General features: G+C 63.7%; 61 protein-coding genes and 3 pseudogenes (1 of these 64 cut by a window edge). 43 read left to right on the forward strand and 21 right to left on the reverse strand.

The genetic code is table 11. From position 1 onward, the window contains the following. Positions 1–32 precede the first annotated feature (32 nt). From JFU57_RS29555 to JFU57_RS29570, 3 genes are all read left to right on the forward strand, one after another. The gene (locus JFU57_RS29555) at positions 33–1,361 is read left to right on the forward strand and encodes an MFS transporter (RefSeq protein ID WP_020296141.1); all 1,329 of its coding nucleotides are present in this window, start codon (positions 33–35) and stop codon (positions 1,359–1,361) included. Between the two features lie 162 nt (positions 1,362–1,523). Then, complete coding sequence (locus JFU57_RS29560) at positions 1,524–2,306, forward strand: nucleotidyltransferase domain-containing protein (protein WP_201131707.1); 783 nt, start codon at positions 1,524–1,526, stop codon at positions 2,304–2,306. A gap of 443 nt (positions 2,307–2,749) precedes the next feature. Further along, the gene (locus JFU57_RS29570) at positions 2,750–3,445 is read left to right on the forward strand and encodes a tRNA (adenine(22)-N(1))-methyltransferase (protein ID WP_342032584.1); all 696 of its coding nucleotides are present in this window, start codon (positions 2,750–2,752) and stop codon (positions 3,443–3,445) included. A gap of 52 nt (positions 3,446–3,497) precedes the next feature. Here JFU57_RS29570 and JFU57_RS29575 read toward each other — a convergent pair whose 3' ends face one another. Both JFU57_RS29575 and JFU57_RS29580 read right to left on the reverse strand, forming a co-directional pair. Then, positions 3,498–3,668 (reverse strand): DUF2986 domain-containing protein, encoded by a 171-nt coding sequence (locus tag JFU57_RS29575; protein ID WP_078473313.1) that lies wholly within the window; start codon positions 3,666–3,668, stop codon positions 3,498–3,500. 56 nt (positions 3,669–3,724) lie between these two features. Continuing rightward, on the reverse strand, positions 3,725–4,435 hold the full coding sequence (locus tag JFU57_RS29580; protein ID WP_078473314.1) for a phytanoyl-CoA dioxygenase family protein: 711 nt from the start codon (positions 4,433–4,435) through the stop codon (positions 3,725–3,727). Between the two features lie 256 nt (positions 4,436–4,691). On the opposite strand from JFU57_RS29580, the gene JFU57_RS29585 reads away from it, so the two are divergent. Continuing rightward, entirely contained in the window at positions 4,692–5,147 is a 456-nt protein-coding gene (locus JFU57_RS29585) for an SMI1/KNR4 family protein (protein ID WP_201131708.1), read from the forward strand. 98 nt (positions 5,148–5,245) lie between these two features. After that, entirely contained in the window at positions 5,246–5,611 is a 366-nt protein-coding gene (locus tag JFU57_RS29590) for a hypothetical protein (RefSeq protein ID WP_201131709.1), read from the forward strand. Between the two features lie 63 nt (positions 5,612–5,674). Here the strand turns inward: JFU57_RS29590 and JFU57_RS29595 are convergent, their stop codons facing one another. The 3 genes from JFU57_RS29595 to JFU57_RS29605 all read right to left on the reverse strand — a co-directional run bounded on the left by JFU57_RS29595 (position 5,675) and on the right by JFU57_RS29605 (position 7,427). Then, entirely contained in the window at positions 5,675–6,301 is a 627-nt protein-coding gene (locus JFU57_RS29595; RefSeq protein WP_201131710.1) for a LysE family translocator, read from the reverse strand. 199 nt (positions 6,302–6,500) lie between these two features. Then, entirely contained in the window at positions 6,501–6,914 is a 414-nt protein-coding gene (locus tag JFU57_RS29600) for a hypothetical protein (protein ID WP_201131711.1), read from the reverse strand. A 117-nt stretch (positions 6,915–7,031) separates the two neighbouring features. After that, entirely contained in the window at positions 7,032–7,427 is a 396-nt protein-coding gene (locus tag JFU57_RS29605; protein ID WP_201131712.1) for a MarR family winged helix-turn-helix transcriptional regulator, read from the reverse strand. A gap of 134 nt (positions 7,428–7,561) precedes the next feature. Between JFU57_RS29605 and JFU57_RS29610 the strand changes: the two genes are divergently transcribed. From JFU57_RS29610 to JFU57_RS29635, 6 genes and pseudogenes are all read left to right on the forward strand, one after another. Then, positions 7,562–9,097 carry an FAD-dependent oxidoreductase gene (locus tag JFU57_RS29610; protein WP_201131713.1) on the forward strand — a complete coding sequence of 512 codons (1,536 nt, stop codon included), beginning with the start codon at positions 7,562–7,564 and terminating at the stop codon, positions 9,095–9,097. 135 nt (positions 9,098–9,232) lie between these two features. Next, a complete protein-coding gene (locus JFU57_RS29615; RefSeq protein ID WP_078473320.1) occupies positions 9,233–9,583 on the forward strand; it encodes a metalloregulator ArsR/SmtB family transcription factor in 351 nt (116 codons plus the stop codon). A 7-nt stretch (positions 9,584–9,590) separates the two neighbouring features. Then, positions 9,591–10,040: pseudogene (locus JFU57_RS29620) on the forward strand (ArsB/NhaD family transporter); the annotation flags it as partial. Positions 10,041–10,049: 9 nt separating this feature from the next. After that, positions 10,050–10,520, forward strand: a complete 471-nt coding sequence (locus JFU57_RS29625; protein ID WP_201131714.1) for an arsenate reductase ArsC — start codon at positions 10,050–10,052, stop codon at positions 10,518–10,520. Beyond that, positions 10,520–11,254, forward strand: a complete 735-nt coding sequence (arsH, locus tag JFU57_RS29630; RefSeq protein WP_078473322.1) for an arsenical resistance protein ArsH — start codon at positions 10,520–10,522, stop codon at positions 11,252–11,254. The genes JFU57_RS29625 and arsH overlap by 1 nt, the downstream gene beginning before the upstream one ends. A 260-nt stretch (positions 11,255–11,514) precedes the next feature. Further along, the gene (locus JFU57_RS29635; RefSeq protein ID WP_078473323.1) at positions 11,515–11,730 is read left to right on the forward strand and encodes a hypothetical protein; all 216 of its coding nucleotides are present in this window, start codon (positions 11,515–11,517) and stop codon (positions 11,728–11,730) included. 36 nt (positions 11,731–11,766) lie between these two features. On the opposite strand, the gene JFU57_RS29640 is transcribed toward JFU57_RS29635, so the two are convergent. The 6 genes from JFU57_RS29640 to JFU57_RS29665 form a co-directional block, all read right to left on the reverse strand. Beyond that, positions 11,767–12,936: an alpha/beta hydrolase gene (locus tag JFU57_RS29640; protein WP_078473324.1), complete on the reverse strand. Its 1,170-nt coding sequence runs from the start codon at positions 12,934–12,936 to the stop codon at positions 11,767–11,769. A 177-nt stretch (positions 12,937–13,113) separates the two neighbouring features. After that, a complete protein-coding gene (locus JFU57_RS29645) occupies positions 13,114–13,701 on the reverse strand; it encodes a hypothetical protein (RefSeq protein WP_201131715.1) in 588 nt (195 codons plus the stop codon). Positions 13,702–13,717: 16 nt separating this feature from the next. Then, complete coding sequence (locus JFU57_RS29650; RefSeq protein WP_201131716.1) at positions 13,718–14,329, reverse strand: hypothetical protein; 612 nt, start codon at positions 14,327–14,329, stop codon at positions 13,718–13,720. A 108-nt stretch (positions 14,330–14,437) separates the two neighbouring features. Next, the gene (locus JFU57_RS29655; RefSeq protein ID WP_201131717.1) at positions 14,438–14,926 is read right to left on the reverse strand and encodes a surface-adhesin E family protein; all 489 of its coding nucleotides are present in this window, start codon (positions 14,924–14,926) and stop codon (positions 14,438–14,440) included. After that, positions 14,923–15,570, reverse strand: a complete 648-nt coding sequence (locus JFU57_RS29660; RefSeq protein WP_201131718.1) for a hypothetical protein — start codon at positions 15,568–15,570, stop codon at positions 14,923–14,925. The genes JFU57_RS29655 and JFU57_RS29660 overlap by 4 nt, the downstream gene beginning before the upstream one ends. A 174-nt stretch (positions 15,571–15,744) precedes the next feature. Continuing rightward, the gene (locus tag JFU57_RS29665; protein WP_201131719.1) at positions 15,745–16,092 is read right to left on the reverse strand and encodes a hypothetical protein; all 348 of its coding nucleotides are present in this window, start codon (positions 16,090–16,092) and stop codon (positions 15,745–15,747) included. Between the two features lie 161 nt (positions 16,093–16,253). On the opposite strand from JFU57_RS29665, the gene JFU57_RS29670 reads away from it, so the two are divergent. Next, entirely contained in the window at positions 16,254–16,964 is a 711-nt protein-coding gene (locus JFU57_RS29670) for a hypothetical protein (protein WP_201132231.1), read from the forward strand. Between the two features lie 209 nt (positions 16,965–17,173). Here the strand turns inward: JFU57_RS29670 and JFU57_RS29675 are convergent, their stop codons facing one another. The 4 genes from JFU57_RS29675 to JFU57_RS29690 form a co-directional block, all read right to left on the reverse strand. Next, complete coding sequence (locus JFU57_RS29675) at positions 17,174–17,569, reverse strand: hypothetical protein (protein ID WP_078473374.1); 396 nt, start codon at positions 17,567–17,569, stop codon at positions 17,174–17,176. A 520-nt stretch (positions 17,570–18,089) separates the two neighbouring features. After that, a complete protein-coding gene (locus tag JFU57_RS29680) occupies positions 18,090–19,064 on the reverse strand; it encodes a hypothetical protein (RefSeq protein ID WP_201131721.1) in 975 nt (324 codons plus the stop codon). 243 nt (positions 19,065–19,307) lie between these two features. Continuing rightward, positions 19,308–19,694 (reverse strand): hypothetical protein, encoded by a 387-nt coding sequence (locus tag JFU57_RS29685; protein WP_201131722.1) that lies wholly within the window; start codon positions 19,692–19,694, stop codon positions 19,308–19,310. Positions 19,695–19,949: 255 nt separating this feature from the next. Next, entirely contained in the window at positions 19,950–20,645 is a 696-nt protein-coding gene (locus tag JFU57_RS29690) for a DAPG hydrolase family protein (RefSeq protein WP_020296166.1), read from the reverse strand. Between the two features lie 97 nt (positions 20,646–20,742). On the opposite strand from JFU57_RS29690, the gene JFU57_RS29695 reads away from it, so the two are divergent. Further along, complete coding sequence (locus JFU57_RS29695; protein WP_201131723.1) at positions 20,743–21,399, forward strand: TetR/AcrR family transcriptional regulator; 657 nt, start codon at positions 20,743–20,745, stop codon at positions 21,397–21,399. 15 nt (positions 21,400–21,414) lie between these two features. On the opposite strand, the pseudogene JFU57_RS33380 reads toward JFU57_RS29695, so the two are convergent. The 3 genes and pseudogenes from JFU57_RS33380 to JFU57_RS29705 all read right to left on the reverse strand — a co-directional run. Beyond that, positions 21,415–21,626, reverse strand: a pseudogene (locus JFU57_RS33380) (nucleotidyltransferase family protein); the annotation flags it as partial. 55 nt (positions 21,627–21,681) lie between these two features. Further along, a complete protein-coding gene (locus JFU57_RS29700; RefSeq protein ID WP_201131724.1) occupies positions 21,682–22,320 on the reverse strand; it encodes a helix-turn-helix domain-containing protein in 639 nt (212 codons plus the stop codon). Further along, positions 22,317–22,649, reverse strand: a complete 333-nt coding sequence (locus JFU57_RS29705; RefSeq protein ID WP_201131725.1) for a type II toxin-antitoxin system HigB family toxin — start codon at positions 22,647–22,649, stop codon at positions 22,317–22,319. The genes JFU57_RS29700 and JFU57_RS29705 overlap by 4 nt, the downstream gene beginning before the upstream one ends. Positions 22,650–22,965: 316 nt before the next feature. Between JFU57_RS29705 and JFU57_RS29710 the strand changes: the two genes are divergently transcribed. From JFU57_RS29710 to JFU57_RS29745, 8 genes are all read left to right on the forward strand, one after another. Next, on the forward strand, positions 22,966–23,667 hold the full coding sequence (locus tag JFU57_RS29710) for a response regulator transcription factor (protein ID WP_201131726.1): 702 nt from the start codon (positions 22,966–22,968) through the stop codon (positions 23,665–23,667). Continuing rightward, on the forward strand, positions 23,667–25,028 hold the full coding sequence (locus JFU57_RS29715) for a HAMP domain-containing sensor histidine kinase (protein WP_201131727.1): 1,362 nt from the start codon (positions 23,667–23,669) through the stop codon (positions 25,026–25,028). The genes JFU57_RS29710 and JFU57_RS29715 overlap by 1 nt, the downstream gene beginning before the upstream one ends. Positions 25,029–25,102: 74 nt before the next feature. Continuing rightward, a complete protein-coding gene (locus tag JFU57_RS29720; protein WP_201131728.1) occupies positions 25,103–27,349 on the forward strand; it encodes a TonB-dependent siderophore receptor in 2,247 nt (748 codons plus the stop codon). Positions 27,350–27,369: 20 nt separating this feature from the next. After that, positions 27,370–28,260 (forward strand): alpha/beta hydrolase, encoded by an 891-nt coding sequence (locus JFU57_RS29725; RefSeq protein ID WP_201131729.1) that lies wholly within the window; start codon positions 27,370–27,372, stop codon positions 28,258–28,260. 160 nt (positions 28,261–28,420) lie between these two features. Then, positions 28,421–28,570 (forward strand): hypothetical protein, encoded by a 150-nt coding sequence (locus JFU57_RS29730; protein WP_201131730.1) that lies wholly within the window; start codon positions 28,421–28,423, stop codon positions 28,568–28,570. A 39-nt stretch (positions 28,571–28,609) separates the two neighbouring features. After that, positions 28,610–30,190, forward strand: a complete 1,581-nt coding sequence (locus JFU57_RS29735) for a hypothetical protein (protein ID WP_201131731.1) — start codon at positions 28,610–28,612, stop codon at positions 30,188–30,190. A 35-nt stretch (positions 30,191–30,225) separates the two neighbouring features. Further along, positions 30,226–30,378 carry a hypothetical protein gene (locus tag JFU57_RS29740; protein ID WP_178102997.1) on the forward strand — a complete coding sequence of 51 codons (153 nt, stop codon included), beginning with the start codon at positions 30,226–30,228 and terminating at the stop codon, positions 30,376–30,378. 58 nt (positions 30,379–30,436) lie between these two features. Further along, positions 30,437–31,378 carry a class I SAM-dependent methyltransferase gene (locus JFU57_RS29745; RefSeq protein ID WP_201131732.1) on the forward strand — a complete coding sequence of 314 codons (942 nt, stop codon included), beginning with the start codon at positions 30,437–30,439 and terminating at the stop codon, positions 31,376–31,378. A gap of 12 nt (positions 31,379–31,390) precedes the next feature. Here the strand turns inward: JFU57_RS29745 and JFU57_RS29750 are convergent, their stop codons facing one another. The 3 genes from JFU57_RS29750 to JFU57_RS29760 form a co-directional block, all read right to left on the reverse strand. Next, positions 31,391–32,011 (reverse strand): cell wall hydrolase, encoded by a 621-nt coding sequence (locus JFU57_RS29750; RefSeq protein WP_201131733.1) that lies wholly within the window; start codon positions 32,009–32,011, stop codon positions 31,391–31,393. A gap of 192 nt (positions 32,012–32,203) precedes the next feature. Then, positions 32,204–33,055, reverse strand: coding sequence for a CAP domain-containing protein (locus JFU57_RS29755; protein ID WP_078473343.1), 852 nt, complete (start codon positions 33,053–33,055; stop codon positions 32,204–32,206). A 91-nt stretch (positions 33,056–33,146) separates the two neighbouring features. Further along, entirely contained in the window at positions 33,147–33,758 is a 612-nt protein-coding gene (locus tag JFU57_RS29760) for an NAD(P)H-dependent oxidoreductase (protein WP_201131734.1), read from the reverse strand. A gap of 115 nt (positions 33,759–33,873) precedes the next feature. On the opposite strand from JFU57_RS29760, the gene JFU57_RS29765 reads away from it, so the two are divergent. The 22 genes and pseudogenes from JFU57_RS29765 to JFU57_RS29870 form a co-directional block, all read left to right on the forward strand. After that, positions 33,874–34,503, forward strand: coding sequence for a TetR/AcrR family transcriptional regulator (locus tag JFU57_RS29765; protein WP_078473345.1), 630 nt, complete (start codon positions 33,874–33,876; stop codon positions 34,501–34,503). A gap of 32 nt (positions 34,504–34,535) precedes the next feature. After that, a complete protein-coding gene (locus JFU57_RS29770) occupies positions 34,536–35,318 on the forward strand; it encodes an ATP-grasp domain-containing protein (protein WP_201131735.1) in 783 nt (260 codons plus the stop codon). A gap of 135 nt (positions 35,319–35,453) precedes the next feature. Beyond that, the gene (locus JFU57_RS29775) at positions 35,454–36,125 is read left to right on the forward strand and encodes a GntR family transcriptional regulator (RefSeq protein WP_043228938.1); all 672 of its coding nucleotides are present in this window, start codon (positions 35,454–35,456) and stop codon (positions 36,123–36,125) included. 591 nt (positions 36,126–36,716) lie between these two features. Further along, the gene (locus JFU57_RS29780) at positions 36,717–37,535 is read left to right on the forward strand and encodes an ABC transporter substrate-binding protein (protein WP_078473348.1); all 819 of its coding nucleotides are present in this window, start codon (positions 36,717–36,719) and stop codon (positions 37,533–37,535) included. A 10-nt stretch (positions 37,536–37,545) separates the two neighbouring features. Beyond that, positions 37,546–39,324, forward strand: coding sequence for a cis-3-hydroxy-L-proline dehydratase (gene lhpI / locus JFU57_RS29785; RefSeq protein WP_201131736.1), 1,779 nt, complete (start codon positions 37,546–37,548; stop codon positions 39,322–39,324). Next, a complete protein-coding gene (locus JFU57_RS29790; RefSeq protein ID WP_020296187.1) occupies positions 39,317–39,982 on the forward strand; it encodes an amino acid ABC transporter permease in 666 nt (221 codons plus the stop codon). The genes lhpI and JFU57_RS29790 overlap by 8 nt, the downstream gene beginning before the upstream one ends. A gap of 10 nt (positions 39,983–39,992) precedes the next feature. Continuing rightward, the gene (locus tag JFU57_RS29795; protein WP_020296188.1) at positions 39,993–40,643 is read left to right on the forward strand and encodes an amino acid ABC transporter permease; all 651 of its coding nucleotides are present in this window, start codon (positions 39,993–39,995) and stop codon (positions 40,641–40,643) included. Beyond that, positions 40,636–41,358 carry an amino acid ABC transporter ATP-binding protein gene (locus JFU57_RS29800; protein ID WP_078473350.1) on the forward strand — a complete coding sequence of 241 codons (723 nt, stop codon included), beginning with the start codon at positions 40,636–40,638 and terminating at the stop codon, positions 41,356–41,358. The genes JFU57_RS29795 and JFU57_RS29800 overlap by 8 nt, the downstream gene beginning before the upstream one ends. A gap of 9 nt (positions 41,359–41,367) precedes the next feature. After that, positions 41,368–42,396, forward strand: a complete 1,029-nt coding sequence (locus JFU57_RS29805) for a trans-3-hydroxy-L-proline dehydratase (protein ID WP_201131737.1) — start codon at positions 41,368–41,370, stop codon at positions 42,394–42,396. A 123-nt stretch (positions 42,397–42,519) separates the two neighbouring features. Further along, positions 42,520–43,437: a dihydrodipicolinate synthase family protein gene (locus JFU57_RS29810; protein ID WP_020296191.1), complete on the forward strand. Its 918-nt coding sequence runs from the start codon at positions 42,520–42,522 to the stop codon at positions 43,435–43,437. Positions 43,438–43,509: 72 nt separating this feature from the next. After that, positions 43,510–44,913 (forward strand): fosfomycin efflux MFS transporter AbaF, encoded by a 1,404-nt coding sequence (gene abaF, locus JFU57_RS29815; protein WP_201131738.1) that lies wholly within the window; start codon positions 43,510–43,512, stop codon positions 44,911–44,913. A gap of 30 nt (positions 44,914–44,943) precedes the next feature. Next, complete coding sequence (locus tag JFU57_RS29820) at positions 44,944–46,524, forward strand: aldehyde dehydrogenase (NADP(+)) (protein WP_078473353.1); 1,581 nt, start codon at positions 44,944–44,946, stop codon at positions 46,522–46,524. A 470-nt stretch (positions 46,525–46,994) separates the two neighbouring features. Further along, on the forward strand, positions 46,995–47,312 hold the full coding sequence (locus tag JFU57_RS29825; RefSeq protein WP_201131739.1) for a YXWGXW repeat-containing protein: 318 nt from the start codon (positions 46,995–46,997) through the stop codon (positions 47,310–47,312). Positions 47,313–47,387: 75 nt separating this feature from the next. Next, positions 47,388–47,969, forward strand: a complete 582-nt coding sequence (locus JFU57_RS29830; protein WP_201131740.1) for an RNA polymerase sigma factor — start codon at positions 47,388–47,390, stop codon at positions 47,967–47,969. Further along, positions 47,966–48,400: a hypothetical protein gene (locus tag JFU57_RS29835; RefSeq protein ID WP_201131741.1), complete on the forward strand. Its 435-nt coding sequence runs from the start codon at positions 47,966–47,968 to the stop codon at positions 48,398–48,400. The genes JFU57_RS29830 and JFU57_RS29835 overlap by 4 nt, the downstream gene beginning before the upstream one ends. Beyond that, positions 48,397–48,879: a periplasmic heavy metal sensor gene (locus JFU57_RS29840; RefSeq protein WP_201131742.1), complete on the forward strand. Its 483-nt coding sequence runs from the start codon at positions 48,397–48,399 to the stop codon at positions 48,877–48,879. Before JFU57_RS29835 ends, JFU57_RS29840 begins: the two co-directional genes overlap by 4 nt. A gap of 296 nt (positions 48,880–49,175) precedes the next feature. Continuing rightward, entirely contained in the window at positions 49,176–50,174 is a 999-nt protein-coding gene (locus JFU57_RS29845; RefSeq protein WP_201131743.1) for an EamA family transporter, read from the forward strand. 130 nt (positions 50,175–50,304) lie between these two features. After that, positions 50,305–51,462 (forward strand): annotated as a pseudogene (gene ampC, locus JFU57_RS29850) (class C beta-lactamase); the annotation flags it as partial. A 356-nt stretch (positions 51,463–51,818) separates the two neighbouring features. Further along, on the forward strand, positions 51,819–52,538 hold the full coding sequence (gene pcsA, locus JFU57_RS29855; RefSeq protein WP_078473360.1) for a phosphatidylcholine synthase: 720 nt from the start codon (positions 51,819–51,821) through the stop codon (positions 52,536–52,538). Between the two features lie 123 nt (positions 52,539–52,661). Further along, positions 52,662–53,171 (forward strand): sigma-70 family RNA polymerase sigma factor, encoded by a 510-nt coding sequence (locus JFU57_RS29860; protein ID WP_020296863.1) that lies wholly within the window; start codon positions 52,662–52,664, stop codon positions 53,169–53,171. A gap of 3 nt (positions 53,172–53,174) precedes the next feature. Next, positions 53,175–54,128 (forward strand): FecR domain-containing protein, encoded by a 954-nt coding sequence (locus JFU57_RS29865; RefSeq protein ID WP_201131744.1) that lies wholly within the window; start codon positions 53,175–53,177, stop codon positions 54,126–54,128. Between the two features lie 276 nt (positions 54,129–54,404). Then, a protein-coding gene (locus tag JFU57_RS29870) for a TonB-dependent siderophore receptor (RefSeq protein WP_242487445.1) crosses the window boundary here: on the forward strand, positions 54,405–54,764 show its 5' end (the start). 2,019 nt of this gene lie beyond the right edge of the window; the window shows 360 of its 2,379 coding nt (coding positions 1–360); it begins with the start codon at positions 54,405–54,407; the stop codon falls past the right edge of the window.

Consider the following 54,764-nt stretch of genomic DNA (forward strand, 5'->3'; position numbering starts at 1 on the left):
AATAAATATAATGATTCATGAGGAAGTCCGGAATGACCGCAGTTACCCCCCCAAGCCCTGCAGCGGAAACCCCGCAACAAACCAAAAAGCGCCTGCGCAAAGTCGCCGCTGCCACCATCTTCGGTTCGATGCTGGAGTGGTACGACTTTTACCTGTACGCGACCATGGCCGCGATCGTGTTTTCGAAAATCTTCTTCGATAACAGCGACCCGAAAACCGCGACCCTGATGGCTTTCTCGACCTTTGCCATCGGTTTTATCGCGCGCCCGTTCGGCGGCATCCTGTTCGGTTACCTGGGCGACAAGTTCGGCCGCAAGCAAGTGCTGGTGGTGACCTTCTGCATGATGGGCGTGTGCACCACGCTGATCGGCCTGATCCCCAGTTACGCCTCGATCGGCATCTGGGCCCCCATCGTGCTGGTAGCGGTGCGGATCATCCAGGGCCTGGGTGCCGGTGCCGAATTGTCCGGCGCGGCCGTGACTTCCTACGAACACGCCAGCGAAGGCAAGCGCGGCAGCCAGGGAGCCTGGCCGGCGCTGGGCCTGAACCTGGGCCTGCTGCTGTCGTCGCTGACCGTGTACTTGCTGACCATCAACGGCAACGAGTTCCTGCTGCAAGGCGGCTGGCGCATCCCGTTTATCTGCAGCATCGCCCTGGTCGGCGTCGGCCTGTGGGTGCGCAACAGCATCCCGGAAACCCCGGAATTCAACCAACTGAGCCAGGAGCCGGCAAAAGCCAAGGCGTCGCCGCTCAAGGCCCTGTTCAAAAACGACCTCAAAGGCCTGGCGGTGGTGTTCTTCGTCGCGGTTGGCTACAACGCCCTGAGCTACATCTTCAAGACCTTTTCCTTGGCCTACCTCACCCAGTTCAAGGGCGTAGACGTACACGTCACCTCGTTGTCGGTGACCATCGCCAGCCTGGTGGCCATCGTCGCCGTGCCGTTCTTCGGCTGGCTGTGCGACCGCTGGAGCAGCAAAACCGTGCTGATGCTCGGCGGGGTGTTCTCGCTGCTGTTCGCCTACCCGTTCCTGGCCCTGCTCAACACCGGTGAAAGCCTGATGATCTACATCGCCATCGGCGTCGGCACCGGGATCCTCGCGCCGATGATGTTCGCCCCCCAGGGTTCGTTCCTCAGCCGCCAGTTCCCGACCCAGACCCGCTCCTCGGGCTTCGGCACCGGCCGTGAAATCGGCACCGCCATCGCCGGCGGCCTGGCCCCGCTGGGCGCCCTGTCCCTGGTCTCGGCCTCGGCCACCCACTCCACCGACGGCGTGGTGATCATCCTCGGCATCGCCTCGCTGCTAGTGGTGGTGTTCGCCCTGCTCGACCAGGGGCGCAAGCACTCGACGTTCAAGAACTGAGGCCATCACGGGTTCAGCCCCCCTCACCTGCAACGAGGGGGGACCTGTAGCCGCAGCCTCGTGCCTCGGCAGTGGCTAGGGGTTTTGGCACCGTTGGGGGTAACACCTCAAACCCGGGCTGTTAAGATCCCCCGCTTACTCAAGAGCCACAGGCCCACCCCCATGCCCTCTCGCCAACCGGACGGCGTCGATGCGGACGGTTTTATTCCGGCCGCTCCCAGCCAGCCTTTGCCTGCGCCTTTCCAGCCGTTGCTGGATGATCTGTGCCGCACCCTGACGGCCGAGGCCGGCGCCTTGCTCGATGGCATTTACCTGTATGGCAGCGTGGCCCGGGGCAGCGCCAAACCTGGCGTTTCGGACCTGGACGTGACCCTGGTCCTGCACCAGCCGCCGGATGCAGCAGCCCTCGCCACCCTTGAAGCCCTGCGCCTGGCTCTGGCCGCGCGGCACCCGGAGGTGGTGAAGATCGACTTCGATATCGGCAGCCGCCAGCAAGTGCTGGATCCGCAGCACCTGTACAGCTGGGGCTACTGGCTCAAGCACCACTGCCGCTGCCTATGGGGCACTGACCTGGCAGCACACTTCGCCCCGTTCAGGCCATCGCGCGCCATCGCCCTGGCACTCAATGGGGATTTCTACCCGGTGCTCAGCCGCTATGCCGATCAGATCGATCAGCCTGCGCAGCCGAGCGAGGTCAAACGCCTGCAACGCGAGGCCTCGCGAAAGCTGATCCGTGCGACCAACATCCTGCGCTCGGATCAGGCCCCTGGCTGGCCCCATACCCTGGAGGAGCACGTGGCGCAGTTCGTCCAGCGCTATCCGGCGCAACAGGCGCAGATCGAATTCTTCCTGCGCCATAGCCAGCAGCCCACGGCCTCGGCCGAGGAATTCACGGCGCGGCTACGGGATTTTTTCGGGTGGTGTCGGCAGGCATCCGGGCAGTAATCCAGGGACGTTGAGGCGGATCTTGCACCAGCGAAGGAGGTCGCCATCACGACGCGTGCCGGCCACATATTCATCCATTCGAATAGGTGAATGTGTCGCCTTTGCTCATCTCCCCCGAGGCACCCTGACTGCTTCAAGCCTGTTCCAACCCCTGCCCCTTGGCGGCCTGGCGCTTAAAAACCGGAGCGCCCTGCCGTCCCTGACTCGCTCGCGCAGCTCGCGATCGGGCAATATCCCCAACGAGCTGATGGCCACCTATTACGGCAGCGGGCCGGTGCCGGGTTGCTGGCGGACCTGGATTGTGGAGTGCTGAGGGCCTGCATGCCCCTGGAACAACGCCATGACCCCGGTCGCCTGAATTTGAAATACCCGGCATTGCCCGCCACAATCGCGCCCCGATCTGGCCAACGCTGCCGGACGCTCGTGCTGAAAAGGGGTTGCCGTTGAACCAACAGACATTGTCCAAGCGCCTTGAGCGCGTGGCGGCGCATGTGCCCGCCGGAGCGCGCCTGGCCGATATCGGCTCGGATCACGGCTACCTGCCGGTGGCCTTGATGCGCCGTGGCGCGATCTCGGCGGCGGTGGCCGGCGAGGTGGCATTGACCCCCTTCCATGCTGCCGAACGTACGGTACGCGAGAACGATCTGACATCGCTCATCACTGTGCGCCTGGCCAACGGCCTGGCGGCGATCGAGGCGCGGGACGGGATCACTGCCATCAGCATCTGTGGCATGGGCGGCGAGACCATCCGCGACATCCTCGACTGCGGCAAGGCCCACCTCAACGGCCAGGAACGGCTGATCCTGCAACCCAACGGCGGCGAGCCGCCACTGCGCCAATGGCTGATGGACAATGGCTACCGCATCCTCGCTGAGGAGGTGCTGCAGGAAAACCGCTTCGACTACGAAATCATCGTCGCCGAGCGCGACAAGCCGGTGCGCTACAGCGCCCGGGAACTGTACTTCGGCCCGCTGCACATGCAGGCCCGCAGCCCGGCGTTCCTGCTCAAGTGGCAGCGCAGGTTGCGCCAGAAGCACAAGACCCTGGCCGACTTTGCCCGGGCGCAGCAGGCGGTGCCCGAGGAAAAGGTCCAGGACGTCGCCCGCCAGGCGCAGTGGATCACCGAACTGCTGGCGTGACATCTCTGGGGGTTGCGCGCAACCGCGTCAGCAAGGTGAAGCCCTGCTCCATCTACACAGACTCGCTGTCGGCAGCCAGGTTTGCATCCTGATCGGCTTCAGCCGCCAGCTTCAGGCGGTCAGCCTTGCTGATGTATTTCGACTTGCTGGCAGGCGCCAATTTGGCACTGGCCTTTTTCGCGTGAGCTTTTAACAGCTGCTGGATTTTTTTACGACGATTCATAGGCTTCTACTCGGTCTTACAATTTTTGAATGAAATGGCCGCCCCGGCCTGGTCGCTCAAGCCGTGGGCACTGGCACCCAGTCAGCCGCTGGCGCCTGCCAGGGAAAATCCCCAGGCTCAAAGCGCTCACTCGTGTCCATCTGGATACTGCGCAGGCTCGCGGTCTGCTGATGTGAAGCGTAAAGCGACTGCGAAAAATAGCTGATCAACAGCGTACGGCGACGGGCGCCGCTGATGTTCAGGCTGCCCGCATGCACCAGGTCGACGTCGAACAGCAGGACATCACCCGCGGAACCTGCAAGCTGCACCGAGCGGGACTCGTCATTGAAGTCAAAAGGCGGCGCTCCCGGCTCAGGCCGATGGCTGCCGGGGACAATCCGCGTTGCACCGTTGGCGGGCCCATAATCGTCGAAATACACCAGGGCATTGGCAATGTCCCCTGGTCGTTGCGCCGACAGGTCGCGGTGCAACAGCTGATGCCCGCCCCCTTTCAACGGCTCTCGCCCCTCCACCTGGGACAGGAAAAACCGCTCTCCAATCAACTCCCCCGCCACCGCCAGCATCGACGGCAGACGACACAGCGCCTGCACGCAGGCATCGGTGTCCAGCTGCGAATGGCGCCAGTCCCTGCCCCTGGGCACCGGCCATTGTTCCGAGGGCTTTACGCCCGCGTCGAACACGGCACGCAGCTGATCCAGCCACTGCGCCGGGATCGCTCGGCGAAGCAGCACATAACCTTCTCGGTGCAATTGCTCGCGGTCAGTCATCGCGTGCTCGACTCCCTTGCCGTAACCCGTCCTGCACAACGGCCCGGAGCACGGCAGGCGCCGCGGGCAATAGGCGCAGGATGATAAAGCAAAGGTTTTACCCGTGCACATAAGCACCGCGATTGAAGGGGGTAATAACAACCGCCGGGGCGACACTCAGAAAAGAGCCGCCCCGCTCACGGCCCTGGCTACTGGCAGTCGTTGATAAATGTTTGAATAGCGCCCCGACATTCAATGATCGACCAGAGGCCCTGCTATGGAGTGGCATGTATTTTCAGAGGCCCATGAATCCTTGACCGATGAGTTGGTTGACGGCATCGAGAAAGTCCTGCGCTTCACCCTGCCCCGCGACTACGTTGAATGCGTCAAGCGCTTTCACGGCGGGCAACCCAAGGACCGAACCCTGTCGATCAACGTCAACGGCGAGCCCTGGGGCATCGGCTTCGGCATGCTGCTGACCCTGGATCCGCTACAGAGCTCGGAAAACATCATCAACGCGCTGGTGGCATTGCGAACCCACCATCAGCTTCCCGAGCACTACCTGCCGATCGTGGTGGGCGGTGGTGGTGACTACCTGTGCCTTGATTATTCCGAGAGCCCGCTGCTCCCCAAGGTGGTGTTCTATTTTCATGAACTGGGCCTGCCGGACGGCCTGTTTGAGGTGGCAGATTCATTCAGCAGCTTGCTGGGCATGCTGCAAGAGGAGCGCTGAAACCGCGGGTCACGCTGACGAAGAACTTGCCGCTTGAGGGAAGCTTGCTAGAGTCAAAAGCACTGCCCCCAAGCCTTTGGCGTTTTCAAGGATCGATCATGCCCACCACTCTTCAGTTATTTGCGCCTGATGTATTCCCCTCATCTCCTGGAGAGCAGAGGGCATACATAATTGCCGCCTTTCGAATTGCCCAGCGAAGTGATCAGCTCTCACTGATTGCCATGTCAAAAACCCTCTTGGAGTTTTTGCTGAAAAAGCGTGCGCTGGGCTACTGGGTCCAGAAAGGCTGGCTGATCGAGGTGGATCAAGGCTATCGCCTCACTGACCAGGGGCTTGTCATTTGCCAATCGGCTTTGGCAGACCAACTCGCCACCCACAACACGACTGCGGACCGGGTGGCCTACTGGGAGAACGAGTTCCGCCGCAACAGCCAACTCCCGCGCGCGGAAACCTTTCGGATCTGAGGTGGTTGTTCCCCCGAGCGGACGGACCGCCCCGGTGCGCTTCCGCTCATGGCCAAACCCGCCTTACTGCTGCTGAAAAGCCACTTTCACCCCGAGCCCGACAAACAGCGTACCGATGATTTTGCCTTCCCAGCGACGCAGCCTTGAAAGGCCCTTGAGGCACTGGCTCAAGGGGCGAATGGCGATTGAAAGCAGGCTGGTATAAACCGCACTGAGCCCCGAAAAGATCAAGCCCAGCACCGCGAATTGACTCAGGGACGAACCCGATTCCGGGTGAATGAACTGCGGCAGGAATGCGAGGAAGAAAATCGCGGTTTTCGGGTTCAGGACCTCCGCGCCCACCGCCTGGAAAAAGGCCTGGCGCGAGGCCACATCCGCCAATGGCATGCTCCCAGTAGTGCTCGATCGAGCAAAAAAAGCACGCGCCCCCAGGTAGATCAGGTAACAGGCACCCGCCGTTTTCACCACATTGAACGCGAGCGCAGACGTCATCAGAATCGCCGACAGCCCCAGCGCAGCGCTCAGCGTATGGATCAGATCCCCCGTCGCGACGCCCAGCCCGGTGGCAATACCAACCTTGCGTCCGCCCTGCAAGGTGCGTGTGATCACCAACAGCACGGCGGGGCCGGGGATCAGGAAAAGACCGATAACGACGGCTACGTACGTCACGATAGAGGCCAGGTCAAACATCACGAGTCACCTAAAGGCAGGGCGGGACCACAGTTATCCTGAAGTGCAGTTCGAAAGCAAACGCTGTGTCCAGGTCAGAGGTGGGTCGGATGCGGTCATTGGTCAAAGGCCGTTAGCGGACAAAAGCGGTCATGCAGGTTTAAGGCTGTTGCGCGCCATCGTTCCAAAACAGAAGTTGCGGGGCGTGATTTTCCACCCGTCAAAAGGCAACCTCGCACCGTGCTTCAGCGGCTTGTACTCGTAGGGTCAGACCAGACTCGAAGCGCAGGACAAGATGATGATCTGGATGAATGGTATCGGTGAGGTAGCAGGTTTTTGTCTCGGCATCGGACTCCACCACGCCAATCGACTGTATAACTCGACTGTCGTCGCCCACCTGGTTTTCATCTGTTCCACTCGCTGAAAAGTAGTCAACCTCATGGAAGCTGATGGTGATTTTCCGCGCTTCTTCCGTCGGCACCCAGGCTTCAGTTCGTCGAGTAAAGCCAAGTACAGCCAAACGATTCACGATGTCGTAATGGATGGCAGTGGCTTGGTAGAAGTTATGTAAATCGTACGCACGGCCGTGAATCTCGACCTCGATATGCCCGAACACGAAACCATGGAATTGCATGGATTAACCCTGATGATCTGCCGGTAGGCATGCATCGTACGGTATCGCCGCAATGGTCGCCTCTGGCGGACAACAGCCGCTGCCGCCCGCCCCTGCTACCCCTCTGCGCTAAAACCCCTACTCCACCCCATCTCCTTTAATCCCCTGCGCGAACTTGCTCATCAGCCGCACCAGATTCTCCACGTCCTGCTCCTCCCAGGTGGAGAAGATCGCCAGGCCGATCCGCTCCCGTGCCTCATCGACGCGATCGGTCATGGCTTTGCCTTTGGCGGTGATAACGGACTCGCGCACGCGGCGGTCGGCGGCGCTGGCCTGGCGGTCGATCAGGCCCAGGCTCTCGAGCTTGGCGACCTGGCGGCTGACGGTGGTGTAGTCGCGGCCCACGCGGTCGGCCAGTTCGACCACGCCAATCGGCCCGAGACGCTCCACCAGCACCAGCAGCGGGAACAGCGCTCGGTCCAGGGAGATCCCGGCTTCGCGGACCATGGCCTCGTCGCGCTGGGGGCGGTTCATGACGCCGACGATTTCCACCAGCGCGCCGTGAAGCTCGCGAAGCTGAGCACTAATATGTGTATTTTGCACTTTATTTGTTGACACGCTTTTGCCCTCGCTCAAATATGTGCATCTTGCACGCTTTGGAGCGGATTATGAAACAACCACTCGCTGTTCAGGTGTTGATTTGCGGCGCGGGCGCTGCCGGTTTGACGTTGGCGATTGATCTGGCGCGAAGGGGCATTTCCCTGCGCCTGATCGAAAAAGCCCCGCAGCCGTTCCATGGGTCACGCGGCAAGGGGTTGCAGCCCAGGACCCTGGAGGTCTTCGAGGATATCGGCATCCTCGAGCGGATTTGCGCCATCGCGGGCGCTTATCCGCCTGAGCGCCGCTATCACGACGATGGCTGCCATACCGATGCCGAGGTCATCCAGCACCAGGTCCCTACCCCTGCCGAACCCTATCAACAGCCGCTGATGTTGCCGCAATTCCTGACCGAACAGCTGCTGCGCGAGCGCCTGCTTGAACTGGGGCAGCAGCCGCAGTGGGGCTGCGAGTTGCTGGGTTTCGAGCAGGATGCCGACGGGGTCAGCGTGCGCCTGGCCGGCAAAAACGGTGAGGAGACCCTGCGCGTGGGTTGGCTGGTGGGCGCCGATGGCGGGCGCAGCCTGGTGCGCCATGAGCTGGGGATCGGCTTTCCGGGCAAGACCCTTGGCGTGCGCGCCGTGGTGGCCGATGTGCAGGTGTCGGGGCTGTCTCGCGACTACTGGCACCGTTTCGGCGATGGCGATATGACGCGGCAGATCTCGCTCTGCCCGCTGGCCGGGACCGATCAGTTGCAAATCCAGGGCCCGATCCCCCTGGAAGGCGAGATCGACCTCAGCGCCGACGGCCTGACGGCACTGGTGGCGCAGCGCACCGGGCGCGACGATATTCACGTGCACGCGGTGTCCTGGGCCTCGGCCTACACCATGCATGCGCGGCTGGCCGATCAGTACCGTGTGGGCCGGGTGTTTCTGGTGGGAGATGCGGCGCATATTCATCCGCCCACCGGTGGCCAGGGCCTGAATACCAGCGTGCAGGACGCCTACAACCTGGGCTGGAAACTGGCCGCGGTGATCCATGGCGCGCCGCAGTCGCTGCTGGATACTTATGAGGAAGAACGGCGCCCCATCGCCGCCTCGATGCTCGGCCTGGCGACCCACCTGCTGGAGGCCCAGAAACGTGGCGATATACGGCGCGGCCGCGACGTGCAGCAGCTGGATATCGGTTACCCGCAGTCCACCCTCGCGCTGGAGCAGCCCAGTCGCACCCTGGGCGTGGCAGCCGGCGACCGCGCCCCCGATGCACCGATACGCAGCGCCTCCGGGCACCGCTCGCGGCTGTTCAACCTGTTCCAGGGCCCGCACTGGACCTTGCTTGGCCATGGCCTGGAGCGCAGCGCCGTGCGACCTCGGCCCGGGTTGCGTATCCACAGCGTCGGTCCGCGCGGCGACGTGCTGGACGATCAGGGGCACTGGCAACAGGCCTACGCCCCGGCCCTCGGCGACTGGCTACTGATACGTCCGGACGGCTACATCGGTGCAATCATCAACCACAACGCGGTCGAGGCCCTGGAAAACTACCTGCAGCAGGTCGGCCTCGGAGCGGCCACGGCCGGCAATGGCGAGGAGACCCCGGCCACAGACTGAGGACCGCGCAAGGCGATCCTGTGCTGCTCAAGGTCGAGCAGGCAGGAACGCAGGCCGCTGAATCGCTCCTAGCGCCTGATTTATTACATATGTATATTCGCATATACGAAAAAACGTATATTAGGTGACACACCCATGAACCTGCTGCCTCCCGCTGTCTTCAAGTGCCTCGGCGATGAAACCCGCTGCCGGATCATGCTGATGCTCTGCGCCCAGGGTGAGCTTTGTGTCTGTGAACTCATCTGGGCACTGGATGACAGCCAGCCGAAAGTCTCACGCCATCTCGCGCAACTGCGTACATGCGGGCTGCTGGAAGACCGCCGTCAGGGCCAGTGGATTTACTACCGCCTGCACCCGCAGTTGCCGCAGTGGGTCAACGACGTACTCAGCCTCACCCTCGAGGCCCATCGAGCCTGGGCCGACGGCGACAGCGAGCGCCTGGCGTCCATGCCCGGCCGCCCTGTGCGCGCAGCCACCTGCTGCTGACCCTTAGATCCGGGACTGTACGATGTTGATCGCGGCTTCAATTTTCGCTCTCACGCTGCTACTCGGGCTGTTTGCCCTTGAGCCCCTGGGCATCCTCATCAGCGCGGTCGCGGCGGCTTGTGCACTGATCCTGTTGGTGATCGCGGGCCTGACCCATACGTTCGCGGCGCTTCTGGACAGCTTCGCCGCCCACGGCCTGTGGGCCGCCACCCTAGGCGCCGGGGTCACCGCGGCGCTGCTCTCCTCCATCATGAACAATATGCCCAGCGTGCTGATCGGCGCGCTGTACATCCAGGGCAGCGAGGCCGGCGGCCTGATCCGGCAGGCCATGATCTACGCCAACATTATCGGCGCTGACCTGGGGCCTAAGATCACGCCCATCGGCAGCATCCTCACCCTTCCCATCCTGCTCGTGACCCTGGCCGCACGGGCCTTGCGCCTGAGCCTCCACGCCTAGGAAACGCTGATGAAAGTCCTGTTCATGTGTACCGCCAATAGCTGCCGCAGCGTGCTGTGCGAAGGCCTGTTCAACCTTATGGCCCCCCAAGGCCTGAGCGCCGCAAGCGCCGGCAGCATGCCGAGCGGGCGCCTCAACCCGCGCGCAGTGAGCACCTTGCAGGCCCTGGGCGCAGATACCTCGGCCCTCTTCAGCAAGGGTTCCGACAGCTTCGCCGAACACCCGCCCGAGGTGGTGATCACCGTGTGCGACCAGGCTGCCGGCGAACCCTGCCCGGTGTACTTCGGGCCCGCCCTGAAAAGCCATTGGGGCTTGGCCGACCCGTCCGAGGTTACGGGTAGCCCCGAGCAAATCCAGGCCGCTTTTGACGCCACCGTCATCCACATTCGCCAGCGCCTGACGGCGTTTTTTGCCCTCGATCTCAACGCCCTCGGCCCAGCGGAGCTGAAACTGGTGTTGAACCGCATCGGAGACCTGTAATGAAAGCGTTCACCCACGACACCCCAGACGACTGCCCCAGCCTGGACCTCGCGCTGCTCGACGTGCCCGGCCCTGAAAAGTTGGTGCCGCCCGAGCAGCCCCAGCACAAGCCGCGCATTCTTCTGCTGTACGGGTCGACTCGCGAGCGCTCCTTCAGTCGGCTGCTGACCCAGGAAGCGGCGCGCATTCTGCAATGGATGGGCGCAGAGACCGTGATCTTCGACCCCTCCGGCCTGCCACTGCCCGATGACGCCCCCGAGGATCACCCCAAGGTCCGGGAATTGCGCGACCTGGTGCTGTGGTCCGAAGGCCAGGTGTGGTGCTCTCCGGAACGCCACGGCTCGATATCGGCGGTGTTCAAGGCGCAAATCGACTGGATTCCCCTGACGCAGGGAGCCGTTCGCCCCTCACAGGGCAAGACCCTGGCCGTGATGCAGGTGTGCGGTGGCTCGCAGTCCTTCAACACGGTCAACCAGCTGCGGGTGCTCGGGCGCTGGATGCGCATGGTCACCATCCCCAACCAATCGTCGGTGCCCAAAGCCTTTCTGGAATTCGACGAGAGCGGGCGGATGAAGCCATCGCCCTACTACGACCGGGTGGTGGACGTGATGGAGGAGTTGATGAAGTTCACCTGGCTGGTGCGTGGCAAGGCCGCGTACCTGGTGGATCGTTACTCCGAACGCAAGGAAAGCGCCGAAGCGCTCTCCACGCGGGTCAACCAACGCGTCCTCTAAACCTGCCGGGCCGATTCAAGCCCTGCACTCACCGCTCGCGCACCACGTAAGATAGCCAGCGCCCTAATGCCGATCAGTTAAGCGATAGAGCGAGCACAAAATAACCTGTGGCGAGGGAGCTTGCTCCCGCTGGACTGCGTAGCAGTCCCATTTTTTGGGCCGCTTCGCGACCCAGCGGGAGCAAGCTCCCTCGCCACGAGTACAGCGATCGTCCTTAACTGACTGGCATTAGCCAGCCCCCCCTCTTTCAGGAGCCCTGAATGCATTGCCCTACCTGCGGTGAATACGGAGACCTGGTGCTGCTCAAGGTCAAACGCACCGGCGCCCAAGTCATCGCCTGCACCGAGTGCGATTCGCTGTGGAAAACCGTGGATGTGACCACCCTCGGCGAGCCGCTGCTGGATGTGGCCGACTATCTGCGCGAGCACCACCTGCCCCCGAAATGGAGCGAGCTGGAGCTGTTGCGCAGGGTCTGAGCCGTCCCCGGCTCCCTGCGCAACAGCCCACACGGGCTAAGGCATAAAGCGCCAGTACACGCCATTGGCATCACTCACCTGCGCCAGCTTGCGCCGCTGCCCTGGGCGCTTGCCGGTGTTGATGATGTTGTAGATGTCGTAAATCAGCGTGGTCGAATCACCGTAGTACGAGTGGCTGAGAAAGTCGGTCGTGATCAGGCTGGCGTCGACCGTATCGATGCCCGGCACCACCAGCAGGTTGTCCGAGACAAAACCCGCACGCGGGTATTTGTGAAAGGTCTTGGAGGCCAGCAAAGCCAGGTCCTTGTCCGAGACGTACATGGTTACCGGCCATTTGGCAGGGCTGATGCCGGGGACGATTTCATCGGCAAACACATCGGAATCGATATCCGGCGCCGCCAGGATCACTTCCTTGATCTTGCTCCGCAGCTTGGGGTGCTTCAGGTTCAGCGTCACCAGGCTGCTGGCCACGGCGCGATTGCCCATGCTGTGGGCGATCAGGTAGACCTTTTTCACATGGGGCTGTTTCAGGTAGTCGACCAGGAAGCTGTAGAACTTGGTCTTGGCCGCCTCCACCGCGGCTTCGTCGGGCACGTACTCTTCGGTCCTGCCGGCCGAGGGCCAGCTGTAGAAGGCCGGCACACCTTTGAAGTCCAGGTCGTAGGCCATCTGTGCGGTGCGTTTCGCGGCGTCTTCAAATGCCACGTTGTAGCCGTGCACGTAGATGAAGCTGGAGCCGTTTTCCTTGAGGCGATGACTGATCAGTTGCTCAAACTCGGCCTTGGGCACAATACCGCCGCCGAGGATCGAGACATGCTTATCCGGATTTTCCGACCACTCGAGCTTGAACCAGGACGGGGTCTCGACCACTCCGGTCTTGTGGTCGAACGGGATCTTCACATGGCAGTAGCCGTAGACCAGGGCCTTGCCGCGCTTGGTGCCCAAGGCATCGACGCAACCGGTGGCGGACAGCACATTGCGGTTGCTGGCAAAAAACACGGTGACGATGCCGGTCATCTTATCGACGAACTGATTGCGCGCCGGGTCCGCGTCCTTGGGCAAGGTGCCAGTGGCCGCCCCATCGACAGGGGGCTGCCGGTACGGGTCATAAGTGCCCTCGCCGTCCTGCAGGCCTCTGCCCCCGCTGCCGCAGGCACTCAAAACAGCCAGCGCGGCCAGCAACAACATGCGCACGATCGCATCCATTCGTATCGGTTCCCGGGGTGTGGGCTGAGGAAAAACAGCCCGCGGATTTAATAGAAATACGCCACGGGTGTCCAATCAAGATCGTGTGGCCGCCGGACCCGCGGGCAATAAAAAACGCCGCTGACCCGGACCCGGCCCAGCGGCGTTGCAGTTGCATCGATGCTGCGTGTGCGTCACCTACAACAGGCGGCGTTGCACGGCTTCTTCCAGGGTGCTGCGGGCCAGTTCCTGGACCACCTCACGGGTGTCCTGCTGGAACGGAATGGTCACGATCAGCAGCAAGTGCATCCAGGTGCGCACCGATTCGCTTTTGCGGATACGCCCCACTTCCTTGCCGTCCTTGTCCTTGAACACGGTTTCCAGGGTGAAGGTGTTTTTCGCCGTGCTCGGAATGATAAAGAAGGTCGCGCCGGTGATGATGGCCGAGGCCATGTTGAACTGCTCGTTGTTGTACAGGGTGGCTTCGGCGTACAGGTCCGAATCGACCTTGTCGGTGCTGACCCGGCTAAAGCGCCCGGACTGGCGGAACGCATCGGCCACTGCTGCTTCCCAAGCCACGGCCGGGGTACCGCCAGCGGCATTGGCCGGTCCGCCGTTGACCTGATTCATGGCAGTGGTGCGGACAAAGGCGCTGGGCTTTTGCGCCGGCGCTTCAGCGGTCGGTGGCCAGGCCTTGACCGGGGTCAGTTCGTGTTGCGAATAGGACACGCAGCCGCTCAGTAAAACGGCGGCCAGCACCAGAACGTGCTTGATGGAACCCAACATAGGTTGCTCCTTGAACTTACTGTTTCGGCAAACGGGCGGTGGCGGTGTCGAGCAACTGCGAGACCAGTTCGGTCAGTTGCTTGGCGCCCATGGTCGGGGCCCAGTATTCACGCCCGTACAGGCCGACATTGCGCTCCAGCTTGAGCTGCTGCTTGCTGCTGGCCAACTCCTTGCCGTCGCGGTCGACCACGACCAGGTCGCCGGCCAGATCGAAGCTGTCGACGTAGATCGGCCCGTTGACCCAAATCCAGATGGTCAGGGTCAGCAACGCCCCGGGGAAGTAACCCGGATGCGGCCCGCGGTGGCCCTTGAGGGAAGTCATGTTGAATTTCAGCACCACGTCGCTTTCACCAAGGCGCGTCGGGTATTCGCTGACCTGATTGAAATAGGCGCCGGCCTTCACGTACTGGTTGAGCTGGCTGGTGAGCGAGCGGCTGATGGCGGTGCGGGTGGCTTCATCGATACCGGGGGCGGACACCACTACATCGGCCAGTTGCGCGGTGCGCGGGCTGGTGACCGGGGCCTGGTGCGGCGGTGCGCCAACCGGCCCGGTGACGTTGTAGGAAACACAGCCGGTCATCGACAACGTGGCGATAAGGGCCGCGGCCTTGAGCAAGGTTTTCAACACAAAACTTCCTTATTAATGGGCAAACAACATCAACGTCTCGACCCGGGGGCCGCGAACTTTAGGAAAAAACTCGGGAGAACGTGGCGCGGCCGGGCTGCGGCCGCATCGTTAATGGGTTGGGGCCTTGAACGGCGGCGCACCCAGGCGCGCCGCGTCGATGCCGCAGGCCATATTGCGCAATTCGCCCAGCAACGATTGACGGGGGAAGCCGGCCCATTGCGGGACCTCCTCCTTGCGCATGACCTCGACGCCCTGGGCAAAGGGCTCGGAAAAATACACCCGGCCAAACTGCGCCGTCTCGTCGCGCTCACAGTTGATCACCCGGATTGCGCGGGAACTGTTGATCGGCGGTTTACCACTGAGTTGCGTCGGCTTGGCGTAATTGTTGACCAGATAGAACTGCCGCAACTGCGGGTTGTTCTGATACAGGCCCAAGGAATTGGCCGCAAAGTAAGTGGCCAGCTCCGGGCTCTCCACCACCTTGAACATGCCCAAAGGCGCAGCCGGCGGCGCTTGCGGTACCGGCGCCTGCTGCACACCGCCATGGCTGCAACCGCCCAACAGCAACACCGCGCTCAAGCACCAAAGCCGGTTCATTGGCCAGCCCCTTTCGCCATATCCGGTCGCTCCTGCTGCAGCAATCGTGCATCCACATTGCCCTGCAACGAGCAGAGCAACCGGGTCTTGCCCTCTTCAACGCTGAGCATCAGGATCTTCTCCGCCGAACCCGGTGCCGGGGCAATGCCCGAAGCCGCTGCCGGGTTGTCCTGCCATGGTGCATCGGCACTGAGCTTGATCTGCGGCCGAGAAATAAAGTACTCCCCCGCCTCCTGCCAACCCGCTTGGGGCAACACGGCCATGATCGCCTCACGGCTGGCATCGACCTCAAAACCCCAGAAGTAGTAGGTGCCCATCTCCCCCAGATCAAACACCCGATCGTAATAGCCGGTCAGGCGCAGGCCCTGATCGTCGAGGGGCTTGGAGAACGACTGAAGCGCAGTTTGCGTCTCACGCCGGTCAGCCACCGGCACCCAGGCCAGGCCGCGCTTGTCGTCCTGGGCCAGTTTCACTACCCGCGCCAGTTCGCCGCGCTGGCTGTACAGGGTCTTGAAGAATGCAGGCTGGCACTGGGTCAGGCTTTCAGTAAGGTTGGCGGCCATTGAGCTGTTGGCACAGAGGCCGAGCAGCAGCGCCAGTAATGGCTTGGCGGTGGCACGGGGAAAAAGGCGCGGCAGATCCATTGGGTGGAGGCTTCCTGATGGGGCGGAAAAATAGGCGACTTTAAACCGGTGATGGCGTTGGGACAAATTTGTGTGGGGGTGGGGGCTGTTTGCTGTACTACGAGGCTGATAACGGCAAGCGATGGATGTTCGAGCGAGGGGCTGCTTGACCAGCTCGGCCCTGCGGTTTTCGCGTTACCCGCTTCGGTGGCGTGTCGCCCATCGGGTCTGCATCACCAAAGCCGGCAGCAGATCACCTGGCCACACTGTTGTATTTCCCATGAGCAGCAGCAATACCTGCTCGATCTTTGGCTGTGAATCAGTAAGTTCGCGGGCCAGGTCAGTAGCAACGTGCCCATGCAATTCAACTTGACCGGTTTTAATTATCGGAGCTTTCAGTTCACTGGCCAAAAACAGGGTCGTCGTAATTTGAAGCGATTTGATTTCGGCAATACGCAGGCCGCAGACAAAGTATCCGCACAAATGAATCCGGACTTCGCGCTCAGCGCGATGTACAAACACCTGCGCCGCGTAGTTCCTCAAGATAACGCATTAGTACATCTGCCCTATTGCCTGGCGCTTTACATTGGGATCACATCTGCTCAGCTGTCACTCCGTCCTCGACGCCCAGCTTCTACGTTATTTAAACCCCTTGATGGAACTTGAAAAGGATCTGTTTTTTGAAAAGTTTAACCACTAGAAAAATGGTTTTAAGCTCGTTGATTTTTGCGGGCTCTACATGGACCGCCGCAGCGGTTGGCGCGACAGGTTCCTCGGCCCCGTGCACCAACGAAGCGGATTTCCAAACAGGCACCGTCGTGGAATATGAAAGTCGCGATAACGTGTCGCCGGTGACCAGTCGCAACAAGTCTGAAACCTTGGGTCGAGAAGACTTTGCAGGAACCAATCCGGTGGCGGTATCACACACCACGTTCATGAACAGTGCACCGGTGTTTCTCACCACTACTTTTTCGCAAATCAAGGACGGCAAGTTGATTCGTTATGGTGATCGGCACGGCGTCGGCGATTCATTGACCACGACACGTTACAACCCTCCCGCCGCCACCCCGGTAGATTTTCAACCTGGGCAGACAGTCACTATCAATTACAAGAACCAAGTCGTCAGCAGCGCCGCAACGATTGATTTCGACGTGACAGAAAAGCTGACATACAACGGGCGTGAAACGATCAAGACGCCGCTCGGGACCTTCGAGACCTGTCGCTTCACCAATGAAGTTTCCACAGGACCAATGTCCGGCGATCAACCGATACAGAAGGTCATCGTCCAAAACTGGTTTGCTGCCGAGGGGCCGTATCGCGGGCAGTCAATCAAGTCAGCCAGTCGCTCTGGCAGCGATGGGCAAGAGCGGGTCGTTGAAGTGATCAAGATGAGCTATGAGACTCGCGCCAACTAAACATCTCTCGTCCTGAAGCACGGAGAACAGTTCTTCTGGTTAACGGACGCACTGACGCTGTGTTTGCCACCGTTACAGTGCCTGGTTGTTTCGGCAAAGTCGGCAAGGGGACGCATCACTGGATGCCGTCCCCCTTGATATCGACAAGCGAACCGCTTGGCGTGTTCAGGCGTCAACCTACACCGCGGTCTTATCTGAAGTGGGATGCTTCAATAAAGTTTGTAGTTATCCACCACGTCATTCACGAAGTAAATAATCAACCGAGATCCCTTGGCCTGGCCTTGACCGTTTTGAGCGCTGGCCACACTGCCGACATCATTGGCTACACCCTGGGCTTTAGACACTTGCGCCGAAGCGTCATACAACTTCGCTCTTGCATCGTTCGAGACATATTTGTTGGCCAAGGCCATATACTTATCCAGACCTTCTTCGCTTTTATTGTAGGTCCAATTGGAGCCGTTGCTGCGACTCGCCGAATCAAGTTGCTCTTCTGCCGGAGCCCCGAACAATTGCTGCACCTGAGTCTTGGTAGTTTTACCCGAAACAATGGTTTTCTTCAGGTAAACGGCGTCGTATTTTTGTGCCCCCGGGTTCAAGGAACTCATCAAGTCGCCGGTATTTGCACAGCCTCCCAATACCCCAGTCAGCAAACAGAGTGCGAATCCGACTCTGAGTTTATTCATATATTTTAAGCGCATAGACTCACCTTGAGGTGTGTTCAGAATTGTTCAAGTCCGACCGAGTTCACGGAAGCTCACCAGCAGAGTGCAATCAATCGACTTATTGGTTTTCACTGCAGACAGACACGCAGGCGCACTTCAAATCTGACATTGGAGTAGATTCCGCGTGCGTACTGGCTACTGTGTTGGGCTTATACAGCTTATGTGGGCGGGATGAATCGATGCTATAGCACAGATGTGCTATAGGCGGCCAATACCGAACTACCTAGTATGGCGCGGCATATAATGGAGACTTGTATAACTCAAAAACTTACTTGCGCCACTGTTTACAATTGCATTATCGAATCAGCATAAACAAAATCAAAAACATGAAGTATGAGTCACCGTTTTATCTGTTGCGATACGGCATTGAGGCCCTGAAACCCCTAGTGAAGCATCGCCTTCATCAGCCCTTGCGCCGAAAGGAGAACACGCTACCGCTGCAGCCGTTGTCGTCCAGCAGGTAGACGTCGAAAGTCTTGCCGACGACGGCGTAGCTGACCGTCACGACGCCCACTTCATTGGACAGATAATTGCCCGCCATTGCCGGCGCGAAATCGATCGCGTCGCGGGCGAGCAGGTAGAGATGTTCGTTATAGACGCTGGTGGCGGGCGACAGCGACTTCAGGTGATCCTCCATTACGCTGTTGGGGGGCTGGCTGATTTGGTACTCAATGCCAGCGTTGTGGGGCTGGCTGATCTCGTACTGCATGCCAGCGTCGCGGTACGGGATCGACAGCAGCACCTTGCCATCGACGCTCAGGCGCGTGGCGAGCGAGGTGTCCAAAGTGACCGTCATGCGGTTGAGCCGGTGCAGGTCCTCGCGTGTCAGGCTCACGTTTGAGACCTCGACGTGCCCATCCTCAACCACCGAGAAGTTCGATTTCCATCGGCCTTTGTCTCGCCACGACTCCCACACGCCGCTGGGGCAGCCCACGCCGCTGACCCTATCGAGCGCGTAAGTGCCGATCGCCTGCGCGAGCATCTCGCGCTTCGAGCCAATGATGATTTCCGAGGTCTGATGCGCGTAAACGGGCAAGCGCCGGTCGCCATCGGCCGAGGCCCAGTTGCCGTCGAGCGTGTCACTGACCAGCTTGCCGGTGAAGGTGCCGGTGCGTTGGCCCGCACTCCCGAACGCGTTCATCGTCAAGGCCCCTGATGGGGCGATCTCGCCGCTCAGGAAGAGATCATTGCGCTTGCCGGCAGGGCGATAGCTTCCCGTCAGCCTGCCGTCGACATTCTTGAGATTCATCGTAAACCCATGGCGATCGCCGATGCGGCCGGCGAGGGTCTTGTGGAAGTACTGAGGGTCGGCCAGCGCCGCGGTGGCGGTCACCCAGGACACAAGTACGGCGACGATCTGCAGGGCTGGACGAAACATGGACAGCGCTCGGCATTGAAGGGGTCGCAATTGTGACACTCCGTGCCAACCGGTGACACGCGACCACGCGCGGAAATCGCTTGGCTGGAAGAAATTCTCAGCCTAATGATCGTCAGCATGTTCGGACCAGGCTGCCACGGACCGCTCCTGGCCGGAGCTGTCGTAGGGTGAACGTCAGCCAGTGGCCGAATGAAGCCAGTTAGATGCGCTCATGAAACAAGGGCACTTCAGTGTTCAGCAGCACTAAACAGAACCTGATTTAACCGCCACACCAAAGCCGACCATTACCAATAGCAGCCCAATCACGCTCCAGTGCAACACTGCCAGCTTGCGTTTAAGGGACGCTGGAAAGTGGGCTAAATCTTCGGAACTTAGCTCGCCCCTTTTCAAATAAAACGCAGGGAAGGTCACTAATCCCGCAATGCCACCTACGAGCAGAAGTTTTCCCCAAGGCCCAGCATGTCGAAGCGGAGCACGCGTCATGATGGCTGAGCAATTTTTCAGGTGTTCCAACATCAAATCCATCTTCGTGTAAGCCAGGTACAAACAGCCCCCAATCCAAAGAATAATCCCTGTCAGATCAATGAGGGCAACGGACAGGAGTAGCTTGTCGACAACGTTCAAACTCATTTTCCCGCCTCATGGATCTTCTCACCGGCCCATTCGCCTGTAGCCCTCAGGCTCTCCAGCGTAGGAGCCTGCACAGCGGGAACTGCGTGTTCCCGTATCTCTTCAGTGTCTCCGGCCCGAGCGCCAAGTGTTCAGCGATGGCGCCAGGGTTGTGTCGAGCCCCAAACCCAACAACCGACCAACCGTCGCAGCTTGTTTCCTTATCCCCCTTCAGCGCCCACTGCCTGAGCGACGGGGCTGGGTACGCACCCCGGCTTACCAGCGCAACGATGGGCTTGCGTCCTTGCGTGTCTCGGCCAGGAACAGTGCTGGCAGAAACGCCGCAAGATAGCTGAACTCCGAGTAGCAATGTTGAAGCAGCCCCAGGCCCAGTTCATCCGGTACTTCGGCTCGCGGATCGCGGCAGGAGCGGCCAAGGATGAAGCGGCTGCGCAGCACACATCCGGTATCGGTATCGCGGACGAGGTGGATCATCTCGCCATCGGTCGGGTCGCCGTTCGGGTCAAGCTCCACATCCGCGCCAAAACCGATTCTGGCGCAGATGATGGCGGACACATGCTCGCGCCGGAAGGCCTCGCGCAGCGCCGGGTCGGCAAAGACATCACGGGGGTCATGGAACTTGAGGGTGGCCTCCACGGGCGGGATATCCCCCAGGGACTCTACGGCGCGAATGGTCGCCCCGATGTAATTGACCCCTCGGACCCACTGCTCGTCCCAGCCCTTGTGCTCGATATGGTCGTAGGGGTGCCACCATTTGATGTGCTCGGTGGTTTCAAAAAAGGTAAACCACCAATCGAGCATTTTGCCTTTGCAGCCGCGCAACTCATTGTGCACGCAGACCATCAGGCAGCCGTCGGGCAGCCGGGTAATGCCCATTTCAAGGTGCAGGGGCGTCGGCGACAGCATGGCCGAATGGTCGCTCCAGGGTGTCGCCAAGGTGGAAGATTTCATGCCGCGCTCCTTTTAGGTCAGGTCGCATTATTATAGAAACGCTTAGCGTTTCGCAATTACCCGATGATAAAGTCCGCCCGCCACTTCAGGAGCCTTTATGAGCAATGACATCCAGCCGGCAAAACGCGGGCGGCCGGCCCGCTCACAGGAACAGACAGTCGAGCTAATCGTGAGCGGGGCAACGCGCCTGCTGCTGAGCCAGGGTTACAGCGCGACCACCATGGAAGGCGTCGCGGCGCACTGCGGCCTGGCGAAAAAAACCCTGTACCGCTTCGCGGCCAACCGAAGTGAGCTGGTGGGCTTGGTGATTGGGTCCTGGACCCAGGGGTTTGCCGATCTGTTCGACGAAGACCCGCTCGCGGCGGACGATTTGCTTGCCGTGTTGGGCCGACTGCTGGGCGCGGTGGCGGACAGGGCGCTCAGCGACGATGCGGTCGGGCTGTTCAAGCTGCTGACCCAGGACTTTGCGGAGCGTAGCTTGGCCCTCGAGGCCTACCAGGCCAATGGCATCGAGCATGCGACCCTGCTCCTCACCAACTGGCTGAGCAGGCAGGCGGCCAGGGGCCTGGTGACCATCGCCCAACCCCAGGTGCTGGCGCGCATGATTTTATCGCTGGTGATCGCCGAACCCTTGCGCAGAAGGGCCTTGGGCCTGGAGCTGGCGGATGACAGGGCTACCGTGGCCAGCCAGATCGAGGGCTGCATGCAGTTGCTGTCGGGGCAGGCGTTCAGCCTGAAAGCGGCGTGCCGCTAGCGCTGTTCAGCCACGGCCGATGCAGGTTCCAGCAATCAGGTAACGATCGATACCGTCACTGGCCGACTGCAATTGCGAATACGGCCGGCCAAAACGCTGGCTGAATCACAGATGGACCCGAGCCTGATTCCTGACCTCGAGAGTGGCATCCAGATCTTGCGGAGCTGTTGAGCCGAGTGGATGACTTCATTTTCGGCCTCCCATGACAGGTCGTCATCGAAGTAGAAGGTGATAGGCGCCGAGCGTTCCTGGCGAGTGAGGCCATACCGAGCAGATACCTGCCTAGCCCCGGGGCTGGGCTTTACTTGGCTGGCTGTGGCTTTTGGAAGCCACCTGTTGGTACTCGCCGCTGTCGGCGGTTTTCTCTGGACGCAAGGTCACAGGCTTGTTGCGAAAGCGGTTATGCACTGAGGTTTTTTTGGGCTTGGGCCGAATGCTTTCGGGATGAGCGGCCTTTCCCGAGGCGGCCGACAGGAAAGCCCCGGGTTCCATCGAAAACCGCTCTGCCAGCGCGTACGCCATCTTGTGACTGATGGGCCGCGCGCCAGCGAGCACCTTGGACACCGCTGTTTTATCGCCAATTTCAGGGAGGTCCGAGCCGGTGAGCCCGAGGGTTTCCATCAGGTCCTTGATCAACTGCACCGGGGTGCAAGTCGCCTCAAACGCGGCGTTCGATTCGCGAAACTGCTCGGCGTCGCGCTGGTAGGCCAGGATTTCGTCCTCGAGCTCGACCAGGATTTTTTCCTCGACCTTGCTCAGTTCACGGCCGTCGGTGAGTTCATCGAGCAGGTGAGTCGCCCGCTCATAGTCAGCGGGGGTCTTGATGCCGTGCACAAACTCACTGCGCAGGCGTTCCAGCACCGCGTGCAGCTCGCCCAGGGTTGCGATCACGGTTTGAAGGTCATTGCGGGCTGCGCTCATCGTTTTACCCCTTTGTTTCTGGCATACCAGGCGCTGGCAACGTCGTAGTCGGCATGCGTGTAGATGTGTTTGACGTAGAACTTCTGCCGGATGTAGTTGACCCCGCCCAGAACCCTGAGGTTATTGCCGCCTACGTCGATCACGACCCAATTCATGGCCGCTCTTGGCTTGAACAGGTCGACCCCTTGCGGACCGAAAAGCGCTTGCAGGTCCGCGAATTCTTTCGGGCGTGCCATTCGTAAAAGGCGAAGGCAACGATCAAGCCCGGCTTTGTCGTTCGGATACAAAATCGCTGCATCGTCGAAGCGTGATGGTATGAGAACGTCCATAGGCTTCCCTGTCTATAAATCCAGGCTACACTGGTTGTGTTTTTTAACAACTGCTGTTCGTCGACTGCCTGAAGCGTAAAGGGCTTGCCCTGCGCGAGGATCACCTGGGCTTTTGCCCAGCGTTGGCAAGCGTCAACATCTACAGTGGCGGCAGCGTAAGTGCCGTGGCTGGAGTGGACAACCGGCAAACCGTCGCAGCTTATTTCCTTATCGCCCCCTTCCCCTGCGGCACATCCCCACAGGCAATTGCACAGCCCCGGCCCTTTCATGCATCATCCACAAATGTTAAGCATTCTCATTTAAGCATCTGCCCACCATGACTCCTCATCTGCTGCTGGTCGAAGACGACGCCCGCCTGCGCAACGACCTGCACCTGCACTTTTGCCAGCGCGGTTTTTCCGTGACCGCCTGCGACAGCGGCACCCAGGGCCTGGCAGCGGCGCGTACCGGGCATTTTGATCTGGTGTTGCTGGATATCATGCTGCCCGGCATGGACGGCCTGGCCTTGCTTGAAACCCTGCGCAGCGACCAGGACTTGCCGGTGATGCTGATGTCGGCCCTGGGGGCCGAGCAGGATCGGATCAGCGGGTTTACCCGGGGCGCCGACGATTACCTGCCCAAGCCCTTCAGCCTGGCCGAGCTGGATGCGCGGGCCGATGCCTTGTTGCGCCGCGCCGCGCGGTCCCAACCCCAAGCGGCGCGGGCGCTGCCCCAGGCGCTGGGCAGCCTGGATTTTGACGAACTGGCGCGCGATGTGAGCCAGCAGGGCCAATACGCCGGGCTGACCGACTCCGAATACCGCTTGCTGATGACCCTGCACGAGCACCCCGGCGAGGCGCTGAGCAAGGCCTTTCTGTACCAGAGCGTGCTGCACCGCATCTATACCCGGCTCGACCGGGGGCTGGACGTGCACGTGTGCAACCTGCGGCGCAAGTTGGCGGCGATTGGCGCCCAGCATTTGCAGATCCAGGCCGTGCGCGGCCAGGGTTATATCCTGGTGGACACGGAGCGCAGTTGATGCGGCGTCATCCGCTGTTATGGAAACTGGCGCTGCTGCAAATCAGCTTTTGCCTGCTGCTGACCTGGATTATCTGGATCTGGGGCCTGTCGGCGGAGCGTCGCACTTACTTCCTGGAGCCCGCAGACCGCCTGTACCTGGCGCAGTATGCGCAGCAGGCCGAGGCAATCTGGCGCGCCCAGGGCAGCGCCGGCGTCGAGGCGTTTCGCCAGCAGCTGGCGGACCGCGAGGACACTTGGGTCGCGGTGCTCGGCCCACGCCTGGAAAGCCTCGGCACCACGCCGCTGGACACCGAGGATTACCGCCACCTGACCTTTATGCGCAAGCTCGATTGGCCGATGAGCCGGCGCCTGCAGGATGAATTGCCCTACGTCAGCATCGCCTTCCCCGAGCAACCGGCGCAGGGCCAACTGGTGCTGCAATTGCCGGAGCGCCTGCTGCCCCGTGGCCTTACGCCCTGGACCCACGTGCTGAGCCACGGGGTGATGCCGACCCTGCTCGCGGCCCTGCTCGGCCTGTTGCTGTACCGGCAGTTGGTGCTGCCGCTGAATCGCCTGCGGGACCGGGCCGACGCACTGCGCGCCGATGACCTGGAGAGCGAGGGCCTGGGCACGCCGCTGGTCAATCGCCATGACGAGCTGGGCGAACTGGCCCAGGCCCTGGAGCATATGGCCGAGCGCCTGCGCCAGAGCCTGGGCCAGCAGCGCCTGCTGCTGCGTACCCTGTCCCATGAACTGCGCACGCCCCTGGCGCGGCTGCGGATTGCCCATGACAGCCCGCTGCCGCCGGAGCACCTGCGTCAGCGCCTGGACCGGGAAATCAACGACATGCAGCGCCTGCTGGAAGACACCCTGGACCTGGCCTGGCTCGACACCGAACGCCCGCAACGCCCCAGCGAACCGGTGCTGATGCTCTCGGTGTGGGAGGCCCTGCGCGAGGATGCCTGCTTTGAAAGCGGCTGGGCGCCGCAGCGTCTGCGCTGCCTGCTGGGCACCGACTGCTGCGTGCAGGTGCACCTGGACAGCGTGGCCCAGGCCCTGGAAAACCTGCTGCGCAACGCCATTCGCTATTCCCCCGAGAGCGGCCAGGTCACCCTGCGGGGCTGGCGTGAAGGCGCGTATTGGCACCTGTGCCTGGAAGACCAGGGCCCGGGGGTCGCCGAAGCCGACCTGCAGCGTATGTTCCTGCCCTATCAGCGCCTGGAGTCGGCCAGCGGCGACGGTTTCGGCCTGGGACTGGCCATCGCCCGCCGCGCCATCGAGCTGCAACAGGGGCGCTTGTGGGCCAGCAATGGCACGCCGGGATTGTGCATGCACCTGCTGTTGCCGGCGGCGCCGGAGCCGAAGTGTTTAGAAAGTTAATGCGCTTTACTCTCAAATAGCAGTCATTATCATTCGTGACCTTCCTGTTTCAGGCTGACTTCCGGAGATCACCGATGTCGTTCCCTTCGCTGCGTCCTTTCGCCCCTTTCCTGCTGTCCAGTTGCTGCCTGCTGCCCTTGGCCGTGCACGCCGCGGTGGAGGCCGAGAACGTCCCGCAACCGGGGCTGGAACTGCCGGTTCAGAGCATCGTCGCCACCGCCAAGGAGGAGACCAAGCAGGCACCCGGGGTGTCGGTGATTACCGCCGAAGACATCAAGAAGCGCCCGCCGGCCAACGACCTGTCGCAGATCATCCGCACCATGCCCGGGGTCAATCTGACCGGTAACTCCACCAGCGGCCAGCGCGGCAATAACCGACAGATCGACATTCGCGGCATGGGCCCGGAAAACACCCTGATCCTGGTCGACGGCAAGCCGGTGGGCAGCCGCAATTCGGTGCGCTACGGCTGGCGCGGCGAGCGTGACAGCCGGGGCGACACCAACTGGGTGCCGGCCGACCAGGTGGAGCGCATCGAGGTGATCCGTGGCCCGGCGGCGGCGCGTTATGGCAACGGCGCGGCAGGCGGGGTGATCAATATCGTGACCAAGCAGGCCGGTACCCAGACCCACGGCAATGCCACGGTCTACACCTCCTTTCCCCAGCACGGCAGCGAGGGCGCGACCAAGCGCATGAGCTTTGGCCTCAATGGCCCGCTGACCGACACCCTGAGCTACCGGGTCTACGGCAATGTGGCGAAGACCGATGAGGACGACGCCGACATCAACGCCGGCCATGAGTCGGCGCGCACCGGCAACCAGGCCGGCACCCTGCCCGCCGGCCGCGAAGGGGTGCGCAACAAGGACCTCAACGGCCTGCTCAGCTGGCACCTGACCCCGGAGCAGACCCTGGACTTCGAAGCCGGCTTCAGCCGCCAGGGCAACCTCTACACCGGCGACACCCAGAACACCAACAGCAACGCCACGGTGAAGAGCCTGCTGGGCCACGAGACCAACCGCAGCTACCGCGAAAACTACTCGCTGACCCATCGCGGCGAGTGGGATTTCGGCAGCTCCATGGCCTACCTGCAATACGAAAAGACCCGCAACAGCCGGATCAACGAAGGCCTGGCCGGCGGCACCGAAGGCATCTTCAGCAACAGCGGTTTCTACACCGCGGTGCTGCGTGACCTGACCGCCCACGGCGAGGTCAACCTGCCGCTGCACGCGGGTGTCGACCAGACCCTGACCCTGGGCAGCGAGTGGGTCCAGCAAAAGCTCGACGACCCCAGCGCCAACACCCAGAGCACCAACGAAGGCGGCAGCGTCAGCGGCCTGACCAGCAGCGGCCGCAGCACCGACTCCTCGGCGCAGATTTTCTCGCTGTTCGCCGAGGACAATATCGAGCTGCTGCCCGGCACCATGCTCACCCCGGGGCTGCGCTTCGATCACCACAGCGTGGTCGGCGACAACTGGAGCCCGTCGCTGAACCTGTCCCACGCCCTGAGCGACAGCGTGACCCTCAAGGCCGGCATTGCCCGCGCCTACAAGGCGCCCAACCTCTACCAGTTGAACCCCGACTACCTGCTATACAGCCGCGGCCAGGGCTGCTACGGGCAGACCACCAGTTGCTACCTGCAAGGCAACGCCAACCTCAAGGCCGAAACCAGCGTCAACAAAGAGCTGGGCCTGGAGTACAAGGCCGACGGCGTGGTGGCGGGCCTGACCTACTTCCGCAATGACTACAAGAACAAGGTGGAGTCGGGCCTGGGTTCCGTGGGCAGCGCCAGCGGTGGCACCGGGGCCTATGCCAACGCCGCGGTCTACCAGTGGGAAAACGTGCCCAAGGCCCTGGTCGAAGGCCTGGAAGGCACCCTGACCCTGCCCCTGGCCGAGCAACTGACCTGGAACAACAACTTCACCTACATGCTGCAATCGAAAAACAAGCAGACCGGCGACTACCTCTCGGTGACCCCGCGCTACACCCTGAATTCGATGCTCGACTGGCAGGCGACCCAGGACCTGTCGCTGCAATTGAGCGTGGCCTGGTATGGCAAGCAAACTCCGAAAAAATACGACTACCACGGCAACCCCGTGACCGGCACCTCGAGCAATCAGCTCTCGCCCTATGCCATCGCCGGCCTGAGCGGCACCTACGCCCTGACCCGCAACCTGAGCCTGACCGCCGGAGTCGACAACCTGCTGGACAAACGCCTGTACCGCGAAGGCAACGCCCAGGGCGTGACCAATATCGCCGGGGCCGGCGCCGCGACGTACAACGAACCGGGGCGCACGCTCTACACCAGCCTCACCGCGTCGTTCTGACCCGCTTGCGAGATCGCCTGATGAAACACTTTGCCCTTTGCCTCGCGCTGGCTTTGGCCCTGGCGGGCCCCACCGCCCAGGCGCAACCGGCGCCGGAACAGCCGATGGACACCCGGCTCTTGCAGCAGCCAGGCCTGGCCTACAGCTTCAACAGCCTGCTGCTGGATTCCGCCGACGGCCAGCGCCACTACCAGGTCTGGATCGGCCGCCCGCACCAGGCCGCGCCCAAGGATGGCTACCCAGTGCTGTGGATGCTCGATGGCAACGCCGCCCTCGGCGCGCTGGACGCCGGGCAGCTGCAAAAGCTCGCCGCCGGCCAGGCGCCGCTGCTGGTGGCCGTGGGTTACCAGACCCCGCTGCGCATCGAACGCACCGCACGCACCCGGGACTACACGCCCCAGCTACCCGGAGCCGAGCAGAAAGACCCATTGACCGGCCAGCCCAGCGGTGGCGCCGAGGCTTTTCTTGAGCTGCTGCGCCAACGCCTGCGCCCGGCGGTGGCGGCCCAGGCGCCCATCGACACCGATCGGCAAACCCTGTGGGGCCACTCCTACGGCGGGCTGCTGGTGCTGCACGCGCTGTTCACCCGCCCCGGTGAATTCGCCCATTACGCGGCCGCCAGCCCGTCGTTGTGGTGGGGTGATGGCGCGATCCTCGGGCAACTCCCGGGCCTGGCCCAACGCCTGGACGGCCATCCCACGCAGTTGCTGCTGATGCGCGGCAGTGCCGAGCCCGCCACCCCCCGCGGCCCGTCGACCGAACCGGCGGATGCACGGGCCCGGCAGTTGGCCGGGGAGCTGCGCCAGATCCCGGGCCTGAGCCTGGACTACCACAGCTTCGACGGCCTGAGCCATGGCGAAACCCTGGGCGCGTCGCTGGCCTATGTGATGGAGCAGTTGTACCTGCGCTGATCGTTCAGACTGCGCGCCGGCAGCGACCTCGCTTTCGCCAGCCGGCGCCGCAGCCACACCCCCCGTCAAGGCCGAAAAAAAACCGTCGCCAATTTGCGTGCAGACCGCCTCCCTCCTGCAGGACTAGACTTTTCTCACACCCCACCCCGAGGAAGTCAGCATGTCCAAACCCACTCCGGCGAAAACCCACCAGCAGCACAATGACCGCGCCAATACCCTGAACCCCAATCGTGGGACTTCCGGCAGCAACCCGGAAAACGCCAAGGCCCACGGCAATCGCGGCAAGCAACTGAACCCCAACCAGGCCTGACGCGAACTGCGTATCAGCCTCCCACGACAAGGGACTGTCATGACCACGACTATCCGTTTTGCCGCACAAGGTGAACTGATCAGCCTGATGTTTGCCGCCTTCGGCATCCTGCCCCGCAAAGCTGCGGCAAACAGAAAGGACCTGGGTGATTCCTGGAAAAAGGCCGTGCAAAAACAGCTGCAACGCTTGAATCGGGAAGAAGGCGCATTGACCTCGAACCTGGCCAGCGCCATCGACCTGTTCAGCCGCGAGCTGTACACCTACCTGCCCACCGATACCCGGGTGGTGGGCTGTACTGGCGAAGTCTTGAGCGACTTGTATGAGACCTACAACGAGCTGATCAAAAACGAGGGCACCTTTCTCGATCAGGCCCAGACCCTGCGCTACTTCATCACGGTCGAGGCGATTCCGGCCCTGGCCTTGTCCCTGACCAAGCACGGCATGACGTACCGCCTCGGTGACCTGAAGCTGTGCACCCCGGATGACGAGTGGTGGTATTTGCCGTCATGGAATGCCGAGGGCCAGATTTGCCTGCCCCTGGAAAAGGTCATGCGCTGGGCCTATCGCCTGTGTCGGCTGTCCCAGACGCGCTTTCATAACCCGCCCCAGTTGCAGGAGGATGAGGAGGAGAAGGACAACGCCGAGCGGCGCCTGAAAAGCGCCGTTCGCTGGGTACGGGGCGAGAACGTGCCGTCGCTGCCGGAGCTGCACAAGAACTTCAACGACTCATTCAACGAACTGGCACGCCACGGCCACGTCATCAGCCCGGCGGTACAACGCAGCATCCTCACGGCCCTGGTCTTCGCCCGTAGCAGCAGCTTCTTGACCAAGGCCCTGGTCGAGCAGTACGGCACGGAGTATGTGCAGCAGAGCTGTCATCAATACCAGTGCCACGTCACGCGGCTGGCCGAAGACCTCCAGGGTTTCAAGGCCCAGGCGAACGCCATGCTGGAGCAGGCGCCGGCGCCTTATGACCGGCGCCGGTTATGGGACAACGCCTGCGTCAACTATTGGCACGACGCCTACCAGAAGCTCAAGGGTGCCCAGCACGCCATCGGCCAGCGCCAGGAACAAGGCGGCCACGGTGCGCTGGCCGATGTCGAGTTGCAGGCCCTGGCCCGGGATTACGGAAAATTCAACGTCGGCATGGTCCTCGATCGCCTCGAACACCTGCGGCACTACTCGGCACCGGAACACTTCGCGCACATGCTGCATGCGGGGTTTGACCTCAAGCGCGCGCCGGACACCCGCTGGGCCGACATCGATGCCTACGCCAGCGAACTGCAGCGCCACGGCCTGAGCCGGCACCTGTGCTGGATGGAGCCCTGGCTGCGGGCCGCCTACCACTACCGGCGAGAGGACTACGCCGCCGCCCTGGGCTATTACCAGACAGCGTTCGACCTGGCCAAGTACCGCGCCGGCAAAAACCAGTACCCGCTGGTCAATCAATACATCGAGGTCGCGGCCAAACAGGACGCCGCCGTCAAGTTCAGGCGGGGCATCGAATGGGCCCAGTACCTGGGGCTCCAGGTCAGATGGCTGCGGGACGATGAACCGACCCCCGAAAAGCTGGAGTTCGTGCGCTACATGCACAAGATCGCCCGCTACGCCCAGCTGTAACCCATCCGCTGCATCGACCAAACCGGAGTTTGCCCATGGCTTATTACCTCTACCAATGCGCCCAGTGCTACACCACCCTGTATGGCGACGCCCTGCCCGCCGGCGCGGCCTATACCTCCATCGTCAACGGCGAGCTGTGCTCCAGTTGCCAGGCACAGCAGGATCAGGATGAATATGACGACGACTAAGGTCCGAGCGGCATTTGTGTTTAAAATGCCGCCCCCTGCCCTTTGCCGACCCCACCCGATGACCCCAGACGCCCTCGCTACCCTGCACGCCCATCTGCTCGACGCCCTGGCCACCCCGCCGACCGAGACCCGCCGCCTGTTCCATGGCCGCGGGCGCTGCTGGCCGGGGCTGGAGCAGGTGACGGTGGACTGGATGCAAGGGCTGGTGCTGGTGTCGCTGTTCAAGGAGCCCGAGCCTGGGCAACTGGACACGCTGATTCAGTTGCTGCTGGGTATCAGCACCTCGCCGACGTGGCAGGCCTCGGGCGCCAGCCATTTGCTGCTGCAACATCGCTACCTGCCGGACAGCAGCGCGCAATGGCTGCTGGGCGAGGCGCTGGATGAGATGACACTGGAAGAAGAAGGCCTGCGCTATCGGGTGGACCTGGGGCGCAAGCAGAACAACGGGTTGTTCCTGGACATGCGCTACGGGCGCAACTGGGTCCGGGAAAACACCCAGGGCAAGCGCGTGCTCAACCTGTTCGCCTACACCTGCGGTTTCTCCGTGGCCGCCATCAAGGGCGGTGCCAGCCACGTGGTCAACCTCGACATGTCGCGCCCGGCCCTGAGCCGTGGCCGCGACAACCATCGGCTCAATGGCCACGACCTGAGCCGGGTGAGCTTTCTGGGGCATGACTTGTTCAAGTCCTGGGCCAAGGTCAAGAACGGCGGGCCCTATGACCTGGTGATCATCGACCCGCCGTCGTTTCAAAAAGGCAGCTTTCTGTTGAGCAAGGATTACCCACGGGTGCTGCGACGGCTGCCAGAGCTGCTGACAAGCCAGGGCACCCTGCTCGCGTGCATGAACGACCCGGCCTTTGGCCCCGATTTCTTGATCGACGGCGTGACCCGCGAGGCGCCGGGCCTGCATTTTCAACGGCGCCTGGACAACCCGCCAGAGTTCCCGGATATCGAGGCCGAAGCCGGCCTCAAGGCGCTGCTCTTTACCCTCGGGGATTAAACCCGACCGGCTTCAGCGGGCATCGCCGTCACGGGGTTTGTAGAAGCTGAATTTGCCGATCTTGGCCGTCTTCACGTATTCCCTGGCCCAGGCCGGCGAAGCGCTGCTGTCATGGAAATACATGGCGCCGTGGGTGTGATCCGGCAGTTGCTGGTTCAGGGCCTTGCGCGCGATTTCCTTGGCGACGGCGTACGGCGCGTCCTCTTCGACCTGGTCCGAACGCCCGTCGCACCACCAGGAAAACTGGCAGGCGTGCTGCTCCGAACCCTGCTTGACCACCTCGCACACGGTGTCCGGAAAACCCTTGTGCCCCAGGCGATTGACCACCACATTGGCCACCGCTTCCATGTCGTCCGAGGTGCCGCCCTTGGCTTCCCAATAGATGCTGCGAGCGAGGCAGGTCAGGGCGTCGTCCAGCGGCGCCGCACCGGCCGGGTCCACCGCCTGGGCCTCACTCTGACTGATGGCCTCGACCTTGGCCGGTGGCGGTTCGCTGCCCTTGGCGGCGGCTTTCTGTTCCAGGACTTCGGCTTTGTCGACCGCGACCTGGGCGGCGGGTGCCTGATCGGCGGCAAAGACCTGGCTCGCGCAAAGCGTGAGGGCCAGGCAGGTGGCGACTAATAAGGGCTGCATGATCGAACCTTCCGGCTGCTATACAAGGGCCGCCGGGGCGGCGCAGTCTGCAGGCTGGTGGCCGTGGGTGGGCGGGCAATCGCCCGGTGCTCGACCGGGCTCATAGAATCGACACTGGCGGCGCACGATCATTCCACCCTGCCCGAAAAAACCTTGGCCATCCGGTGCCGCAAACGCCCGGGAGCCGGGGGCTCAGGGCGCGCCGAACAGCGCGGTCCAGTAGATCCCCGCGTCGCTTTTCGGGTCCACGGCGTAGGCCGCGCCCAATTCGCGAAAGGCCGGGTTCATCAAGTTGGCGCAGTGCCCGGGGCTGGTCAGCCAGCCGTCGAGCACCTTGCGCGCCGAATCCTGGCCGGCGGCGATATTCTCGCCGATCTGCCCGCCGGCATACCCCGCCAGCTCGGCCCGATCCCCCGGGGTGCGGCCGTCGCGGTCCTTATGATCAAAAAAGTTCTGGTTGGCCATGGCCCGGCTATGACCTTCGGCAGCAGCCCCCAGTTGCGCGTTCCAGGCCAGCGGCGCGCTGGCGGCAAAGGCCTGGGCCCCGCATTGGCGAGGCTGGGCGCGGGCCGCGTTGAGCAACTGCAACAGCTGTTGCCCTTCTGCCTGCCAGTCTCCGAGGCGCGCCGCCAGCAATGGCCGGGCAAGGACGATGCGCCATTCACGGCCTTCGCGGCTGACGCCGATGTCGACAAACTGCGGGTCGAGCACCACCTGGCAGAAGCTTTCCTGCACCGCCTGCATCGCCGCGGCGGCATCCCGTGGCCCGGACAAGCTGATGGCCTGCACATTGACCATGGGGTACGCGGCCCGGGTCAGGGCCTGCTGCAAGTCACCGACACTGCCGGCGGACAGCACCAGGCGCGGGTCGCTGGTCAGCGGCGGCAGCTCGTGGGACACCTGGCCGGCGCAGCGCTGGAGCTGGCCGCGGTAGCTGTTGATCGACTGCACCAACTGCGCCTCGTCGGCGGCCATGGCCGGGGCGGCCAGCAACAGGCCGATGGACACCAGGGCCAGGCGCCCGAGGGATGAGATGACGTGCATGAAAACCTCCGTGGGCTGAGTGCGCCCATGATGCGCGATCTCCCCCCGGGCGGTGCAAGGGCTTTTCAGCCCATGGCGCCAGCGCGCGGGGTCAGTGCGCGTGGGCGGCGGACGCTGGCACCTGGACGAACAGCTCCAGCCCCAGGTGGCGGGCAAGATCCAGGTGCGGGCGGGGGTCGCGGCTTTCGGAGTCGAGCAGCAAGTGCGAGCTGGCGACGCGGGCGCCGCAGTAATCAAAGATGCCGTGGTCGATCTGGGTCTGCATCGCCTTGGCATAACCATGGCGCTCGAAGGTGCCGGCGTCGGCGCCGCCCAGGGCCAGCAGGTGCACGTTCAGGTGGCGCAGCTTTTTCAGCAGCTTGGCCTCGGGGCTGTAATCAAAGGCCCAGCCGTTGGCGAACACACGGTCGATCCAGCCCTTGAGCAGCCCCGGCATCGACCACCAGTACACCGGGTAGACCAGCACCAGGGCGTCGGCGCCGTCGATTCGGGCCTGCTCGGCGGCAACATCGGCCGGCGGCGCGACCTGCTGGCGGTGCACCGCGTGGTCACCGAGGTTGAACCTGGGGTCGAAACCCTGGGCCGACAGGTCGGCGATTTCCCAGGTATGTCCGGCTTCGGCCAGACCGGCGGCAACCTGCGCCGCCAGGCTGTGGGTCAGGGACAGCGGGTCGTGATGGGCGACAACGATCAGGGCATGCATGGTTCAGGCTCCACAGAGGTTGAAAGGCAGATTGAGGGCACGGGGTCGGCCCTATACACTGCGCAAGCTACGATTAGTAAGTTAATCACCATAAGTTACTTTTGGTATATAAGACATGTCAAGCGACCTCAACCCGCCACCGTCCGAAACCGCCCCGCCTCGTCGCCGCCTGACGCGGGAAGATCGCCTGCGCCAGCTGCTCGACGTCGCCTGGCAACTGGTCCGCGAGGAAGGCACCGAGGCCCTGACCCTGGGCCGGCTGGCCGAGCAGGCCGGGGTGACCAAGCCGGTGGTGTATGACCACTTCAGCACCCGGCCGGGGCTGTTGGCGGCGCTGTACCAGGACTTCGATCAACGCCAGACCGCCGTGATGGACGCCGCCCTGGAGCGCAGCGAAGCCACCCTCGACAGCCGCGCCCGGGTGATCGCCGCGTCCTATGTGGCCTGTGTGTCGCTGCAGGGGCGGGAGATCCCCGGGGTGATCGCGGCCCTGGCCAGTTCGCCGGAGCTGGAGCAGATCAAGGGTGAATACGAGGCGATCTTCATCGAAAAATGCCGCCGCGCCCTGGCTCCGTTCGCCGCTGGCAACGGTATCGGCGACGCCCCGCTGCGGGCCATGCTCGGCGCCGCCGAGGCCCTGTCCCACGCGGCCGCGAACGGTGAGATCAGTGCCCTGCAAGCCGAAGACGAATTGTTTGAAATCATCCGCGCCCTGGTCCAGCGAAGCGCCGCTGGCAGCCAGTGACCCGCGCCCTTTTTCCAGCGGCGGAGCACGCCATGCATTTACTGTATCCAAGCGACCCGTTTGATCCGAAGCAGGTCGACGAGACCTATCAGGACGAATATGCCGCCGCCCGGGCCCTGGGCCTGGAGGCTTCGCTGTTCTGTTTCGAAGACTTCGAGGCCGGCCGGCTCAAGGCACACCCGGCCATTCCCGAGGGCAGCACGGTGCTGTATCGCGGCTGGATGCTGACTCCGCCGGTGTACATCAGCCTGGTCGAAGCCCTGCGCGTCCTGGGTGCCACGGCGTTGACCGATCCCGCTCAATACCGGCGTTGTCACCACCTGCCGGAGTGGTACCCGTTGCTGACCGAGCACACCAGCGAGACCCGGGTGCTGCCCGCCGACGCCGACTTCACCCAGGCCCTGCATGGGCTGGACTGGCCGGGGTATTTCATCAAGGACTATGTGAAATCCCTCAACACCGCTGGCGGGTCACTGGTGGCGAACGTGGCGCAGATCGCCCCACTGGTGGACCAGATGCGCCAGTACCGCGGGCAGATAGAAGGCGGCGTGTGCGTCAGAAAGCGCGAGGATTACCTTGAGCACACCGAGCGGCGCTACTTTGTCGCCAGGGGCCGGGCCTACGGCGCCGATGGCGAGGTGCCGGCGCTGGTGCAACGTTGCGCGCGGTTGATCGACAGCCCCTTTTTTTCGGTGGATGTGGTGCAGCGCGCTGACGGTGTGCTGCGCCTCGTCGAGTTGGGCGATGGCCAGGTGTCGGATCGCAAGGAATGGACCACCGAGGGTTTTGCCCAGGTGCTCAAGACGCTCGGCTGAGGCTCGGGTCAGCGACGCCAAGGGGTAGGACCAGACCGAAACCGACCTGGTCGCTACCGTTGGCGACCCGTGCGAACAACGCCTGGAGCAAATTCGTATACCATATCCCCCATCTCCTTTCGAACGACCGCCATTGTGAACCTACCTCGACTCAACGCCCCGGACCTGGGCAACACGCCCTCCACCTCAGAGATCATCACCCGGCATCTGCGCGACGCCATCGTCGCCGGGCATTTCGACGAGGACGAGCCGATTCGCCAGGACGATATCGCCCGTCAGTTCAACGTCAGCAAGATCCCGGTGCGCGAGGCCCTCAAGCGCCTGGAGGCCGAGGGCCTGGTGATGTTCCAGCGCAACCGCGGGGCCATGGTCACGCGGATCTCGGAAGCGGAACTGGCGCAGATGTTCGAGGTGCGCATGCTGCTTGAAGACAAGGCACTGCGCTTGGCGATCCCCAACATGACCGAAGAGACCTTCGCCCGGGCCGAGCGGATCTGCCAGGAGTTCATCGGCGAAAACGACGTCGGGCGCTGGGCCGAACTCAACTGGGAGCTGCACGCCTGCCTGTATGAACCGGCGCAACGGCCGTTTCTGGTGAGCCTGATCCGCTCGGTCAACGACAAGCTGGAACGCTACCTGCGCATGCAGATGAGCCTCTCGGCCGGCAAGGACCGCGCCGACCACGAACACCGGGAAATCCTCCAGGCCTGCCGCGACGGCAACGTCGAACAGGCCGTGGCCCTGCTGGACGAACACATCGCCGGCGTCTGCAAGACCCTGTTCGAACACCTGCCTTGTGCGCATTGACGGCCAGCCGTTGCGGCACTGCCTAAAGACCTGAGATCCACGGCGCCCATGCCGGCCTCGCGCGCTCGGCAGCGGCTACAGCCCGATGTCCCTGACACCCTGTAACCGCTGCCGCCAGGCGGCGCTGGCCCGCGACACCGCCGCATAAATCCCCTGACACTCTGCGGCGTCCACCCCGACCAGCGCCGCCTCGCGGGCTCGGCAGCGACTCCAGCTCGATGCCCCCCGCATCCCCCTGACACCCTGTAGCCGCTGCCGCCAGGCTGCACTCGCCCGCAATACCACCGCATAAATCCCCTGACACTCCACGGCGCCCAAGCCGGCCTCGCGCGCTCGGCAGCAGCTACGGGCGGTGTTCCTTTAATGGGCGTCGCGGGGAGTGGTTGCTCCCTTATGTAACACCACGGCTGCACCGACTTTAGACCGGTGGCGCCACTGAGGCGGGTCTGGCGGGGTGCAACGGCTCTCCGGCAAGGATCGGTGAATTAATTCCAGGTAACGGGGAAAAACAGGCACGCCCATTGCTAATAAAATATCGTATACGAAATTCACAATACGATTGCCCCCCACCTTTGCGCTAACGAGGCACCTATGAAAAACCCCGCTTTTGCCGTAGCCCTCACCGCCGTTCTCAGCAGTTCCTTTATCGCCACCGCCCAGGCCGACAAGCTCGATGACATCATCGGCTCCGGCAAGCTGCGCTGCGCGGTGACCCTGGACTTCCCGCCCATGGGTTTTCGCGATGAAAGCAACAAGCCCGCCGGCTTTGACGTCGATTACTGCAATGACCTGGCAAAAGTCCTCGGGGTGGATGCCGAGGTGGTGGAAACACCCTTCCCCGACCGGATCCCGGCCCTGGTCTCGGGCCGCGCCGATGTGATTGTCGCCTCGACCTCCGACACCCTGGAGCGCGCCAAGACCGTCGGCCTGACCGTGCCCTACTTCGCCTTCCAGATGGTGGTGCTGACCCGGGACAACACCGGTATCAACAGCTTCGACGACATCAAGGGCAAGGCCCTGGGCAACACCAGCGGCACCTATGAAGCCATCGCCCTGGAGAAAGACGTCAAGCAATGGGGCAGCGGCAGTTTCCGCGCCTATCAGTCGCAGAACGACACCATCCTCGCCGTCGCCCAAGGCCATATCGACGCCACCGTGGTCACCAACACCGTGGCCGCCGCCACCCTCAAATCCGGCAAGTACAAGAACCTGAAAATCGCCGGTAACGCACCCTATGTGGTGGATTACGTGTCCCTGGGTGCCAAGCGCAACGAGTACGGGCTGATCAACTACCTCAACCTGTTCGTCAACCAGCAGGTGCGCACCGGACGCTACAAGGAGCTGTTCGTGAAATGGGTCGGCAGCGAGATCCCGCCCACCGACCTGACCGTGCCAAAGGTCTACTACTAAGGTGACCGGCATGCCCAGCACGCCCACTGCCCTGAGCGGTCGCAGTCTGGTAGCGGGGGCCGCCCAAGGCCCCCTGCTGTTCGCCGAAGTCGGGCTGAGCTTCTGGGGCGGGGTCGACCCGGTCAGCGGCGAAGTCATCGACCGGCATCACCCCTTGAGCGGCGAGTGCCTGGCCGGCCGGGTGCTGGCCATCCCCAGCGGCCGCGGCTCGTGCACCGGCAGCAGCGTGCTGATGGAGCTGATCAGCAATGGCCATGCACCGGCCGCCCTGGTGCTGGCCGAGGCCGATGAGATCCTGACCCTGGGCGTGCTGGTGGCACAGACCATTTTCCAGCGTTCCCTGCCGGTGCTGTGCATCGGCCGGGAGGCCTTCGCCACCTTGCGCGGCAGCGCGTTCGCCCGGGTTGAAGGCGATGCGCTGAGCCTGTTCGCGCAAGCACCGCCGGCCCTGGCCCCGTACCGCGACAGCCCGCAACCCGACACCCGGCCAACCTCGATCACACTCACCGCCCATGACCAGGCGCTGCTCGCCGGCACCCACGGCAAGGCCGCCCAGGTGGCGATGCAGATCGTGCTGCGCATGGCCGAGCTGCAAGGCGCGCGCAGCCTGGTGGATGTGACCCAGGCCCATATCGACGGTTGCATCTATACCGGGCCGGCCAGCCTGCGGTTCGCCGAACAACTGGTGCAATGGGGCGCCCAGGTGCGAGTCCCGACCACCCTCAATTCGATTTCCGTGGACCAGCGCCGCTGGCGCGAACTGGGCATCGACGCCGCCCTCGGCGAACCCGCCAGTGCCCTGGGCGATGCCTATATGGCCATGGGCGCGCAACTGAGTTTCACCTGCGCGCCCTACCTGCTGGACAGCGCCCCCAAGGCCGGCGAACAGATTGTCTGGGCCGAATCCAACGCCGTGGTGTACGCCAACAGCGTGCTCGGCGCACGCACCCTGAAATACCCGGATTACCTGGACATCTGCATTGCCCTCAGCGGCCGCGCGCCCCTGGTCGGCTGCCACCTGGACGCTCAGCGCAAGGCCCGCCTGCAGATCGAGCTGCCGCCATTGGCCGCCCTCGACGACGCCTTCTACCCGCTGCTGGGTTACCACATCGGCAACCTGGCCGGCAGCCGCATCCCCCTGGTGCTGGGGCTGGAACGGGCGCAGCCCAGTCTCGACGACCTCAAGGCTTTCGGCGCCGCCTTTGCCACCACGTCGGCGGCGCCACTGTTCCATATCGCCGGGGTCACCCCCGAGGCGCTGGACCCGGCCCAGGTGCTGGAACCGGGCGTGGCACTGCCGGTGGAGCGCATCCAGCTCGCCGACCTGCGCGCCAGTTGGGCCGAGCTCAACAGCGCCAGGAATCCCCAGGTGGACGTGGTGTCCCTGGGCAACCCGCACTTTTCCGCCAGCGAGTTCGCCACCCTGGCCCGGCTGTGCCAGGGCCGGCATAAACACCCCGGGGTGGTGCTGGCGATCACCTGCGGCCGGGCTGTGCTGGAACAGGCCCGCGCCGCCGGGGACATCGCAGCGCTGGAGGCATTTGGCGCGACCCTGATCACCGACACCTGCTGGTGCATGCTTGGCGAACCGGTGATCCCGCCCGGCGCCCGCATTCTGATGACCAACTCCGGCAAATACGCCCACTACGCCCCCGGGCTGGTAGGCCGCCCGGTGCATTTCGCGAGCCTGGCCGACTGTGTCGACAGCGCCTGCACCGGTAACGCCAGCGGCCGCCTGCCGGCCTGGCTCGAACCCGTCGCCCCCCTGGAGAGCCCCGCGCATGTTTGACTACACCTTCCAATGGCGCTCGGCGCTACGGGCCCTGCCCGACATGCTGGCCGGTGCCCTGGTGACCTTCGAGACCGCCGCGCTGTCGATGATCTTCGGCGTGCTGATCGCCCTGGCCCTGACGGTGATGCGTGAAGCCCGGCAGCCGGTGCTGCGCGGCATCGGCAACGCCTGGGTGTCGATCGCCCGCAACACGCCGTCGCTGTTCCAGATCTACATCCTGTATTTCGGCCTCGGCTCCCTCGGGCTGCACGTCAGTTCCTGGTTCGCCCTGCTGGCCGGGATCACGTTCAACAATGCCGGCTACCTGGCCGAGAACTTTCGCGGCGGGCTCAAGGCCGTGCCCACGACCCAGGTCCGCGCGGCACGCTCCCTGGGCATGAGCGCGTTCCAGACCTACCGCATGATCATCGTCCCGCAGTTGCTGAGGGTGGTGTTCTACCCCCTGACCAACCAGATGGTGTGGGCGGTACTGATGACCTCGCTGGGGGTGATCGTCGGGCTCAACAACGACCTCACCGGCGTGACCCAGGACTACAACGTCAAGACGTTCCGCACCTTCGAGTACTTCGCCATCGCGGCGGTGCTCTATTACCTGATTTCCAAGCTGATCGTCGCGGTAGCCCGGCTGTTGGCCTGGCGCCTGTTCCGTTACTGAGGGCGCATCCATGTTTTCCACCAGTCTTACCAGCAACGATGTGCTGTTCCTGCTCAGCGGGGCCTGGGTCACGGTGCAACTGACCTTCTGGGCCATCATCCTCGGCTCGGTCGCCGGGCTGTTTTTCGGTTTGCTACGGGCCCTGCTGCCGCGCGCCAGCCTGCCCCTGGCCTGGGTCCTGGACGTGTTTCGCAGCGTGCCGCTGTTGATCCAGTTCGTCCTGTTCAACTCGTTCAAAAGCATTGTCGGCCTCAACATCAGCGCCTTCAGCGTCGGCTGCATCGTGCTCGGGATCTACGCCGCCGCGTACTTCACCGAGATCGTGCGCAGCGGCGTGCTCGCGGTGCCGTTGACGGTGCGCCGCGCCAGTCGCTCCCTGGGCCTGAGTTACTTGCAGGACCTGCGCTGGATCGTGTTGCCGATGGCCTCGCGCGTGGCCTTCCCCGGCTGGCTGAACCTGGTCCTGAGCGTGATGAAAGACACCGCGCTGGTGATGTGGATCGGCATCGTCGAGCTGCTGCGCGCCTCGCAAACCATCGTCACCCGCATTCAGGAACCGCTGCTGGTGCTGTGCATCGCGGGCCTTATCTACTACGTCATGAGCCTGGTGGTCGCTCGCCTGGGCGCTCGTCTGGAAAGAAGGTGGCAAGAAAATGATTGAGATCGACAACGTATACAAATCCTTCGGCGACCTCGAAGTGGTCAAGGGCGTGAGCCTGACCGTGCAAAAAGGCGAAGTGGTGTCGATCATCGGTGGCTCCGGCTCCGGCAAGTCGACCCTGTTGATGTGCATCAACGGCCTGGAGCCGATCCAGAAAGGCAGCATCCGCGTCGACGGGGTCGAGGTGCATAACCGCGCCACCGACCTCAATCGCCTGCGTCAGCGCATCGGCATCGTGTTCCAGCAATGGAACGCCTTCCCCCACCTGACGGTGCTGGAGAACGTCATGCTCGCCCCGCGCAAGGTGCTCGGCAAAAGCCGTCAGGAAGCCGAGGCGCTGGCGGTCCAGCAACTGACCCATGTCGGCCTGGGAGACAAGCTCAAGACCTTCCCCGGCAAGCTGTCCGGCGGCCAGCAGCAACGCATGGCGATCGCCCGGGCCCTGGCCATGTCGCCGGACTACATGCTGTTCGACGAAGCCACCTCGGCCCTCGACCCGCAACTGGTGGGCGAGGTGCTGGACACCATGCGCATGCTCGCCGAAGACGGCATGACCATGGTCCTGGTGACCCACGAAATCCGCTTCGCCCGCGATGTGTCCGACCGCGTGGCGTTCTTCCGCAATGGCCTGGTGCATGAAATCGGTTCCCCCGACCAGGTCATCGGCAACCCCCAGCAGCCGGAAACGGCGGCCTTCCTCAAATCGGTCAAGTAGGAGCAGGCAATGCGTTCATCGAAAGTCATTCATGTGGTCAGCTGCCACGCCGAAGGCGAAGTCGGCGATGTGATCGTCGGCGGCGTCGCACCGCCCCCGGGGGCCACGGTGTGGGAGCAATCGCGCTGGATCGCCCAGGACCAGACCCTGCGCAACTTCGTGCTCAACGAGCCGCGAGGCGGTGTGTTCCGCCACGTCAACCTGCTGGTGCCGGCCAAGGACCCACGGGCGCAGATGGGCTGGATCATCATGGAGCCGGCCGACACTCCGCCGATGTCCGGCTCCAACTCGCTGTGCGTGGCCACGGTGCTGCTCGACAGCGGCATCCTGCCGATGACCGAACCGCAGACGCACCTGGTGCTCGAAGCCCCCGGCGGCTTGATCGAAGTCGTGGCCGAGTGCCGCGATGGCAAGGTGCAGCGGGTGGAGGTGAAAAACGTGCCGTCGTTCGCCGACCGTCTGGACGCCTGGATCGAGGTCGAGGGCCTGGGTTCGCTGCAGGTCGACACGGCCTATGGCGGCGACAGCTTTGTGATCGCCGATGCCAAACGCCTGGGCTTTGCCATCCGCCCGGACGAGGCCCGGGAGCTGGTGGAGATCGGCCTGAAAATCACCCGCGCGGCCAACGAACAACTGGGTTTTGTGCACCCGCTGAACCCTGAGTGGTCGCATATTTCGTTCTGCCAGATCGCCGCGCCCATCGTCCATGAGAACGGCGTGGCCACCGGCGCCAACGCGGTGGTGATCCAACCCGGCAAGATCGACCGCTCCCCCACCGGCACCGGTTGTTCGGCACGCATGGCGGTGCTCCAGGCCAAGGGCTTGATGCAGGTGGGCGAGCGCTTTATCGGGCGCTCGATCCTCGGTTCCGAGTTCCATTGCCGCATCGATTCCCTGACCGAAGTGGCCGGGCACCCGGCCATTTACCCGTGCATTTCCGGGCGCGCCTGGATCACCGGCACCCATCAATTGCTGCTCGACCCCAGCGATCCGTGGCCTGAAGGCTACCGGTTGTCGGACACCTGGCCCGGCGCCTGATTTCCAACCCTTTGATTTAACGCGATAAAGCCCGAAATCACGGGCCATTTGCAAAATACTGCTGGCCGACCTTAGGTCTTTCAAATATCGTATACGAAATACAATTAACAACCGGAGACTACTATGAGCAAGCGCATCAACTGGAGTGGCGTTTTCCCCGCGGTGACCACTCAATTCAATGACGACTTCTCCATCAACCTGGAGAAAACCCACCAGGTGATTTCCAACGTGATCCGCGACGGCGTCTCGGGCCTGGTGGTGTGTGGTTCGGTGGGCGAAAACACCTCGCTGACCGCCGAAGAAAAAATCGCCGTGACCGAAGTCGCGGTGGATGCCTCCCGCGGCCGGGTCCCGGTGATCTGCGGCGTGGCCGAATTCACCAGCGTGCAGGCGGCCAAGGTGGCCAACGCCGTGCGCAAGGTCGGGGTGGACGGGGTGATGCTGATGCCGGCCCTGGTCTACGGCTCCAAGCCATTCGAGACCGCCGAGCACTACCGCTACGTGGCCAAGAATGCCGACGTGCCACTGATGGTCTACAACAACCCGCCGATCTACAAAAACGACGTGACCCCGGACATCCTGATTTCCCTGGCCGACTGCGACAACGTGGTGTGCTTCAAGGATTCTTCCGGCGACACCCGGCGTTTTATCGACGTGCGCAATGAAGTCGGCGACCGCTTCGTGCTGTTCGCCGGCCTCGACGACGTGGTCCTGGAAAGCCTGGCGGTGGGTGCCGAGGGCTGGGTCTCGGGCATGTCCAACGTGTTCCCCAAGGAAGGCGAAACCATCTTCCGCCTGGCCAAGGCCGGCCGTTACGAAGAAGCCATGCCGATCTACGAATGGCTGATGCCGATCCTGCACCTCGATGCCCGCCCGGACCTGGTGCAGTGCATCAAACTGTGTGAAGCCATCGCCGGTCGCGGCAGCGCCCTGACCCGTCCGCCACGCCTGGCCTTGCCGCAAGCCGATCGCGAGTTCGTCGAGCGCATCATGGCCAAGGCCCTGGCCAACCGTCCGCATCTGCCGGACGTCGGTCTCTGAGTGGGTGCCGGGCCGGCCTATACGGCCCGGCCCGGCTTGCCCGTTACTGCGCCCCCCACAGGAAACGCCAGCATGTCCACTCTTCCAGCCTCCCCCGCTTCCTCGAACCACACCACTCCATCGGGCCTGAAACGGGTCGTGGCCGCCGCCATGGCCGGTACAGTCGCCGAATGGTATGAATTCTTCCTGTATGGCACCGCCTCGGCCCTGGTCTTCGGCCAGTTGTTCTTCCGCCAGACCGACAGCCCCATCGACGGCATCATCGCCGCCTTCGCCCTCTACGCCGTGGGCTTTCTTGCACGCCCCCTGGGCGGCCTGGTGTTCGGTCACTACGGTGACAAATTCGGCCGCAAGCGCCTGCTGCAACTGAGTTTGGTGGTGGTCGGCATCACCACCTTCCTCATGGGCTGCCTGCCCGGTTTCGACAGCATCGGCTACGCCGCGCCAGTGTTGCTGGTGCTGCTGCGGCTGATCCAGGGCTTCGCCTTTGGCGGTGAATGGGGCGGCGCGATTCTGCTGGTCTCCGAACACTGTCCGGACAACCGTCGCGGCTTCTGGGCCAGTTGGCCCCAGGCCGGGGTTCCGGCCGGCAACCTGGTGGCCACCGTGGCGCTGTTGCTGCTGTCGTCGAACCTGTCCGAAGAACAGTTCCTGTCCTGGGGCTGGCGCGTGGCGTTCTGGTTCTCGGCGGTGGTGGTGCTGATCGGCTACTGGATCCGCACCAGTGTCGATGACGCGCCAATCTTCAAGGAAACCCAGGCCCGCCAGGCCAAAAACAAGGTCCAGCAGCTGGGGGTGGTCGAAGTCCTGCGCCACCACTGGCGGTCGGTGCTGGTGGGGATTGGCGCGCGCTTTGCGGAAAACATCCTGTATTACACCGTGGTCACCTTCTCCATCACCTACCTCAAGCTGGTGGTGCACAAGGACACCACCGAGATCCTGCTGCTGATGTTCGGCGCGCACCTGCTGCACTTTTTCATGATCCCGCTGATGGGCTACCTGTCGGATCTGGTGGGGCGCAAACCGGTGTACCTGACCGGTGCCGTGCTCACCGCGTTCTGGGGCTTTGTCGGCTTTCCGATGATGGACACCGGCAACAACTGGCTGATCATGGCCGCCATCACCCTGGGCCTGGCCATCGAGTCCATGACCTATGCGCCCTACTCGGCGCTGATGGCCGAGCTGTTCCCGACCCACGTGCGCTACACCGCGTTGTCGCTGTGCTACCAGGTGGCGCCGATCTTCGCCGGCTCCCTGGCGCCGCTGATCGCCATCACCCTGCTGAACAAGTACCACAGCTCCACACCCATCGCCTGGTACCTGGTGGGCGCCGCGCTGATCTCCATCGTCGCCGTCGGCCTGACCCGCGAGACCCGGGGCAAGTCGCTGCATCAAGTGGATGCCGAAGCGGCCGTGCGGGTTGCCGCCCACGATGCTGCGCAAACCGCCCCGGGCCGGGGTAATTCGCTGGCCTGAGCCATGAACCCACCACTCAAGGAGCCTTGCATGACCCAGATCATCGGCCACAACTACATCGGCGGCGCCCGCAGCGCCGCCGGCAACCGCACCCTGCACAGCCATGACGCCAGCAGTGGCGAAGCCCTGCCCTACCGCTTTACCCAGGCCACCGAGGCCGAAGTCGATGCCGCCGCTCGCGCCGCAGCGGCGGCCTACCCGGCATTTCGCAGCCTGGCGGCCAGCCGCAGAGCGCAATTTCTGGACGCCATCGCCGAGCAACTGGATGCCCTTGGCGATGATTTCGTGGCCCTGGTGGGTCGCGAAACCGCGCTGCCGGCCGGGCGGATCCAGGGCGAGCGCGGGCGCACCAGCGGCCAGATGCGGCTGTTTGCCGAAGTGCTGCGCCGGGGTGATTTTTACGCCGCGCGGATCGACCGCGCCCTGCCCGAACGCCAGCCGCTGCCCCGGGTCGACCTGCGCCAATGCCGCATGGGCGTCGGCCCGGTGGCGGTGTTTGGCGCCAGCAACTTCCCCCTCGCCTTCTCCACCGCCGGCGGCGATACCGCTGCCGCGCTCGCCGCGGGCTGCCCGGTGGTGTTCAAGGCCCACAGCGGCCATATGGCCACGGCCGAGTGGGTGGCCGATGCGATACTGCGCGCCGCCGAACAGACCGGCATGCCGCCGGGGGTGTTCAACATGATCTATGGCGCCGGGGTCGGCGAGGCCCTGGTCAAGCACCCGGCGATCCAGGCCGTGGGCTTTACCGGTTCGCTCAAGGGTGGAAGGGCCCTGTGCGACATGGCCGCCGCCCGGCCGCAGCCGATCCCGGTGTTTGCCGAGATGAGCAGCATCAACCCGGTACTGGTACTGCCGGAAGCGTTGCGGGTGCGCGGTGAGAAAATCGCCGCCGAACTGACGGCTTCAGTGGTCCAGGGCTGTGGTCAGTTCTGTACCAACCCGGGGTTGGTGCTGGGCCTGCGCAGCGCGCAGTTCAGCGCATTCAGCGAACGCCTCGCGGCGTTGCTGGGGGAACAGCCGGCGCAGACCATGCTCAACGCCGGAACCCTGGCCAGTTACGCCAAAGGCGTGGCAGCGCTGCATGAGCATCCGCGCATCCAGCACCTGTCCGGGCGTGAGCAACAGGGGCCACAGGCGCAGCCGCAGTTGTTCAAGGCCGATGTCAGCCTGTTGCTGGAGGGTGACCCGTTGTTGCAGGAAGAGGTGTTCGGCCCGGCCACGGTGCTGGTGGAAGTGGCGGACATGGCGCAACTGCAACAGGCCTTGCAGGCCCTGCACGGGCAACTGACGGCGACCCTGATTGGCGAGGCCGATGAGTTGCAAGGCCATGGCGAGCTGCTGGCGCTGCTGGAACAGAAGGTCGGCCGGGTGCTATTCAACGGCTACCCGACCGGGGTCGAAGTCTGTGATGCGATGGTCCATGGCGGCCCTTACCCGGCCACCTCGGATGCCCGCGGAACCTCGGTCGGCAGCCTGGCCATCGAGCGCTTCCTGCGCCCGGTGTGCTACCAGAACTGCCCCGACGCCCTGCTCCCCGAAGCCCTGCAAAACGCCAACCCCTTGCACCTCAACCGCCTGATCGACGGCCAAAACAGCCGCAGCGCCGTGTAACCGCAGCCTGGCGGCAGCGGCTACAGCGTTCGGCTTCCGCCTGTAGCCTCTGCCGCCAGGCTCGGCTACAGGTGCTGTTCCTTCTCTCAACGGTGGTAGCCATACCCATAACGCCAGCAGCATGGATGAGGGTGGCCGTAGAAGACGCAGCCGTTGAGGGTCAACAGCACCGCGACACAGGCGAGCAATTTAAGACAGCGGGACATGGAAAATTCCTCATGGGTTCAATGGCGGTAGCCGTGCAGCAAGCCAGGAACGGCAACAACGCTCTCTGCCCTGGTAACCCTTGAACGGGGGCAGTGCCCGGGATCCGTCGGCCACTGCCGAGATTTTTCCTGCCGCCGAGGGCCCGCCATGCAATGGGCGGCTTGGTGAAAAAAAACAGCGTGGCTCGCGACGGATCTTTTCCCTATCTATCGTTCAACCCATCAGCTGCGTTCATTGGCGAACGCAGGCCTGAAGGAGTTGCCATGAAGCTTGCCCGCCCCCTGCTTGCGTTACGCCATGCCTTGCTGATTCCGCTGGCACTCATGGCCCTGGCGAGTGCCCCGTCCTATGCCCAGACCGAGGTCATCATTCGCCAGGCGCCGCCGCCCATGCAGTACGAGCGCATGCCCGGGCCACGCCCCGGCTACGCCTGGGATCGCGGGCATTGGCGCTGGAGCGGTCGCGGTTATGTCTGGGCTCCCGGCTATTGGCAGCCGATGCGCGGCGCGCGCTGGATACCCGGCCACTGGCAGGCGCGCGGGCCGAACTGGTACTGGAAAGAAGGCCATTGGGTGCGCTGAGCCTGTGACCGGCGCCTGGCCCCCGTGCCCCGCGCCAGCCCCTGCTACCCGGCCAACGCACCGAGAACCGCCGATTTGAACGAACCTGATCCGGACATCGAGTTGTTGACCCGCATCGGCAACAACGAACCCCAGGCTGTCGATGAAATGGTGTCGCGCAAGCTGCCGCGCCTGCTGGCCCTGGCCGGGCGCCTGCTGGGTGACGCCGATGAAGCCCGGGACGTGGCCCAGGAAAGCTTTCTACGGATCTGGAAACACGCCGCCAGCTGGCGCGCCGGCCAGGCACGTTTCGACACCTGGCTGCACCGGGTGGCCTTGAACCTGTGCTACGACCACCTGCGGCGGCGCAAGGAACGGCCCTGGGCCGACGCCGACGAACTGCTCGAAGTGATCGACCCGGCGCCGCGCCCCGAGGAGCAACTGGAGGCCAGCGCCCGCAGCACGCAAATGGAAGCGGCCCTGGCTGCGCTACCCGAGCGCCAGCGCGAAGCCATCGTGCTGCAGTACTACCAGGAGCTTTCGAACATTGAGGCCGCGGCGCTGATGAACATCAGCGTCGATGCCCTGGAAAGCCTGCTCTCGCGGGCCCGGCGCAACCTGCGCAGCTACCTTGCCGAACCATCCGGTACTGCCGACCTAGGAAGGGGAAAACCATGACGCCCGAACGCTTTGGTCACTTAGCCGACGCCTACGGTGCCGACTTGCGACGCTGGCCCGTCGCCGAACAAGCCGCAGCCCAGGCCCTGCTTGCCAGCGGCGCGGGCCCGATGCAGGACGCCTTGCGCCAGGCCCGCGAGCTCGACCAGTGGCTCGACAGCCATCAACTGGCGCCCTCCCCTGCGGGCCTGGCCCACCAGATCGCGGCCAGTGCGCCCCGGCCTCGACCGCGCTCGTTCTGGCAGCGCTATGCAGGCTGGCTGTCGCCGGCGGGATTTGTCGGGGTCGGCCTGGCGGGGATCGGCGCCGGGATGCTGGTGGTGTCCCTGAGCCTGCCATTGCACAGCTCGCCCGAAGCCCTGCCGAGCATCTTCGAACAGAGCGATGCCGAGATCATTCTGAGTACCCCAGCCGAGGAGATCGAACAGTGACCCAGCCCAACAAGCCCCTGAAAACCCTGCTGGTGGTGTCGCTGCTGCTCAACGTATTCCTGGTGGGCGGCCTGGCCGGTGGCCTCTACCAATGGCTGGGGCACAACCGGGCGCAACCCCTGGCCGTGGCGGAGCCCCAGCACGGCCTGCGCAAGGCCCTGGTGCAACTGCCGGATGTCAGCCGCCAGCAACTGCGCCAATTGCTGCGCCAGACCCGCATCGACAGCCAACCGTTGCTCCTGGCCGGGCGCCAGGCGCGGCTGGATGTGGTCGAGCGCCTGCAGCAACCGACCCTCGACCGCAATGCCCTGGACGCCGACCTGGGACGCGCTCGGGAAGCCGACAGCGCGCTGCGGGCCCGGGTCGAAACCGCCCTCGCCGACTTTGCCGGCAGCCTCAGCCTGGAAGACCGGCAGAAGCTCGCCGACTCGCTGTACGTGCGCGGCCAGGGCAAGGCTCGTCCAGGCAACAAGCACTAAGGCGCCGGTGCTATCCGGCGCCGGCGTTTGATCCAGGCCCGACCGTTTATGGAGTCGCCGTGGTCGAGAGTCAGTCATACGACCTCATGACTGATTTGCACGACAGCGGTCGCCCGAGACGTCCTCCCGAACACCTCCTTACTCCCCCCGCATTGCAATCCCTTGGCGACTACAGGGTTGTCTCCCCTGGACGATTGCGGTACAAAGCCCAAGCCAAGTTGTACGACAACATAATAAAAAACCACTCCGTCCGGCTTCAGCCCTGACCCGGCTCCCCGCGTTCGAGACTCACTGCCATGTCCCTGCCCACTGCCTCGCCTGCTGCTCCCGTCGCCTTTTCCCGTCCACTCGCGGTGCTGATCCTGCTGTGCATGGGCTGTGCCTTCGCCGGCAACCATGTGGCGGCGCGGGTCGCCTTTGACGATGGGGCCGGGGTGCTGCTGGCGATTCTACTGCGCTCGGGCGGGACCTTGCTGGTGCTGGCCGGCCTGGTGCTGTGGCAGCGCCAGAGCATTCGCCTGGCCCCAGGCGCCTGGCGCTGGCAATTGCTGCTGGGGCTGCTGATCGCGGCCCAGAGCCTGTGCCTGTATTCGGCGGTGGCACGGGTGCCGGTGGCCCTGGCGCTGCTGGTGGCCAACGTCTTCCCGATCCTGCTGGCGCTGCTCACCTGGGCCCTCGGCGGCCCGCGCCCTACCGCACGCACGGCGGCGCTGATGGCGATGATCCTGGTGGGGCTGGTGCTGGTGCTCGACGTGCCGGGGCGCCTGGCGGCCAGCACCGAGGTCGGCCCGCAATGGCTGCTGGGGGTGGGCCTGGCGTTCTGCGCCGCCAGCGTCTTTGCCTGCGCGCTGTGGATCACCGATCACCGGCTGTCCCAGGTGCGCGGCTCGGTGCGCAGCCTGCTGACGATCCTGGTGGTGTTCAGCAGCGTCAACCTGGCCGGCCTCAGCGGCGCCCTGCCAGGCGGCCTCGACCTGCCGCAAAGCAGCACCGGCTGGCTGGCACTGGCGACCCTGGTGGTGCTGTATGGCACCGGTTTTATCGTGCTGTTCATGTCGGTGCCGCGCCTGGACATGCCGCGCAATGCCCCGGTGATGAACATCGAACCCCTGGCCACCTTGCTGATGGGCTGGCTGGTGCTGGACCAGATGCTCAATGCCGGGCAGATCCTGGGCGGCGCCATCGTGGTCGGCGGCATTGTGCTGCTGACCTGGCGCAAGGCCCAGCCGACCCCCGTCGTTGCCCCTCAGCCACGCGCCGGTGCGGTGCGCAACGAGGTGGCGCAGGGCGACTGACGGCCACGGAGCATGGCGGCTGCAGGGTGTTGCCCAGGGACGGTGCAGGTTATGCTCGTCGCCCGACCCGCCACAGGGGCCTGGCGCGCTTTGCGGCCAACCCCTCGAACATCACGGAAAAACAGCAATCATGGGCGAAAAAACCCGAATCACCCTGGCCGCCCTCGGCACCTGCGTCGCCCTGCTGGGCACTGGCCACTGCCTGGCCGCCGCCCCCGACGCGCATCAGCTCAAGGCCTTGGTCGATGCCACGATCAAACCGGTGATGCAGGCCCAGGACATCCCTGGCATGGCAGTCGCCATCAGCATCGACGGCCAGGCCCACTACTTCAATTACGGCGTGGCCTCCAGGGAGAACCGGCAGGCGGTGAGCAACAGCACCCTGTTCGAGATCGGCTCCCTGAGCAAGACCTTCACCGCAACACTCGGCGCCTACGCCCAGGCCACTGGCAAACTGACCCTGAGCGACGCCGCCAGCCAATACCTGCCGGCGTTGCGCGGTAGCGCGCTGGAGCACATCAGCCTGTTGCAACTGGCGACCTACAGTGCCGGCGGCCTGCCGTTGCAGTTCCCGGACGACGTCAAAAGCGCCGAGCAAACCCTGGACTACTACAACACCTGGAAACCGACCTATCCCCCCGGCAGCCAGCGCCTGTATTCCAACCCGAGCATCGGCCTGTTCGGCTACCTGGCGGCACGCAGCCTGGGCCAGCCGTTCGAGACCCTGATGAGCAATACCCTGCTGCCCAAGCTCGGGCTCAAGCACAGCTACCTCCAGGTTCCGCAGGACCAGCAGCACCTGTACGCCCAGGGCTACACCCAGGCCAACCAGCCGATCCGGGTCGGCGCCGGCCCGCTGGACGCCGAAGCCTACGGCATGAAGACCAGCTCCAGCGATCTGCTGAGCTTCGTCCAGAGCAACCTGCAACCCGAACCACTGGAACCGGCGTTGCAGCAGGCGATCGCCCTCACCCACAGCGGCTACTACCGGGTCGCTGACATGACCCAGGGCCTGGGCTGGGAGATGTACGCCTACCCGATCAGCGAGCAGAAGCTGGTGGAAGGCAATTCATCAGCGATGGCCTTGCAACCCCACGCCGTCAAATGGTTGAACCCGGTGCAAGCACCCCAGGCACAGATGCTGCTCAACAAAACCGGTTCCACCAACGGTTTCGGGGCCTACGCGGCCTTCGTTCCCGGGCAGCACATCGGCATCGTGATACTGGCCAATAAAAACTACCCCAACGCCGAACGGGTCAAGGCTGCGCGCACCATTCTTCAGGCGTTGCAGGCCAAACCCGAGGCCACCACAACGTCCGGTAGCCGCTGCCGAGGCACAAGGCTGCGCTGGCCGGTATGGGCGCCGTGTTTTATCGGATGTACCGGGCGTCGGTGAGGGCCAGCGTCCGAACGCGGCCCTAGCCTTCGGCAGCGGCAACGGAGATTCGGGCAGGCCCTCGCCACGAGGGAATGGGATGCGCGGCTTTGGCCTATCAAAAGTCGTTCACCGCGCACGGCGATTTCTCACTAAACTGCGCTGAACCTTATCGTCCAATGTCCGGTCGATAGTTGCACCCTGGCCTGGGCCGTGGCGACCTTGTCGACGAGGATCGTTGGCCTGCACTACTTCCTGGAGAACCTCCCGTGATATCGACTCTACACATCGCCAGGCTCAAAGCATGGGGCGCCCATGGGTTCACCGCGACCGGCGTGGTAACGGCCTTTCTCGCCACCCTCGCGCTGTTCGACAACCAGCCCAAAGCCTGCCTGATCTGGCTGGGCGTGGCGCTGCTGGTGGACGGGGTCGACGGCTCGCTGGCGCGCAAGGTCAACACCCAGTCGGTGCTGCCCAATATCGACGGTTCGGTACTGGACCTGGTGATCGACTACCTGACCTATGTGTTTATCCCCGCGCTGTTTATCTACCGCTACATCGCCCTGCCCGACTACACGCCGCTGCTGGCCACCTCGCTGATCCTGGTGTCGTCACTGTTCTGCTTCTGCAACGTCAACATGAAAAGCAAGGACAACTACTTCCAGGGCTTCCCCGCCGCCTGGAACGTGGTCGCGCTGTGCCTGTACATCATCGCCCCACCGGCCTGGCTGACGCTGCTGAGCATCATCGGCCTGGCCCTGCTGACGTTGTCGCGAATGAAGTTCCTGCACCCGTTCCGCGTGCGGCGCTTTATGCCGATCAATATCGCCGTGACCTTTATCTGGCTGTTGTGCAGCCTGCTGCTGGTACTGCGCCACCCGGATGAAAGCCCGGCGGTGATGGTGGTGTGGCTGGCGATGTCGGCGTACTTCCTGGGTATCTGCCTGTGGCGCAGCTCGGTGGAATGGCTGGACCGCTCCCGCAGCTAAACCTTCCCGCCTCCCCCTGGCGCTCGCTGCAATCGTGCAACGGGCGCGGTTGAATCTTGCCAAACCATTGCACCTGCAAGAAAATGAGATGCATTATCAAATGCCTCCGCAATGGTCCCGCCCATGTCGCCCCCCGATCTCTCGCAGCAACACGCCGTGCACACGCTTTACCAGGAGCACCATTCATGGCTGTGCGGCTGGCTGCGCAAGAAGCTTGGCTGCGTGGAGAACGCCGCCGACCTGGCCCAGGACACGTTCGTGCGCGTCATGACCCAGCGCAAGGCGCCGGAGTTGCGCGAGCCGCGGGCCTACCTGAGCACCGTCGCACGCAGCCTGATGATCGACATGTTCCGCCGCCGAGGCCTGGAGCAGGCCTACCTCGAAGCGTTGATGGCGCTGCCCGAGCCGGTGGATATCTCGCCGGAAACCCGGGCCTTGATCATCGAGACCCTGGTGCGCATCGACACCCTGCTCGACGGCCTGGGCGGGCGCACCCGAGAGATCTTCCTGCTGGCCCAGCTCGACGGCCTGAGCTATGTGGAGATCGGCCGCCGCCTGCAGGTTTCGGTCAACACCGTGAAAAAACACGCGGTCCGCGCCCTGACCCACTGCCTGCTGGCACTGGAGGACTGAGCCATGGCGCAGCCGCAAGCACTCGACTACGCCACCCTGGAAGCCGCCGCCCGCTGGTACGTCGACCTGCGCTGCGAAGCCCGCAGCGAGGCACTGCACGAAGCCCACCGGCGCTGGCTGGAACATGACCCGCGCCACGTGCTGGCCTGGGAGCGCATGGGCCGTTTGCAGGCCACCTTCGACCAGGCACCCGCGGGCCTGGCGCGCCCGGCCTTGAACGGTGCCCGGGCCAAACGCCGCGAAGTGCTCAAGCTGCTGTCGCTGCTGCTGGCCAGCGGCTGCGCGGGCACCCTGGCCTGGCGCACCACGCCCCTGCCGACCCTGGTGGCCGACCAGCGCACCGCCACCGGCGAGCGCCGACGGGTGCGCCTGGACGATGGCAGCCAACTGCAACTGAACACCGCCACCGCACTGAATATCCGCTACAGCGCCAACCTGCGGGAACTGCAGTTGCTCAGCGGGGAAATCCTCATCGAGACCGCCCGCGACGCACTGGCGCGGCCGTTTGTGGTGCACACCGCCCAGGGCAGCGTGCGCGCCCTGGGCACGCGTTTTATCGTGCGCAGCGAGGCCGGGACCAGCTCGGTGAGCGTGCAGCAGCATGCAGTGGAGGTACGCCCCGCCGACCTTCCGGGCGCCGTGCTGCGGGTCGAGGCCGGGCAGCAGTTGAGCTTTGCCGATGACCGCCTGGGCACGCTGCAACCGGCGGCGCCCTATGCCGATGCCTGGACCCGCGACATGCTGCTGGTCAGCGACCGCAGCCTCGGCGAATTCATTGCCGAACTGCAACGCTACCGCCCGGGCCACCTTGGCTGCGACCCGGCCGTGGCGGCACTGCGGATTTCCGGGACCTTCCAGTTGCGCGATCTCGACACCGTGCTCGATAACCTGACCACCACCCTGCCAGTGCGCATCAGTCGCTTCAGCCGCTACTGGACCCAGGTCGAACCGGCCTGAAGCGGCCCGTCTACCGCGCCCCTCTACCCCCGGACAAAAAAGCCGAAAGTTTTTTCGGCTCAGGGGTTGTTGATTTTTATTCTCATGCGACTTGCTAGGTAGAGGCGCACATACGCCGCCATCCACTGCCAATGGGCGAAAGGAAACCGCATGTCCCCTAGCAAGCCGACTCCCTCGTGTCACCCCCACCCCCACAGCCAGCGCTCTGCCCTTGAACTTCCGGCGCGCGCCCTGCGCCGCAGCCTGCTGGGCCTGGCCCTGAGCACCCCGCTGGCGATGCTGGCGCTGACCACCAGTGCCTGGGCGCAAACCACGGGCGAGTTGGAGTTCGATATTCCCGCCGGCGCCCTGGATGTGGCCCTGGCCAAGTTCGCCGCCACGGCGGGGGTGACGGTGTCCTTCGAACCGGCCTCGGCCCAGGGTCGGCAGACGGCTGGCCTGCACGGGCGCTTCGCCTCGGACGCGGCCCTGCAACAATTGCTGGCCGGCAGCCGGTTGCAGGCGGTGCGCCAGGCCAATGGCAGCTACTCCTTGCTGCCGGTGAGCCAGGACGGCAGCCCTCTGCAACTGGACGTCACGAGTATTTCCGGCAAGGCCGCCGAATCGGCCTGGGGCCCGGTGGACGGTTATGTTGCC

Origin of the sequence: Pseudomonas sp. TH07 (genome assembly GCF_016651285.1) — a bacterium.
Lineage (GTDB): Bacteria > Pseudomonadota > Gammaproteobacteria > Pseudomonadales > Pseudomonadaceae > Aquipseudomonas.

What these genes read in the sequence shown, in the direction of transcription:
- JFU57_RS29555 (WP_020296141.1), top strand. Translation starts at nt 33, where the DNA reads ATGACCGCAGTTACCCCCCCAAGCCCTGCAGCGGAAACCCCGCAACAA.
- JFU57_RS29560 (WP_201131707.1), top strand. Translation starts at nt 1,524, where the DNA reads ATGCCCTCTCGCCAACCGGACGGCGTCGATGCGGACGGTTTTATTCCG.
- JFU57_RS29575 (WP_078473313.1), bottom strand. Translation starts at nt 3,668, where the DNA reads ATGAATCGTCGTAAAAAAATCCAGCAGCTGTTAAAAGCTCACGCGAAA.
- JFU57_RS29580 (WP_078473314.1), bottom strand. Translation starts at nt 4,435, where the DNA reads ATGACTGACCGCGAGCAATTGCACCGAGAAGGTTATGTGCTGCTTCGC.
- JFU57_RS29585 (WP_201131708.1), top strand. Translation starts at nt 4,692, where the DNA reads ATGGAGTGGCATGTATTTTCAGAGGCCCATGAATCCTTGACCGATGAG.
- JFU57_RS29590 (WP_201131709.1), top strand. Translation starts at nt 5,246, where the DNA reads ATGCCCACCACTCTTCAGTTATTTGCGCCTGATGTATTCCCCTCATCT.
- JFU57_RS29595 (WP_201131710.1), bottom strand. Translation starts at nt 6,301, where the DNA reads ATGTTTGACCTGGCCTCTATCGTGACGTACGTAGCCGTCGTTATCGGT.
- JFU57_RS29600 (WP_201131711.1), bottom strand. Translation starts at nt 6,914, where the DNA reads ATGCAATTCCATGGTTTCGTGTTCGGGCATATCGAGGTCGAGATTCAC.
- JFU57_RS29605 (WP_201131712.1), bottom strand. Translation starts at nt 7,427, where the DNA reads ATGAACCGCCCCCAGCGCGACGAGGCCATGGTCCGCGAAGCCGGGATC.
- JFU57_RS29610 (WP_201131713.1), top strand. Translation starts at nt 7,562, where the DNA reads ATGAAACAACCACTCGCTGTTCAGGTGTTGATTTGCGGCGCGGGCGCT.
- JFU57_RS29615 (WP_078473320.1), top strand. Translation starts at nt 9,233, where the DNA reads ATGAACCTGCTGCCTCCCGCTGTCTTCAAGTGCCTCGGCGATGAAACC.
- JFU57_RS29625 (WP_201131714.1), top strand. Translation starts at nt 10,050, where the DNA reads ATGAAAGTCCTGTTCATGTGTACCGCCAATAGCTGCCGCAGCGTGCTG.
- arsH (WP_078473322.1), top strand. Translation starts at nt 10,520, where the DNA reads ATGAAAGCGTTCACCCACGACACCCCAGACGACTGCCCCAGCCTGGAC.
- JFU57_RS29635 (WP_078473323.1), top strand. Translation starts at nt 11,515, where the DNA reads ATGCATTGCCCTACCTGCGGTGAATACGGAGACCTGGTGCTGCTCAAG.
- JFU57_RS29640 (WP_078473324.1), bottom strand. Translation starts at nt 12,936, where the DNA reads ATGGATGCGATCGTGCGCATGTTGTTGCTGGCCGCGCTGGCTGTTTTG.
- JFU57_RS29645 (WP_201131715.1), bottom strand. Translation starts at nt 13,701, where the DNA reads ATGTTGGGTTCCATCAAGCACGTTCTGGTGCTGGCCGCCGTTTTACTG.
- JFU57_RS29655 (WP_201131717.1), bottom strand. Translation starts at nt 14,926, where the DNA reads ATGAACCGGCTTTGGTGCTTGAGCGCGGTGTTGCTGTTGGGCGGTTGC.
- JFU57_RS29660 (WP_201131718.1), bottom strand. Translation starts at nt 15,570, where the DNA reads ATGGATCTGCCGCGCCTTTTTCCCCGTGCCACCGCCAAGCCATTACTG.
- JFU57_RS29670 (WP_201132231.1), top strand. Translation starts at nt 16,254, where the DNA reads ATGGTTTTAAGCTCGTTGATTTTTGCGGGCTCTACATGGACCGCCGCA.
- JFU57_RS29675 (WP_078473374.1), bottom strand. Translation starts at nt 17,569, where the DNA reads ATGAGTTCCTTGAACCCGGGGGCACAAAAATACGACGCCGTTTACCTG.
- JFU57_RS29680 (WP_201131721.1), bottom strand. Translation starts at nt 19,064, where the DNA reads ATGTTTCGTCCAGCCCTGCAGATCGTCGCCGTACTTGTGTCCTGGGTG.
- JFU57_RS29685 (WP_201131722.1), bottom strand. Translation starts at nt 19,694, where the DNA reads ATGAGTTTGAACGTTGTCGACAAGCTACTCCTGTCCGTTGCCCTCATT.
- JFU57_RS29690 (WP_020296166.1), bottom strand. Translation starts at nt 20,645, where the DNA reads ATGAAATCTTCCACCTTGGCGACACCCTGGAGCGACCATTCGGCCATG.
- JFU57_RS29695 (WP_201131723.1), top strand. Translation starts at nt 20,743, where the DNA reads ATGAGCAATGACATCCAGCCGGCAAAACGCGGGCGGCCGGCCCGCTCA.
- JFU57_RS29700 (WP_201131724.1), bottom strand. Translation starts at nt 22,320, where the DNA reads ATGAGCGCAGCCCGCAATGACCTTCAAACCGTGATCGCAACCCTGGGC.
- JFU57_RS29705 (WP_201131725.1), bottom strand. Translation starts at nt 22,649, where the DNA reads ATGGACGTTCTCATACCATCACGCTTCGACGATGCAGCGATTTTGTAT.
- JFU57_RS29710 (WP_201131726.1), top strand. Translation starts at nt 22,966, where the DNA reads ATGACTCCTCATCTGCTGCTGGTCGAAGACGACGCCCGCCTGCGCAAC.
- JFU57_RS29715 (WP_201131727.1), top strand. Translation starts at nt 23,667, where the DNA reads ATGCGGCGTCATCCGCTGTTATGGAAACTGGCGCTGCTGCAAATCAGC.
- JFU57_RS29720 (WP_201131728.1), top strand. Translation starts at nt 25,103, where the DNA reads ATGTCGTTCCCTTCGCTGCGTCCTTTCGCCCCTTTCCTGCTGTCCAGT.
- JFU57_RS29725 (WP_201131729.1), top strand. Translation starts at nt 27,370, where the DNA reads ATGAAACACTTTGCCCTTTGCCTCGCGCTGGCTTTGGCCCTGGCGGGC.
- JFU57_RS29730 (WP_201131730.1), top strand. Translation starts at nt 28,421, where the DNA reads ATGTCCAAACCCACTCCGGCGAAAACCCACCAGCAGCACAATGACCGC.
- JFU57_RS29735 (WP_201131731.1), top strand. Translation starts at nt 28,610, where the DNA reads ATGACCACGACTATCCGTTTTGCCGCACAAGGTGAACTGATCAGCCTG.
- JFU57_RS29740 (WP_178102997.1), top strand. Translation starts at nt 30,226, where the DNA reads ATGGCTTATTACCTCTACCAATGCGCCCAGTGCTACACCACCCTGTAT.
- JFU57_RS29745 (WP_201131732.1), top strand. Translation starts at nt 30,437, where the DNA reads ATGACCCCAGACGCCCTCGCTACCCTGCACGCCCATCTGCTCGACGCC.
- JFU57_RS29750 (WP_201131733.1), bottom strand. Translation starts at nt 32,011, where the DNA reads ATGCAGCCCTTATTAGTCGCCACCTGCCTGGCCCTCACGCTTTGCGCG.
- JFU57_RS29755 (WP_078473343.1), bottom strand. Translation starts at nt 33,055, where the DNA reads ATGCACGTCATCTCATCCCTCGGGCGCCTGGCCCTGGTGTCCATCGGC.
- JFU57_RS29760 (WP_201131734.1), bottom strand. Translation starts at nt 33,758, where the DNA reads ATGCATGCCCTGATCGTTGTCGCCCATCACGACCCGCTGTCCCTGACC.
- JFU57_RS29765 (WP_078473345.1), top strand. Translation starts at nt 33,874, where the DNA reads ATGTCAAGCGACCTCAACCCGCCACCGTCCGAAACCGCCCCGCCTCGT.
- JFU57_RS29770 (WP_201131735.1), top strand. Translation starts at nt 34,536, where the DNA reads ATGCATTTACTGTATCCAAGCGACCCGTTTGATCCGAAGCAGGTCGAC.
- JFU57_RS29780 (WP_078473348.1), top strand. Translation starts at nt 36,717, where the DNA reads ATGAAAAACCCCGCTTTTGCCGTAGCCCTCACCGCCGTTCTCAGCAGT.
- lhpI (WP_201131736.1), top strand. Translation starts at nt 37,546, where the DNA reads ATGCCCAGCACGCCCACTGCCCTGAGCGGTCGCAGTCTGGTAGCGGGG.
- JFU57_RS29790 (WP_020296187.1), top strand. Translation starts at nt 39,317, where the DNA reads ATGTTTGACTACACCTTCCAATGGCGCTCGGCGCTACGGGCCCTGCCC.
- JFU57_RS29795 (WP_020296188.1), top strand. Translation starts at nt 39,993, where the DNA reads ATGTTTTCCACCAGTCTTACCAGCAACGATGTGCTGTTCCTGCTCAGC.
- JFU57_RS29800 (WP_078473350.1), top strand. Translation starts at nt 40,636, where the DNA reads ATGATTGAGATCGACAACGTATACAAATCCTTCGGCGACCTCGAAGTG.
- JFU57_RS29805 (WP_201131737.1), top strand. Translation starts at nt 41,368, where the DNA reads ATGCGTTCATCGAAAGTCATTCATGTGGTCAGCTGCCACGCCGAAGGC.
- JFU57_RS29810 (WP_020296191.1), top strand. Translation starts at nt 42,520, where the DNA reads ATGAGCAAGCGCATCAACTGGAGTGGCGTTTTCCCCGCGGTGACCACT.
- abaF (WP_201131738.1), top strand. Translation starts at nt 43,510, where the DNA reads ATGTCCACTCTTCCAGCCTCCCCCGCTTCCTCGAACCACACCACTCCA.
- JFU57_RS29820 (WP_078473353.1), top strand. Translation starts at nt 44,944, where the DNA reads ATGACCCAGATCATCGGCCACAACTACATCGGCGGCGCCCGCAGCGCC.
- JFU57_RS29825 (WP_201131739.1), top strand. Translation starts at nt 46,995, where the DNA reads ATGAAGCTTGCCCGCCCCCTGCTTGCGTTACGCCATGCCTTGCTGATT.
- JFU57_RS29835 (WP_201131741.1), top strand. Translation starts at nt 47,966, where the DNA reads ATGACGCCCGAACGCTTTGGTCACTTAGCCGACGCCTACGGTGCCGAC.
- JFU57_RS29845 (WP_201131743.1), top strand. Translation starts at nt 49,176, where the DNA reads ATGTCCCTGCCCACTGCCTCGCCTGCTGCTCCCGTCGCCTTTTCCCGT.
- JFU57_RS29860 (WP_020296863.1), top strand. Translation starts at nt 52,662, where the DNA reads ATGTCGCCCCCCGATCTCTCGCAGCAACACGCCGTGCACACGCTTTAC.
- JFU57_RS29865 (WP_201131744.1), top strand. Translation starts at nt 53,175, where the DNA reads ATGGCGCAGCCGCAAGCACTCGACTACGCCACCCTGGAAGCCGCCGCC.